Origin of the sequence: Pseudomonas sp. AF03-9 (genome assembly GCF_020515815.1) — a bacterium.
Taxonomy (GTDB): Bacteria; Pseudomonadota; Gammaproteobacteria; order Pseudomonadales; family Pseudomonadaceae; genus Aquipseudomonas.
The window spans coordinates 1-57,189 of sequence record NZ_JAHPJF010000010.1; the positions used below are offsets into that span (position 1 = coordinate 1).

The following is a 57,189-nucleotide window of genomic DNA, read 5'->3' on the forward strand; positions in this document are numbered from 1 at the left end:
CCAGGCAGTTCGCGTTCTTGATGTTACCGGTGATTTTACGCAGCGCCTGGGACATCAGGCGGGCTTGCAGGCCCACGTGCATGTCGCCCATTTCGCCTTCGATTTCAGCCTTTGGCACCAATGCAGCCACGGAGTCGACCACGATCACGTCGATGGCGTTGGAGCGCACCAGCATGTCGGTGATTTCCAGGGCTTGCTCACCGGTATCCGGCTGGGACACCAGCAGGTCGTCAACGTTGACGCCCAGCTTGCCGGCGTATTCAGGGTCCAGGGCGTGTTCGGCATCGACGAACGCGCAGGTGGCGCCCATTTTTTGCGCCTGGGCAATCACCGACAGGGTCAGGGTGGTTTTACCGGAAGATTCAGGACCGTAGATTTCAACGATACGGCCTTTTGGCAGGCCGCCAATGCCGAGCGCGATGTCCAGACCCAGAGAGCCCGTGGAAATAGCCGGGATCGCCTGACGGTCGTGATCGCCCATACGCATTACGGCACCCTTGCCGAATTGACGTTCGATCTGACCCAGGGCCGCAGCCAAGGCTTTCTTCTTGTTGTCGTCCATTAAAGTCCTCACGTAATCAATAAGGCCTGACGGCCAACACCTGTATAAGTAGACAGTATTGTTCCACAAAGATCGGGGATCGCCTACCCCTGATTTTCTATTTCTGCTGCAGCTCGTCGCAACAAGCCTTCTAGCGCGGCCTTTACCGTTTGTCGGCGGACCTCGTCGCGGTTGCCGCTGAAGTGCGCCAGTTCCGCCGTGACCTCGTCGCCAACGCCAAAAGCCAGCCACACGGTGCCCACCGGTTTGTCCGGCGAACCGCCGTCCGGCCCGGCCACACCGCTGACCGCCACGGCAAATCGCGCCAGGCTTTTTTCCTGGGCGCCACGGACCATCGCTTCCACCACTTCCTGGCTGACGGCGCCCACTTTGGGAAACAACGTCTCCGGCACATTCAACTGCCGGGTCTTCTGACGATTGGAATAGGTGACATAACCCGCTTCGAACCAGGACGAACTCCCCGGAATCCGCGTGATCGCTTCGGCAATACCGCCGCCGGTGCAGGACTCGGCAGTGGTGACATGAGCATTGAGCACCTGTAAACGGCGTCCCAGTTCAGCGGCCAGTTGAGTGATTTCCTTCACGGTCGTCTCCGGAGATAGGCAGGGGATTCGTCTACCCTACAGCAGCCCATCGGCCATGCAAGTTACAGATTGCATCAGGAGACTAAAGCGCGGGTGAAACGCCTAACACCGCCTGCGCCCGCGCCCACAACCGCAAGCGGTCCTCCAAGCCATTGAGCCCACCGTTGACCCGTCGCGTAATGGTGTTGAACTGGTCTTTGTCAGCCAGTTCATTCAACCCATTGCTCTGCCAGAACCACGCAGCGGATTCGCATGCCCATTGCGCCTGCTCCAACAAGTGCGGGTGCAGCAACAACCGCTCATCGCCGAATACTGCGCGGCTGCACGCCAGGTAATTGCGGCGGCCCGTCACCTGAATCAACCCCCTCCCCCGGTACTTCTGGCCATCGCCGTCCGCCTCGGGGCTATTGCCCAGGCGGACGGCCAAAATGCCGGTGTCGTATTGACTCAAATATTGATCACTGCCGAGTTCACGCACGTAACGCAGCTCGCCGGACTCATGGGCGATTTGTGCGAGAAAGGCCGCGATGCGCCGAGGACTGTTGATCTCGTATCGCGCACAAGCGGCATTTAGCGCGGGCAAAAAAATGCCCGCTCTCAGACGGGCTCCAGGCATGATTTGAATCAATTCCTGCAGTGTCATTAACATCAGCGCCCTCCCGAAAACACGCTATATCGACAATCCACCCGCCGTGATCGCACTGCGGTAGCCCGTTGCCGGGTCCCCCTCGTTCACCACCTTGGTGATCGACCATAGCCCCTGCATATACAAAGGCCAGGTTTCATCCAGCCGCAACAGACCTTCGGCGGCCAATAACGGGTTGCCAGGGCAATCGACCTGCAACTCCAACCCTTCACGGCCGACGCGGCGCAACTCAGCTTCGGCCACGGCGCGAGCCTCGGCTTCGTTCTGGCAACGCTGGCGCAAGGTCTTGAACGGTGCAATACCGATCTGGACCACCTGCTGCTTGCCGCCGCCGCTGTCCCACCACGTCACGCGACAGCCCTGGTAGCTAGAGCGGGTATTCTCGTTCAGTACGGCAGTGATGAAGGCCTGGTCACCGGGACGGTTATCCTGGGTCACAGACAACTTCACCTCGGGCAATTGTTGCAGGGAAATCGACTTGACCTGCCCGGCTTCGGCCAACACATACAACTCGTTGAACGGCTTGGTGACCGCGCAGTAGCGCCTGGCAAGGCGGGTGATGAACGCCATGTCACTCTCATTGGACTGGTCGACATGGGCAATCGCAATCCCCTCCAGTGACGCGGCTACGCGCGGTGAAAAACCATGCCGGCTGACCAGTTGCCGAAACAGTGCGCCCAAGGTCGTCGGACCATGACTGGCGGAACGGCGCTGGCGGTACTCACTCGGGTCCACGCTGCTGAAAGGTGCTGCCGTGGCAACGATCATCAAGCGCATGGGAAACAGCACGGGGGTTCGCTGGGTAATCAGGAACTGCCCTTTCTCCACCAACCCTGACTCTTTATAACCAACGCGCAATCCGATCTTGCCACTCATGCTCGGCAGGCCTTCGAGCCCCTCGATATTAAGCGTCAGCTCCAGCCGATCCGACTCGATGCCCGCGGCGTCTGTGTGCTTCCAGCGCAGGATGCGTTGATTGAGCAGTGCCGCGTTGGCACCGTAAAACTCCACGATTGGCGTAAATCCCTGTGCCATGCAGCCTCCTTAATCCCACGCCAGAACGGGGCGTACCGCGACCGGCCGCGCTTGCATTTCCGGCACGATCACCCAGACCCCCGCCGGCAGCGCCGGGCCATACTCGGCAAGCGTGGGGTTCAGGCGCCACAGGGTTTCTTCAGCCACATCATCGCAACGCCCCAGCTCGCGGTAGAGCAGCAGGTTGACCGAGTCACCGGCGATACTTCGTACTCTACGCATTGACAAATTCCTCCAGTTCAAGCGTCCAGGCCATCACCATCGCAGTGCCGTCATCGATCACGTTGCTCTGGTTTTCCACCACCGAATTGATCCGCCACAGGCCCCAGTTACGGCCGATTCCATCGACCAGCGGCAACGGCGCCCGCAGACCTTGCAGGGCACGCAATTGATCCAGGCGTTGCATACCGATGCCGTACATGGCCGTACCACTGAACGTGAGTTTTTCCAGCCTCTGGCCGCTCTGTCGCGACTGCGGCTTGCTGGCGATAATCGCGAGATCGCTCCAGCCGCCGTCGCTGTTTCGGACCAGCGAGGAATAGGCAAACCCTCGGGACAAACCAAAGATGAAATCACCCAACACCATCTGTTGTCGCATCAGTCACCTCCTGGGTCGGCGAGTGCCGCGTTGCGTCGAATTCCCAGCGAGTCCGTGAGCATCGGCACGCATTGCAATTGCAGGGCCTGGATAACCTGGCTGACAACCTGTCGGGCATCGGCAGGGTTCACACCAGTGATCTGGATACTGGGCGCGATGGAAACCTGAACGTTATCCGCGCGGGCACTGTTGAGTACCTTGCTCACGCCACTCGGCGCCGGCAGGCGATCGCTGGGCCCGAACACCTTGTCACCCAGCCAGGCGCCAGCCTCACTGCCCAACAAGCCACCGATGGCACCACCGAGCACAGTGCCGGCACCGGGGAAAATCATCGTACCGATGGCCGCACCGGCGGATGCGCCGGCCCAGGCGCCACCGGCAGTACCCAGGCCGGTGGCGATGGCGTTGGCGTCACCGTTGCGTACACCCTGGACCACGTCGAGGGTGGCTGCGGCCGTCCTCAATGGCCCCAGCCGCCGGATGCCGACGGATTGAAATGTGGCGAGAGCATCGGCCAAGGCACCTGCGGGTACGTTTGCCAGGTTGGGCGTGGGCACTGCAACGCTAGCCCTGGCATAGGGTTGGGGGCTTTGCGAGGTCGCTCCCACATGAAAGCCGTTTGACGAGCCACCCAAGGCCTGGCGACTTTGCTCGTACAGATTGCGCACCCCTGTGCTGCGCCCTCCGATTTTTTTGCGACCTTTGTATTGCTTGGCTGCCGAGTCGATGACCAGATCAATGGCCTTTTCTACGACCTTACTTTTCAGCGTATCCCACAACTGCGCGCCAGCCGCCTTGAGCGTGCCCACCACCTCACCATCCGCGGGCTCCTTGGGCTGATCCTTGCCCGAACTCGCGGCGACATCCGCGGCCTTGGGCATCAGCGCATCGCTGTTGATGAACAGCGTACTGTTGAGCGTCTCCAACGTCTCGCGCAGCCGCACTTGTTCCTGGGTCAACGCGTTGATGTCCACACTCAATGTGAGCAACGCAGAGCGCAGTTCCAACGGCGGCGGCGGGCCAGCGTCCAGGCTCAGGGGCGGCGCAGCGCTTGTGGAAAACGGTGCCAGCACGTTGCCAAGGTCCGCGTCGCCGACCATCCAGCGCAAGTCCTCCTGGGCGAGCCTTGTCCCATATTTTGTTTCTTGCATCCCGCTCTACTCCTGTTTAACGCCAAGGCGAGTGATCGCGATGTCGTAGCGGCGCATGGCTTTGACGGCATCCCATTCCAGGATCTCCGCTTCATTGACCGAGTAAACCAGCGGCACCACATCGAGGATTACGTCGATGTCGCGTTGCGAAAGAAGGCCGCCGGTTGATTTAAAAAATCGTCGATGCGCTCCTGCAATTCGGTCCAGTCGGGCACACTCAGGCCGGCGAGGTCGGGGATCATCAGCCCGGTGCAATGGGCGGTAATGAATTCGGCTCGCTCTTTGGCAGTGGCGAGTTTTTTCATCACTTTGGTCGCGCGCAGGGCGGGCATTTCCAATTCGAGTGCAGTATGGGTGCGGCCGGCGGCATCGACCGGCAGCAGCAGTTGCACGGGATGTCCGTGGCTCGATTGCGCCTGCTCGTCGAGGAAGAACGACGCAGGACGTGTCGACATTTCATGCACGTATTGGGCGATGGTCACGTAGTCCGGGCGTTTGAGTTGGTCGAGCTCTTTTTCCGACAGGCCGGTGGCGAGTTTCGCCAGTTCAAAGAACTGGTCGTCCTCGTCCTCACCGGCCCGGGCCAGCGCGTCTTTTTGCGCGGCGTAGTACAACGGCTTGAGTTGAACCTGTTCAATCGCCGCGCCAGTGTCGGCAGTGATCGGCGAGAGCAGGCGGTGTAACGGTGGCATCCAGGCCATGGGGCAATTCCTTGGTTAACACGTTGTAGAAAAGGGCAAGCGCAGCCCCCTGTGGGAGCCGGGCTTGCCCGCAATGCAGACGACTCGGTACCTCAGGCTGACCGAGGTGTCGCTATCGCAGGCAAGCCAGTTCCCACACTGACCGCGCCCACTTCAAGCCATGGTCGTTATCAAGGCATCAGCACAGCGCGGCGCGCATCGCCAAGGATGTCGACGCCATTGAGCACGAACTTCTGGGTACGTACGTCGATGTCGATCACCGGAATGCCGTTTTCCAGGCGGGTATAGGTGCGGCAGGACAGGTCCAGGGTGGTGATGGCTTTTTCCCCCATTTTCAGCTTGCCCTCCTCCAGGGATTTGAGCTTGCCGCCGACCGTGTGGTAGGTGAAATAGGTCTTGCCGTCCTGGTCCTGACCGGCTTCACGCACGTTCAACAGGATGTCATCGCCCAGGCGCACACCCAGGGCCAGCATGATTTCCGGGCCGGCGCCTTGCAGGATCAACTTGGCGTTGAGTACCTTGCCGCTCTTGGCCATTTCCTCGGCGATAAAACGCCCGCCGGACATGGGCTCCATATCGAACTCGATCTTCGGCGGGTTGAACTCTTCCACCGTCGCGGACAACGGCAGGCCTTGAAGGGTAGCCGCAATGGCCTGTCTGACTCGGTTGGTAAACATTAGAGAACGTCCTCCAGGAACTGCTCGATGATTTCATCGCGAGCGTTGAGTTGATAAACCATGTGTTCGTTCGGCGCGTAGCGGCCGTAGTCGATGACGATGAACCACGTGCCGTTCTTGTACTTCTCGACACTGTTCAGTTCCGGGTGCAGGTACACGCTACCGCCGGGGATGGTTTCGTCGGCAACCAGGGTTTGCAGCCAGTCGTTGATGCGCTTGACCTCCTGGTCCATGAACGACTTGGTGAGGTTCTTGGCCATGGCTTTCTGGCCGGCCTTGACCAGCTTGCGGCTGATGGCGTCTTCCAGGCCGACATAGCTGATGAACTTGCCGGTGATGGAGCGGTTGCCCAGCAGCGAGAAGCCGCCAAGGATGGTGCGGGCGTAGTAGCTCACGCCGTAGCGGTTGAGCAGGTCGCCTTCGGTGGAGGTGTCGAGGATGTTGTACTCGACGACGCGGGAAACATCCTCGGCGAACGTCACCTGATTGCCTGGGCTTTCCCACTGCTTGACCTTGGCCAATGCGGCGATGGCCAGGGACGACGGCGCGAGGAACACGTTCTTCTTCGCGGCCTTGGAGTACACCGACGGCATGTTGTGCACCAGCAGGCAACGGTCGAAGCCGAGATCGGCGCCACCCAGCTCACCGCTGTAGGTCACTTGGTCGGCGACCGCCACGTCCTTGCCATCCAGCACCACACGGGCCTTGATGCGCTTGCCGAAAGCCGCGAACTCACCAGCCACCGCCTTGACGCCGGTGAAACCCGGGGCGCCGATGATGGTCAGGTCTTCCGGCACGCTGGCCAATGCAGCGAGGCCCAGCTTGCGGCCGGTGACCGGCTCGTCGCCGCCAATCACGTTGTTCTGCGTATCGGCCGCAGTTGCGCCCTCCTCCACGATCACCACGTAGACCGGCACCTTCACCACTTTGAGGATCTGGTACACCGCATGAAACAACGTGCCCGACTCGGCGCCAGTAGGATCCAGCAACGCCTGGGTGGTGAAACTGTTGATACGGAACGGCGAATTTTTCGGGATCGACGCGTGAGCCTTCGGCGCGGTGCCGACCAGGCCGATGACGTTATCGCCCAGGCCGCCCATGGCCTCGGGGGATTCGCTCGCGTTGACGGTGATGCCGTTGTGCTCGAAGTTCAAAACCTCAGCCATGATTAGTCAGCCTTCTGGGTAGCGGCCTTTTGGGCCGGGGTGGCGTTGAGGACGCTGGTCAGCTCCAGGCGTCCGGCGGTGCGCAGGGCGGTTGCTTCGACGTCCAGCAGGTCCAGTTCCTCGCCAACGACAGACCAATGGCCGGCGTGGGTGGGGAAAGGGACTAGGACGGTGTAGGTTTGGCGGGTAGGCATTGGGGAAAATCTCCAGGCGAAAAAAAACCGCGAAAGCGGTTTGAGGGGACGTTAAACAGGGTATTTATTCGGTTTGAGCAGCGATCCACGAAGGCGCAACAGGCCGATGTTCGCTGTTCGGAAAGTCGGGCGACTGAGGCCAATCGCGCAACGCCTGCATATAAACCAGCAGTTCCTTGAACTGCTCCTCGGAGAGCGTTGGATCAACTTCGATTTCAAGCTGATCACGATGACGCTCACGCAGCCATTTCACTGACGACAACTCGTAGCCACGCCAGGCTCGTTCCCGAGCGCCCACGTCTTCAACGGTTGGAGAAGCGCCTTGATCCGGAATGGCAAATCCCCGCGCGCTGAGATCTGCATAGTCTTTTTCCGACATTTCAATCACATCGGGCGGCATGTTCTTGCCATGTAGCGACAACGAGTAAAGCCCGTGGGTGGACGGTGAATAAAACATGAAACCTCCTCAATATCCGATTGCGATCACCAGCGGAAAGTTAAGCCCTTGATTCCCAGTACCGAACCACTGAGGAAAGAGTTTGATGGTCTCTTTGCTCCAGCTACTCACCTGGTAGACCTGATCGGAAAAGACCGTGTCATTGCCCATGGTCGATACAGAAGGAATCAAACACGCATTGGGAAACGCGAGCGGAAAACTAACCGCTGGATAAGCCACCGATTCGAGACCGCTGACGGGCCCTTTGAACCACTGGATAATCAACCCGCCCAACCAAGTGGGAAACGCGATATACCCCGGCATCCCAAGCGAAATGGAAAACCCCGCGCGCAGTTTTTTCGGTGTCACAACAGCCGCGTCATCCACCCCGGCATTCAGTTGTGCCTGAGTTGCAACCTTGACAGTGCCTTGATTGGTTTCCGTGGCCTGAGCCGCCAAAGGCACCAGGGCCGCAACATCAATGCTTCCCTGGTTAACCGGCGCATTCCAGGCCTTGATGCACCACATTACCGCCAGGTTACGCGGACGGGTTTCACTGCCACCGGTGAAACCCACGTCCTTGAGGACATCAAACGTGGTACCGCCGAGAGCTTTAGCCCCACCGGGGGTGATCTCAGAATTGATACCGGTTTGATTGAGCGGTGTATGGGTGTGGCTCTTGAACGCATCGGCCTGGAAACTGGGAATCGCGCGCCCCGCATCCACTCCCCGCCCATGATCCCAGCCCCGGAAAAACTCCCCTCGCGACTCCGGCAACCGGGTGAACCCGACCGCATCACCCGCGACATTGAATTTCTTCGCCAGATACCCCGCCAGGTCTGGATAAACAGAATCCTTGAACAGGCTGTTATCCACCTCCAGATACCCCGATGGAACGATGCCCAGTGGAAACGGCACCATCGCCCCGACGGGCAACGCCGATGCCTTGGCGATCAACGCCTCAATCTCAAGCTTGGTGTACGTCCCCTTCGCCAACTGCTGCGCCAGATAATCCACCACCCACGCCCGAGTGGCCTTCACCACCGTGTCATCAATCAACAACGTCACATTGGCGGCATTGGTCGTCTCGAAAATCGAGCGAATGTAAAACTCTTTGCCCGCCCCCGACGTCGTCAACACCGGCTTGTATGACTCCGGGTATTTCACGATGGCGTACAAGATCCCGCTATCCGTCCACAACCCGGCTTCCCGCACATACCAGCCGCCGACATTCGACGGAATGGTGACCTCAGCCAACAGCCAGTTGGCATTTTTTTCATCTTGGAACAGCGCGCTCAACGGCCCACGCCAGACCTCGCGTTTCAGCGCTTTTGCGCTGGCATCGGGGTTGTAGACCGCGCCGTTGCCGTCGCCAACAGAGATTTGCGCAAGTTTGATCGCGACGCCGGCAGCCTTGCAGGCGGTTTCGTAGGCGATCCCCGCGTTAGTGAGCAGCGTGTAATAGTCAGCCATTTAGTGCTCCTGTGGATAAAGGGTAGTGGTTTCGACGGTGTAGAGCCCGGCCGCCAAACAGGTGCGGCTCGTGGCCTCAACGCCGGCCAGCAAGTTCGGGTAGATCGTGGTGAGTTCGCCGCACAGCGTGGCGCCGCCGATGCTGTGGCGGCCCGACGCGCTCAGGCCGACAGAGACCGCGAAGATGTCGCGCTCACTTTTGGCATCGGCCAGGCGTCGATCAAGTCGGAGGTCGGTGGCTTCGCTGTAGGGCAAATCGGTCCAGATCCGGACGACAAAGCTGTAGGGCACACCTCGCGGCGCCTGTTCGTACCAGGCACGTACTTCGGGGCGTAGTTGCAGGCCTTTGACGGCATTTTCCAGGGCTTGGCGAGTGCCAGCCTGGCGGGCGGTGGGCCAGGCGAGTTTGACGGTCAGGCGTTTCTCGGCATCGGGGGCGGTGGTGCTCCATTCGTTCACCGCGCGGTCCGCTGCCAAGTAGGGCAAAAACGCCGCCGGTGTACGATCCGGGTCCATCAGTTGGGGAAACGGCGGGGCTACCCGCTCCAGCAGGTGACCAAAACCGAGGTCCAGAGCCTTTTCCAGCGGAGAACTGTTGGCGGGCAACAGGCTCGTCTTGGGTTCATTCATAGCGTGCGCACCTCCACCTCGACACCCGTGCAGTACGGGGCCTGGAATGCCGAACTGATGATCGGCGCCAGCGGTTCGAGGATCTGCAGTTGCGCGGCGCCGGCACTGTGGATGGCGTAGTCGATCCAGCTCGGGTCGACCCGACCTTCCAGGCGATGGCAGGAGTCGGCGTAGGTTTGCAGCAGCTGTTGCGCGGCAACCTGGGTCAACCCCGAATCGGGGCCCGCGTTGATTTTGGCGATCACGCGGATCTTGTAACGTTGAATCTGCGCACCTTGAACAGTGACCAGATCGGTCTCCGGCCGCACATCAGGCCTTGCGAAATGTCTGCGCACGCCGTCAAGCAAGTCGGCCGACGCACTGCCATCGCCATCCCTGGAAAGCACCGTAACCATCACCTCGCCAGGTGCGGTGCGGCGACCGTTGCCATCCTTGACTCGCGCCGCATAACCGTCCGGATCGAAGGTGTAGCTGACCGTCACCACGCCCGGCGTGGCGCTTTGCACTTTGACCACCGGCCGCTCGCCAAGGGTGAACACTTCGCGACGATATTGCATACGCGAACCCGCCGCCGGGGCGTGGGGTGCCAGGTAATAGCGCAGGCGCGCGTCGTCATCGCTTTCCAGAGTCGGCGGCACAGGCGGGAAAGCGGCTGTGTCGCCGGGGTCGAGCACCTGGCGCTCCAGGCCCATATCCGCCAGGCGCGCATCCAGATTGCTGCCGGTGGCCCACCACGCCAGCATCTGCTTGATACGCGCGTTGTACTTGCGCTCGTGGGTTTGCAGGCGCACGCAAAACGCTTCCAGGGCCAAGGTCAACAGCTCGCTTTCATTGTCGAGGCTGACTTTGAGCTTGGCCGCACTTTGCGGCGCACGGGCGGCCACGTAATCAACAACGAACGCCTTGAATTGCGCCAGCAACGGCTCGAAGGCGTCGACCGCGATAATCGCCGGTTCCGCCAGTTGGTTCTGGCCAGGGATCAGCATGCTCATGTGACGACCTCGAAAGATTGTTGGCGGTTTTTCCAGGTGCCGGCAAAACGCAGCAACAAACCCGCTCCCTGACGGGTGGCGACGATGACCTGGGGTTGAAAGTCGGCGATGCCGTTCTGGGCGTTGTAGAACGCGTCGGCGGCGTGGCTCTGGGCGAGGATCAACAGGTCATCGCCCAGGTTCTGGCCGAGCAGTTGCGAGATCTTCGAGCCGTACAGCGGGCGCTTCTGGCGAGTGCCCACGGGGGTGGTCAGCGCTCGGGTGGCACGCTGTACGAATTGCAGCCAGTCATCGACCGCTGCCCCGGTGTTCCTATCGATTCCGATCATGGCAAGTCCTTATGCGCTGCTGATCACGCGGCCTTGGTGATCCACCAACGGGCCGCTCAAGTGCACGCCGGCGGCATCCAGCAACAAGCCGGTGGCGCCGAGTTGCAGGGTGATGCTGTCCTTTGTCAGCGCCAGCATGGCGGCGCCGAGGCTGACGTTCAGCTGCTCGCGGGAACCGCTGACGCTGGTCGGCCCGTTGCTCCAGGTGAACGTGTGGCTGGCATCGTCATAGTCACTTTGAGTGCCGTCCTGATAACGACGCCGGGTCAGCGAGGCCACGCTGGAGACTGGCGGAAACAGACTACTGTTGAGTCCGAACAAGGCCACAGACTGCGCCCCTCCTTCCCCACCGCCGTAGTTAAGCAACAGGCATTGCTCACCGACCGAGGGAATGCGGGTCTCGCTCTGTGCACCGGCGCTGGGGTTGAAAAAGCGGATGGCCGGGCTGAGCAGGTCCCCATGACTGACCTTGCAGGTGTTGCTCGCCGCGTCGACCTCCTGGCACACACCAATCCGGCAGTAACTTTCCGCACGCCGATACAGGTCTTCGAGCTGGGCTTCCATTTCCACCAGGCGCTCGACAATCGGCCCGAGTTGCATGCGCAGTAATGCGTCAAACATGGATTACTCCTGGAGTGGGCGATATTGGTCCGGATCGTTGATGTCGAATACTTCCCAAGTGCGGGCAAACAACGGTTTGCCTGTGGGATCTTCGACGAGGGATGGGCCAAGGTAGAGGGTTTGGCTGAAGGACACGGTCCAGGTGTCGTAGTCCGTATCCCCACCACTCGGCGCGGCAGGCGCCGCGACGATAGCGGTAGGCAAGTCGCACTGGTCCGGTGGCAAACCCCAGCGGTTATCCAGGGCCAGGTCCATCAGTTGGCTGGCCAGGTCACACGCTTCAAAAGGAGCGGACTCGCTGGCGACCATGGCTTTGAGTGAAACCGACAACGCATGAGCCTTGCGCCCTTCAAGAGAGCGAACGCCAGGCCCGTTGCGTTCCATGCTGATCAGTACACCAGTCGTGTCGCCGGGCCCCGTGAAGTCGTGGTGATTACCTACATGCAATTGCGGGAAAGCGCTCTTCAGCGCCGCCTCAATCGCCATAGGCAGTTGGGAGACTTTTTCGATGAGAGTCATTTTTTGCGTCCTTGCGGCGGTTATTGCTGATCCGGGCGGGAGGGCGGGGTTTCGTCGACCCCGATACGCTTGGCCGCCCAACGCTCATAAAGACCGATGGCGACGTCCGCACCAGCCATGGCGGTCAGGCAACCAATGGCGCCGGCGGTCCAGACCGACAGGCCGGCGGCGTACGACAGCATCAATGCCGAAACCCCGCAGACCATGCACGCCCCGGATCGCAGGGCCAGGCGCCGTACCAGCGACCAGCCGCGGGCGCCGTCCTTGTCAGCGCGCCACATTTCGCCGCTGACTCCGCCGATCAAGGCCAGTACGATCACCAGCCAGATTGGCATTTCCGCTAACGCTTGCTGCTCGTTTGTCATGTCACGCCTCCTGGCTGAGCAATGCCGGCAACGTGCCGGTGTGTGGGTACTTCCGTGTGTGGGCAGGCATTCCAAAAAGCCCGGTCGCCCAGGCTTTTCAGTAATGATTTCCACGAACCTTCGGCGCTACTGGCGCAATACGGTTCTTTCCTGAATGTTTTTCCGACCACGATCCCTGTCCGCCGGATAACTGCTTCTGGTGCTTTACGCTGCACACCCGGGTCAGTTGCCAACCCTCTGAACCGTCAAGGCCGGTTCATCGCTGCCTGTTCTTGTATTGCCTTGAAACTAAAGAGCGTCGGCATCCTTGCCGGTGTTACCTGGCGTCCTTGCCATCGCTCGGATGGCGTCCTTGCCGATGTTGCGTGCCTTCCTTGTCTTGACTGGCAGCATCCTTGCCGCCTCCACCAGGCCTTGTTGGCTGGCTTGAGATGAAGAATATGCATGTATGCATATACAGTCAATGCACCAATGCATTTATTTTTAGTGATGACATGCACTGGCGCATTAGAGGCCTTGCAGGCAAAGGGTGAGGTGACTTTTGCCAAGCGAAAAAAAACCCGCACGACGGCGGGTTTTGTCTTACGCAAGGAGGTCAGCGGGCGTACATGCCCCACCAGAACACATGACCAAGGATGCTGATCTGTTCATCCTGGATGTCCTGGAAGCTGTAATCCTCATCCGGATGCTCATCACGGTTGAAACTGCGCAGGCGAATCCCGGAAGGCAGGCGATAGAGCTGTTTGACGCGAAGTTGGCCATTGTGATTGATGGCATACAAGTCGCCATCAACGATGTCACCAATCCCACTCTTGCCCGCATTTACCCCGACCGTCGCCCCATCCCGCAGCACCGGCAACATGCTGTTGCCGCGCACGGTCACACACTTGGCCTGGTCAAACTGCACCCCGTTGTGCCGCAGGCTACGTTTGCCGAATCGCAGGCTGGCCTTTTCGCTTTCTTCGATGACGAATCTTCCTGATCCAGCAGCCAACTCAACCTCGCGTAGAAAGGGGATCGACACCTCGTCGTCATTCACGGGGGTGTCGTCGTCCCAAAGGCTTATGTCCTTGAGTTCCGAATGCGTCGGGCCGCGCGCGTCTTCGCGCAAGACACCCACCGCCACGCGCCCGCGCAGTTGGTCGGTGCTGATGCGGAAGTACTCGGCGATGCGCGAGATGTGTTTGTCCGACGGATCAACGATCTTGCCGTTGAGGATCCGCGACAGCGTGGATTGAGGTACGCCAGTGCGCCGGTGAAGCTCCGTGGGGGAGATCCGGTCGCGGTCCAGCAGTTCTCGTAAGACGATAGAAACGTTGCGTTTTTGCATAACGCGAATAATGAAGGGGGTTTTGGGGGTTGGCAAATGCAAATTTGCATATTGTGTGCGTCGATAGATATGTATTAGGTGAAGTTGCGACCAGTAGGGCGGTATGAATCGTGTAATAGCCTTGCGCATATCGCTGAAGATGAGGGCCGGTTGCTGGAACAGGCAGCGCATCCCGTGGACGGCAGCATGACTCCTGCTGAGACTGAGGTTCTTTCGATCAAGCTAGGCCTGTCCCAAGGGGTGAAACGCTCTTTTGCCGACTTTATTCGTGATGCAAAATCCGATCAGAAAAAGCGTGTTTACCGTGAAGTGCTCACCGAGGCGACCAAGCAACAGAACCTCGTGATGATGAAGGCTGAGACGAAACGCGCCTGACTACCTACATGCCAACGACTTCCCGAAGCCCGGCCCTGCGCCGGGCTTTTTATTGAGTCAACGGTTACCCCGGACGTACCGCTACGAAGCCCCGACCTCGCGTGTTAACCTTGCCGCCATTGCAAAATCAGCAGGGCCGAGCGCCCCCTTTGCCCCACTCATTTCAACGAATTTGCCTACTATCCAATGAGTAAAAACACTTCCGACCTGTCCTCCCACACCCCGATTGTGCAGCAGTAAAGACCTCCAATTGCCGCAGAACCTGCAGTATCAGGGCTTGCAGCTACATTTAGCCCCTCCTTCAGCGAAAACCATTTGGCATTGAAAGGCATCTTTTAGCCTGTGGTTTGCCCCAAAAATGCCCCCGCCTTTTGTACGTCTCAGGCTTGGCATGTGCTTAGCGTGAGCGAAAGTCGGTAATCCTTTTCCGACGCTTTTTTGGTTTGAAAACGCGCCACAGCCCTATTCCTTAGGTATTAAATCGGTATCTGTTTAAACACAGAGACCCACACATGCCGACACATACACCTAAAAAATACCTAATCAGCCACACCTCGCTGCAGCACTGCTTTGACAAGAGCCGTTCCGGCCTCGAAAAGCTCCGCGAAATCGATCCCAGCTTCCCTCGCCCCATCAAATTTGGTCTGAGCAAACAGGCTGGGGTCTACTTCGTCGTCGCGGAGGTCGAGGCCTGGCTGGAGCGCAAGATCAGTGAGCGTGATGATGTCGCACTGGATCTCGCCGGGCGAGAAGAGCAATGACTACACACGAGCAGATACCATCGTTCTTGGCAGAGATGCCCGCGCCGGCACTTGCCGCATACATGAACCCTAACATTGCGCCAAAGCCACTCCCTAGCGGGTTGTCCAGGGTCATACCCTGGCGTGATGAACTATTGCCTACTGCTCTTCAGGAGTACGTGCGGGATGTTGCTGAACGTACCCAGTGCCCACCTGATTTTGTTGGGGTCGCGCTTATCGTGGCAGTCAGCACCGTAGTCGGGCGCAAATTCACCGTCTACCCGAAACAAAACGATGACTGGATGGTCGTTCCAAACCAGTGGGGCATCATCATCGGACGACCGTCTGCAATGAAAACGCCTGCACTCAAACAAGCCCTGCTTCCATTGCGCGCATTGGATGCCAAAGAGCGAGAACGCTACAGCCAAGCTCAAGCCGAGCACAAGGCCGCTAGCGAGCTTTACGACATGAAGCGCAATGCAGCCAGGTTAAAAGCCAGAAAGCTTTACAGTGGTGGTGACGAGAATGCAGCTCAGGAAGAACTGAAACGTCACTCAAGCGAGAACCCGCCCCCAATCCAGCGGCGCTACATCGTCAACGACGCAACGGTCGAAAAACTCGGCGAGCTGCTCAACGAGAATCCAAACGGCCTAGTAGTTGAGCGTGACGAGCTGGGGGGCTGGCTGGCAACGATGCAGAGCGAAAATGGCTCGGTTGCGCGAGCATTTTATTTGGAATGTTTCGACGGCAACGGCTCATTCACCTATGACCGTGTTGGCCGAGGAACCATTTATATCAAGTCATGTTGTTTATCGTTGATCGGTGGAATTCAACCCTCACGAATTGCGTCCCTCGTAAACGCTGCCGTCAGCGGCGAACTGGATGACGGCCTGATTCAGCGCCTGCAGCTGGCGGTATATCCCGACGATGTTCGAGAGTGGCGCTATATCGACCGTTGGCCGAACAAAATCGCCGCTGAGCGCGTCTCGGAGGTTATCGAACAGCTCGACCAGATACCTGATGAGCCTCACTCTGCCCTCAGATTTACTCCAGAAGCGCAGGATAAGTTTATCGCCTGGTATACCTCCCACATGCAAGCAAGCCGGAGCGATCATCTTCACCCCGCATTGCAATCCCATTACCTGAAAATGCCGAAAACCATTGCAGGCTTGGCCCTCCTATTTGAGCTGATTGAAGGCGGACGAAAAGCCGTGGCCGCTAAGTCCACTGAACGCGCCATCAGCTGGGCGAACTACCTGATGAGCCACGCCCAGCGGCTGTACGGAGCGGCAATCAACGCACCACTAATCGCTGCGCGACTGATTCTGGAGCGCCAGCAGAAATTGCCCGAGGCATTTACTGCCCGAGAGGTGCGTCAGAAGGATTGGACGGGATTGGGCTCGCAAGACGCCGTGAATAATGCGCTCGCAATTCTGGTTGAACACGACTTCATCGTTGGCTACGAGGTTGCCGGTGAGAAAGGTGGCCGCCCATCGACACGCTATGTCTGGCGAAAAACGTTGCCTTGACCCAACGGGTGCACTCAAAAGACCATCAAAGCCACCTACAAAACCTACGAAACTAAGTTCTGTAGGTTTTGTAGGCACCGTTTCCTGGTTGGGAGAAGTAATTCAACGCTCAAATTGACGTACCTGAACGCTGGAAGCAACCGCCAGTACCTGCTAGCCGACCGCTTTGAATCTGCCGAATCAGGCCGGAGTCGGCCAAAAGTGGTCGTTCAAAATCTAAGAATCCCGAGGGGATTCGGACTGCTCTTTCACATTGCCTGGAACACTGCTTTACTGCCGATTTAGCACGCAGCCGCAACTCGACCTTCCGTACGGCGGTTCGCAGAATATTTGAATAGAGCTTTGGTCGCTATTAACGCGCTTCACGCTCAAGAGGATGGAGCCAAAATGAGTAACAACAGCCCAGCTTTAAACCAAATCCTCTTTGGCCCTCCGGGGACTGGCAAAACTTACGAAACCATTGACGCAGCGTTGAGAATACTTGCACCTGATACGCTGGGCGCTGAGCGATTTGAGCGCAAAGCGCATTTCGATGATTTTGTTGCTAAGGGACAAATCCGCATTACCACCTTTCACCAAAGTTTTAGTTACGAAGACTTTGTTGAGGGCTTACGTGCAGAGACCGGTGAAGACGGTCAGCTGCGTTATGAAGTGGTCGACGGTGTATTTAAAAGCCTCTGCGAGGCTGCTGTCGCCAAGGTTACACAGCAGGCGCAGACGTCGATTGACATTAGCGGTCGGCGTATTTGGAAGATGTCCTTGGGTAATACTTTGGGCGACGATGCCTACATCTACGATGAGTGTATAAGCAGTGGCTATGCGTTGCTGGGCTACGGGGAACAGGTGGACTTCACCGGCTGTAAGGATCGCCAAGCCATACATCAACGCTTCGCTGAGGCCGGCTACAAGCTTGCTCCAGATGCATACAACATAACGGCGGTAGCTGCTTTTCTGTTGAAGGTTAAACCCGGTGATTTAGTGGTAGTTACCGATGGTAATCACAAATTCCGGGCCATCGGCGAATTCACAAGCGATTATCAAGCGATTAAGCGTGCAGATGCGGAAGAAGGGTATGGGCAGTGCCGTAAGGTGAATTGGTTGCGGGTCTACTCACCGTCATTGCCGTATGAATTGCTAATGAATAAGACGTTTAGTCAGGCAACCATCTATCAATTACGAGAGGGCTCGATTGATAGTGCCAAGCTGAGTGGCTTGTTGGGATCTGCAGTACCCGTGCCGGAGCTAAGTCAGCACGCAGCACCGTTTAAGGTGGGTGATCGTTTTGGTTCAGGTTATGTAGTGGTTAGCGCATCAGCTGAATTAGTTGAACTTCGAAAGCCAAATGAAAAAAGCTTGCCGCTGGGTATGAGCGTGTTAAATACGCTTGCCGATTACGTCCGAGCGCAACGCTTAACCCTAGCGGATATTCGTGAAAAGCGCGTTTTTGAGCTAGTCACGGAAACCAAACTAGAGCCCTATCTAGTCAATGGCTACAACAACATATTGCCGGCTTTGGTAGAACGTGTATTGAGCGACTCTGTACAGGGTGAGGAGCTTGTGCCTGGTTTTGTGTCGACAAATGCGCGTGTTCTGATCATAGATGAAATCAACCGTGGCAATATCTCGCGGATCTTTGGTGAGTTGATCACTTTGATTGAGCCGTCCAAGCGAGCTGGGGCAGACGAAGCTCTTTCTGTTGTGTTGCCTTACTCAAAAAGTCAATTCAGTGTCCCGTCTAATCTGTATCTGATAGGCACCATGAATACCGCCGACCGATCGCTGGCCGGCTTGGATATCGCACTACGTCGGCGTTTCACCTTCCATGAGATGCCACCACGACCTGAGCTGCTAGATAGCGTGTCCGTGGATGGAGTCAATATCGGCCAGTTGCTACGGATAATGAACCAGCGTATCGAGGCGTTGCTGGACCGTGATCATTGTTTAGGTCACGCCTACTTTATGCCTCTGATCAATGATTGCAGCCTGGAACTGCTAGAGTCGATCTTTCGCAATCAGGTGCTGCCGCTTCTGCAGGAGTATTTTTTCGAGGATTGGCAGCACATTCACTGGGTCTTGAATGATCATCGCAAAGCACCGCAATACTGCTTTTTGAGCCAAGCTACTCGGATAGCAGACTCTCTATTTGGAGCTGAGGTTGCCCTCCCCGCGCATAACTTTCCGTGGAGTGTTAACGAAGAGGCTTTTGAGCGTTTAGAAGCCTATCTAGGCATCATTGACCATCAGGCAATTGCTTCCAATTCGGATATTGCGCAGCAGGCGGAATACGGGGCACTGACCATTCGGCAATTAAGCAGTGGCACCATAGAAGTATGGCAGGATGGCAAGTGTCTACCTATCGCTAAACCAGTTCTTCGTGATGTTGCGGGGCAGCTAAGGCTGGCCCTTACGAATGGCAAAGGATCCTTACATAACACCCGGACACTGGGACGTAAGGTGATCGAAGCGATAGCGGTTGTGAACGCTTGATTACGTTAATAACTGTACGTGAGTACGCGAGGCTGACGGTTGATGCTGTGGAGCCATCGCTAGATCGCGCTCAGGTTTCAGCGAGTGCGTTTGACTGGTTGTGTAAGCGAAGTGAGTCTTTTAGTAAGGCTGGCGCGGCATTGGTGCAAGTGGAAGGGCGCCACTGGTTGAGGCTAGATAGCTATGTGGGCGTGCTGGAAACACCCTGCGGTACGCGCTTGGAGATCCTGCCTAAGCACTTTGAATACGGTGATTGTGAAGTACAAAGCCGGGCGTTGTTACGGCGTATGATCCAGCGCTCGCTTGACTTAAAGCCACGGAAAGTCGGTCCTACGGCCCTTGAGATGTACAACGCTCCTTTGTCCGAATGGGTGATGGGGCAGTTTTTAGCTGCATTTGATCATTTGATTAAGCGTGGGATGCGTTTTGATTATCAGCGCATAGAGGAAGAACAGCGTTATCTGCGTGGCCAACTAAACGTGGTGGCGCAGATGCGTCAGCCACCGGCTCGGCAGCAATTCTTCCAGGTACGTCATGACATTTTCGTAGCCGATCGAGCGGAGAATCGCTTGCTTAAGTTGGCCCTAGAGCGCGTTTGTAAAGCCACCCAAGAGCAAACTAACTGGAGGCTGGCCCATGAGTTGCGCAGTTTGCTGCATGAGGTACCGGCCAGCAGTTTGGTGCGTGAAGATTTTCGTACTTGGGGTACTGATCGGTTGATGGCCCATTACGAGCCGATTAAGCCTTGGTGCGAGTTAATTCTTAACCAGCAGATGCCGATTGCGGTAGCGGGAGAGTGGCAGGGTATTAGTTTGCTGTTCCCTATGGAGAAGCTTTTTGAACGCTACTTCGAAGCCTGGTTACGCCGCTCATTACCGCCGGAGACTAAGCTCACCTCTCAAGCCTCTAGTGAGTATCTGTGTGAGCACAACCATGGGAGTATGTTCCGCCTAAAGCCGGACTTACTCGTGCGCCAGGGCAGTCAATGTTGGGTGCTAGACACTAAGTGGAAACGTTTAAATGTCGATGATCGCGAAAAAAAGTATGGCTTGAGCCAAAACGACTTTTATCAGTTGTTTGCCTATGGTCAGAAGTATCTACAAGGACATGGCGAGTTAGTGTTGATCTACCCGCGCCGCGAGGCTTTCCAACGAGCACTACCGCCTTTTGATTTCGGCGGTGGCCTGCGGTTGTGGGTGTTGCCCTTCGACTTGGAAGCTGAACGGTTGCTTGATGCTGATTTGCTGAGCCTTGCCATAGCCCAACCTTTGAGCCGCGCGTGACTATCTTGAGCTTAGCGTCCGTTTCTGGCCGATAACGCCTGTCACAAAGGGCTGCTTCCGGCCGAGACTGTGTAAAAACGTTTTAGAGCAAGTTTAACGGCCAGAATCAGAACGAAAATCGCGTTCCTACGCAAATTTCAGGTCTGCTGGCAGATTTTACGTAGCAACGCAGACTTCAAAACGGCAACTGCGTTTTTACACACTCTGGGCCAGAAGCGGACCTCTATGCTGGTGCGCTGAAAATGGTGATCCTGAAAATGGGGCAATGGAATCCACTATTTTAAGTGGGCACTATCGCCCTTATGGGCTTGATGGGGAGGTGACATAATCGGGCGTTTGTCCTTTGATTACGGCACCTCCGCACCCACGTAAAAATCAGGAAAAACAATACATCAGCGACGTGAAACTTCTAAATAAGATTTAAGTTTCTGGATTTTTTCTCGATTCATCAAGCCAAACTCGCCATTAGAGTTGAAAAGATCAGTAAGGGAGCGATTGACAACATCCCGGCGCCCATAATCAAACTTAGCGATGATTTTTTGAATGTACGATTGATTGTTGCTTTGATTCTCAAATGATTCGAGATAATGTTCGAGTATTTCAGTAAGCAAGGCAGAGTCCTTGGTCATGTCATATTTCCCACCATATAACTGCGCAAGTATTAGCGTTGCGCTGTAATAAGTCTCATTCTTCAACCTTGCATTATCCAGCCTAACCTTTTTTGCGTGCCTTATCCCTGTATCAATCTCAGACTGGCTCTTGCCAGCCATAAGTTCGCATTTAGCCATCTGCAACCAATAGTGAGAGCTGTCACCAAATGTATCGCTTAGGGCGCTATGAATATTGCGAATTAAATTTGCTGCACCATATTGATCTCGTGAAAATATATCGTTTAGCTTGTCAAATCGAATAATTGTATTGGCGGAGTCTTTAAGGCCGGCATCGTATAGCGCTCGCACAAGTTCCGCTGTTAAATTTACCATTTTAGCGGGGGTTTGCCTGGCTATGTCTCTTATTGCATTAATTAGCCATGACTTTGAATTACTCACAATTATATTGCCAGGGCCTGAGATCTCGCGCTCGGCGTCGAATAGTATTTCGTATTTTTTGGTAAAGTCATCCGGAGCCAAGTACGGATTAACAGCATACACTTGGCTAGATGTTGCCTTTTCAAAAGCTGCACAAAGCAACCCAATTTTAATGGCATCATCATCCAAAGGATTTTCAAATATTTTGGAAGGTCCGATTTCGCCTTTGAATTCTGTGTGGACGCGGTAAGAAAAATCTAGAAGACTTTCGTTTGCCTGTATGGTTGGCAATCCTAATCTATTTAAATTTATGTTGTATTTTTGAGTCTCCGACTCGTCTAACAAGTGACTAATCGAAAGCTCATAATATTTTTGTTGTTTCCTATCGAAAATATTCTTGAAATTTTCAAGGTCTGATTTTGATATTACTATAATAACTCTATTGGTTGGTTCAAGATTTAATGTCAGGAGATCCGATAAGTCGTTATGGCTCAAGCTATTAGAGTCAAACAGAAATATAGTATCCTTCGAGTCCTTAATTGCACGACCTACAGCCTTAGAATAACTGCTGGTTGATGGGAAAAAATGAACATTAAACTCCTTTAACTCCAAATATACTTGCAATAGTAGATTTGTTTTTCCTGAAAACCTTCGGCCCGTAATTATGCTAATGTTATTTTTTATAAGTGGGACTCTGGCACTACCTAAAGCGGTTCGCTGAACTAGGCATGACGGAATACTTGCTTCAAGCTCGTCTTCACTGAACTTGATTACTGGTCCTCCATTTGCAATGTGCTTCAGTATTTCACTTCCAGGTGTCTCTACGATGTTCAAGTTTTTCACTCGCGACTCTATCTCTACTTGCGCGAGTGTGTCATAGAGCCATTCGTATATTTGATCGTACTCATCAAAGTAAATTACATTTGATATGCCATAACTACTCAATGTCATTTCATCAATCAAGCTGGGCTTTGATTTTTTGAGAAAAATTGAATTGGAGAAACTATATTTGTGCGATAGAAGCTGAAGATCAATTTCCTCGTCGAGGCTGCACCCAATAAATAATAGCGACCCATTTTTCGCGAGGTTTCCGAGAAATGTAAGCATTGATTTGTTGCTAGTGACGCTATCGGTATAGTCATGCCAAGTGAAAATCAGCTTCGTGTCAGGATGGGCGCAGTATTCGGTTATGTCGCCATGTATCTTGAATAGACACTTACGAGTGGTAAGGCTTTCGTATGTAATCGGTTTGTGAGGCAGTACCTTGAAATACTTCGGCGCATAACTCTCGATAGCATCGTCGATATTAAATGTGAAAATATTTGGCCAGTCGAGGTCTATGATTTTCTTTTTGCTGTTAGTCAGTTTGACTTTTGAGAATAGAGACTCAAAATATCTAGTCGCTGATGTACTTGGAAAAAGATCGGGCCGCGCCACCATGGAAAAGGCGGTTTTGAGTTTGTTGATGCTTTTGATTTGGGGGATCAGTGCTTCCTCTGTACAGTTTTGGATGCAAATATTTTTGATTCCTTCCATCAGCGTTTCTGCGTTGGGAACTGTACCTTTGTAGCTTTTGCAATCTTTTGTAAGGCCCGCGCCAAAGAAAGGAGTAAGTTCAGAGCGCTTATATAAAAGCTGGATATTTTTTGCAGCAGCAGGATCTGTGAAATGTAAGCTAGTGATGGGGGACATAAGGCATCCGTTCCGTACGATTATTGAATTTTCCTGATGGTAGCAAATAGCCTTAGTAATGCGCGACTCCTCAATCAGCTTCAACGGGACTCGGGTTCGTAGAATATTCGGATGAGTGTTCCGCCCGGAAGCAGCTCCATGAGAAACGACCGCTATTGGCCGATTACTGCCGTTCGTGACGGGCAGCTATCGGCCAAAAGGAGCCAGTCAAAGGCGTCTAGAAAATCAGGGGCGATTCAATAAGTGATTTTCCCGAACACTGGTTCGAATCTTAAAATCGCATCGATATCGGCAAGTTTGGCAAGCCGGATTACTGCGTCCATGGCATCTTCCTTTTTTCTATCCGTGTGATGCACTCGTTGCGCTAGAACCGCTTCTCGCAAAGCATCAACCAGTGCCTGAAGCTGTACACCGGTCTGTCCGACCCATTGGGCCAGTGTTGAGCGCGGGATCGCTAAGAATGCACATCCTTACCCTGAGGATCGCTTCGCGTCACGTACTCAAGGCAGGAGCCGTATGCGGTAGTTCCGCACGTACGGATCTGAGCGGGGGGCGGCAGGTAACTGCCGTCCCTACCGCGACCACTACGGCGGCGGAGGTATTTGGGCCACGCGTTATTTGCGTTGTTCTTTCAGGCGGAGACTGCGGCGGCGTCCAGGGACACCAACACAGTGGCAGCAGCTGGTGGTAAGTGCTTGGTTCAGGAACCACAGGATGCAGTTGTAGCCAGCGTGCCTATCAGTATCATTCAGCGAGACCATCCCGACGCCATAGTCAACAAAGACAACATGGCGGCAGCGCTGGTTAGTGCGGTTATTGGCGTGCTTACTTAGCTCACTCCTCTAGCTCATCCCGCGAGTAACGGTGCATAATCTTGCGCGTAGGTGCTCAACCCGCGCGACTTGTGATGTTTTCAACAAGGGATGGGGTGCTCGTAACAACGCTCTCTCGCGATGGGGTAGCAGCACACATGAAAACAAGCATCTACGTTTTTGTTACTCCCCTTGCGTACATACAGCGACAGCCTTCAAAGGTACGTGCAAGCCAACACTCAGGTTTCATGTGGATGAACTCCTAAGGTGAGAACGAGCCTTAATGCCTATAAGACAGACAATACCTAAGGTTCATGAAGTCCGACTTACCCACAGGATTCGGCGCGTACACAGGTGCAAAATGTTCTCCCCGCTTTTAAGGCAGTTGTGCGCTTTCCTCTTACTCGCTGCCTCAGGCATCTCCGTCGCCTCAGATCCGGCTACAGCGCCGATTCGGGTTGTCACTGAGGAATTGCCGCCATACAACATGGCAGAAAACGGAGTGGTCACAGGCCTGAGTACGGAAATCGTGCAAGCAGTTATGGCCGGTCTCGGGCTCAACTCCAAGATTGAGATTCTGCCTTGGGCTCGCGCCTATGATTTAGCGCAACATTCCGACAACGTCCTGATCTATTCGATGGCAAGAACCCAAGAGCGGGAACATCTCTTCAAATGGGTCGGAGCCATCGCACCGACGAGGTGGTTTCTGTTCAGTCTGTCCGAAAGACCTATTTGGCTGAATTCACTCGACGATGCACGTCAGTATCACATCGCGACTGTCAAACAGGACGTTGGTGAGCAGTACATGATGGCCCACGGGTTCCAGGTGGGCAAAGAGTTACTGTCTAGCAGCATGTACGAGAACACTTACCGCAAGCTTAAGGTCGATCACGTTGAGCTGTGGATCTCCAATGAGCTCAACGCCATTCACCTTATGCGCAAGAATGGGGATGATCCTGAAATGACGATGGTGCGTTCACTGCCGTTACCCGAGCTATCAAGTGAAGAAGGACTGTACATGGCCTTCAGTCCAGCTACGCCAGACGCAACCGTAGAACGGTTTAGGGCAGAATTGGATCGGATCAAGCAAGATGGCACATATCACGCTATCGTCAAAAAATGGCTCCAAGGTCCTTCACATTGAACGCATCGACTGCTGCCTCTCACGAAGATCCCACATCGGCCAGAAGCGGACGTTTAGAACAGAGAAATAAATCTGTTCTCTTTTCCCAATGGACATCATTGCGGCGTACGCAAGGCTATCGCGTGGTGCGCGCAGCGCTCTCTACAAAAGCACCTTAGCACTTAGCGCCGCACAATTAGGCGAAGCATGGACTTCGCGTACACTAACGTTATGCCTGAGCCAATGCACTAACGAACAGCTCGTAGAGTGCTTGTGGTGGTATTGGGGGGAATACGCAACTAGCACGGTTGAAGTTACAAGCGCCAGCTGAGTGCAGCGTGAGTGCCCCACCAGTTAAAAGAAAACTGATGCTCTGGCGACTCCTGAAGTGGCTGGCATTTCTTTCTTCATCTGTTCCAGCACATGGTTGAAGGTCTAGCCTGTAGCGTGCAGAATCGGGTTGGATGGTACAGCGGTTCTTACACCCATCAACTTGATCTAGAAATTGCCTCTTTGCTAATCAGTGTCTGCGCACGCACATATTGTCCTGGCGTAACACCCATTATCCGACGGAACATGGCAATGAAAGCACTAATATTTTCGTAGCCAAGCTCAATCGCCGTTGTCGTCACTGACATCCCCTCGACCAATAGTTGAATAGCGCGCAACGTGCGCGCACGCTGTCGCCATTCAGAAAAACTAAAACCGGTTTCAGCGACCAGACGCCGGGCAAGTGTTCTAGGTGCCATACCTGACCAAGCAGCCCAATCCTCAAGTGATCTATTGTCATCAAGCTGAGCAAGTATCGCATCGGTGATACGCCTCAAGCGCGGGTCATTGGGGTGCGTCAGACCGATGGGTTCAGCGGGTGAGGTAGCAATTTCATCTAAGATGACTGCTGCAACCCGCGACTCCATTTCGTTGCGGGGTGGTTGTCCCCACGACGCAGCGCGGCTTATCGCTTCGCGCAGCAAACTGCTGACCCTAAATGTGCATGGCATTTGATGCAGGATCCCGCACTCTTGCTCCGCGATATAGACCATCGCTCCTGCAAAAGCGCCATGTGACATCATCGCGTGTGCGACACGGGGAGGTATCCAAATGGCATGGGTAGCCGGCACTACCCATGAGCCGCCGTCAGTGCTGACGGAAAGCAGGCCGGCAAGGCTTGCGATTAGTTGGCCTTTCGTATGAGTGTGGGGCGCCGTTTCGCGGATCGCCCGGTCGCGTTGCTCTATCGCCAACAGTGGCATAAGCGCGCGGTTCATGGCTGGTTTACGTTATCCAATGTCATATCCGAGGTAGCCATATCCTGAATGCCTAATGGAGAATAAGACCGGTCAGAGGAATACTCAATGTCTAAAAATCGCAAATGTTGCTTCTCTTGGATTGGCCTGATTATGCGTACCCCTCACACATTTATTTTCTGTGTTTTGGCCGTAACAGCTGGATGCGCAAGCTCACCTCCCTATTTGGCCCGTGAACCTTTAAAGGATCATTTGATGAATTCTAACCACATGGTGCATGCCGTCGATCATATTGGCTTCGCAGTCAGTTCATTGGAAGAAGCCATTCGCTTCTGGACAATTGGACTTGGGTTCACTCTTGAGCGTCAGTCGGAAATGGGCGGATCATTCATTTTGCAAGTAACCGGCACCGCCGATCCGAGCGTGCGAACGGCGATAGTCAAAGGCCCGGATGGCAGCCGAGTAGAGTTGCTGGAATATTCGCAGGGTGAACGCCACGGTATCACTCCACCTACGGCATCAGCGATTGGTTCAGCGCATTTGGCATTGAGAGTGCAGGACATATACGCCGTACTCGAACGCATTGAGCAAGCAGGCTGGAAAGCAAGAGGCAAGCCTCAAGCGATTCCCGCAGGCGCACGCAAGGGAACTCTAGTTGTATATGTGACCGGGCCAGATCAAATCACTCTGGAACTGATGCAGGCTAATGAGTAGCTTCCTGCCGAAGGCTGTTAAGCTTATTTCCCTAAAGCAATTACTTAAAGCGCTCTCCGTCGCGCATGACGTCTCATGCTAACTGGTCTCAATGGTTATCATCGGTTGGCATGTCCCCCGATAGCTTCTCCAGCAGCCTCAAATTTGACCAGTCTGAGCTGGCAATCGACGCGGCCCGCCGCGATCAAAGTTTAGTGCTTACCAGCCCTTGGTTGGTTGAAGAGTAACCGTCCGGTAGACACGTCTTGACGGAATCATCTTAGGCCGATGGCGCGAGCAAGACGCCCCTGTTGACGGTTGCGGTGGAGCATTTATGAGCTTTTGGTGTCCGGGAGGGGGCCTTTGGCCCAGTGATCAGATGCTTCGCCGCTCAGGTAAGGCTGAACCTCGCGGGCCGTATCTGCGAACCGAGTAGTACTGTTTCCTTTATTGTCATATCTGAACCAGTGATCGCCTCCCATAACCGCCCCTAAACGGATACGCTTATTCGGATGCAGGTGTGCCGCGACCACTTTTGTTGGCGGGATCTGTTCACCCCACGACATAGTCACTCCCTCTGCGGGGCTAACAGCTACCTCAATGGCAAATCCCCCTCCATGCCTATCAAATTGAAACGTGATCAGATCAATTTGCTGTCCTGTATTGCGGCGAAAATGGGGAGGCGATCCCTTAAACCCCATGCTGCGAAGGATAGGGATGACATGCTCCTTTAATGCTGCATCGATTTTTTCACGTTCCATTGCATTACTCTATTTGGCAAAAGAGGAAGGTGTTCGGTAATACGCTCAGCGATTAGGTGGACGTCCACTTATGCGGCAGAAGCTCAGTAATCTCGCTCGCCCGCTGTGTAGGCAAGCGTGTAAGAACATCCTTCAAGTAAGCATACGGATCATGCCCGTTGAGCCGCGCCGACTGGATCAAACTCATGATCGCCGCCGCACGTTTACCGCTGCGTAACGAGCCCGCGAACAGCCAGTTCGAGCGCCCAAGAGCCCACGGCCGGATTTGATTCTCGCACCAGTTATTATCTATGGGCACAGCACCGTCATCGAGATAGCGCATCAGCGCTATCCAGCGCTTGAGGCTGTAATCCAGCGCCTTGGCGATGGCCGAACCCTCAGGCACAAGCTGTCTTTGGGCGGTCATCCAGATATGAAGTGCGTCGGCGATTGGCGCTGCTTTTTCCTGCCGTATTCGCTGCCGATCACCCGGCTCCAGCTCTCGGACTTCTCGTTCAACGTCGTACAAGGCCGCGATGTAGTGCAGCGCTTTTTCGGCGACCTGGCTCTTGTTGGTCGCGTGCAAGTCGAAGAACTTCCGGCGGGCATGGGCCATGCAGCCGATCTCCGTAACGCCCAGTTCAAAGCCTGCCTTGTAGCCGGCAAAGTCATCGCAGACCAGCTTGCCGTTCCAACTGCCCAAGAAGGCTCGGGCATGTTCGCCAGCGCGGCTCGGGCTGAAGTCGTAAACGACCGCCGCCAGGCCGGAGAACTGACTGGTGGCATAGGCCCAGACGTAAGCGCGATGAGTTTTTTTCGCGCCAGGCGTCAGCATTTGTACCGGCGTCTCGTCGGCGTGAACGACGCCGTGCGTCAGCACGGCTTCGCGCAGCGCATCAACCAGCGGCTGTAATTGCACGCCGCAGTTGCCCACCCACTGCGCCAAGGTCGAACGGGCGATGGGCAGCCCGGCGCGGCCAAAGATTTTCTCTTGGCGATACAGCGGCAGATGGTCGGCGAACTTGGCCACCATGATGTGGGCCAGCAGGCCAGCTGTCGGGATGCCTTTGTCGATGACCTGCGCCGGTACCGGCGCCTGGATCAGCGTTTCGCACTGTTCGCAGGCCCACTTTCCACGGATGTGACGCTCGACGGTGAATACGCCGGGCGTGTAGTCGAGCTTTTCGCTGGCGTCTTCGCCGATGCGCTTGAGGGCGCAGCCGCACTGGCAGTGGCGGTTGTCCGGTTCGTGATGGATCAGTGTGCGAGGAAACTGCGGTGGCAGCGGTGCGCGCTTGGGTTGCTGGCGCACTTTGGCTTCGACAGGTGCCGGTTGCAGCGCCTCAAGTTCGGCTTCGATAGCGGCGATATCCATATCGATCAAGTCGTCGAGCAGGCTGGCTTGATCCGGGCTCAACTGCTCGCTGCGCTTGGCAAACTTGAAGCGCTTGAGCAGCGCGATCTCGTGGGCCAGTTTCTCGTTGACCGACTTGTGATGAGTGATTTGCTTGTCCATCGTCTCGACGCGCTGGATCAACTGCGCCGCCAAGGCACGCAGTTCTTCAGGGTTTAATTGATCGAGATTCGGATGCGAAGTCATGCCGCCGATTTTGCCAGAGAGGGCTAGTGGCGGCGATAGACTGATGGGCCAATTGCGCGGGCAAGCAGGCCATGGCAGGCGAGCTAGAGCATCGTGATGGCTCCTCCGGAACCGACGCTTTGCCAAGGTAAGCCGAGCACCAAGGCTTGAAGTTGCTCTGCATCCAACTCGACTTCAGAGCCGTGCCGCACGCCCGGCCAAAAGAAACGCCCTTGATTCAAGCGCCGGGCTGCAAGCCAAATCCCCAAGCCATCATGCACCAGCACCTTCATGCGATTGGCACGACGGTTGGCAAACAGATAAGCACAGTGCGGCTTCGCCGCACCGAACACCGCCACGACCCGCGCCAGCGCAGTTTCAGTGCCGGCGCGCATGTCCATGGGCTCGGTGGCGAGCCAGATGGAGTCGATGCGGATCATCGCAGCAGGTCTCGCAGGAAAGCAGAACACGCCGCTGCATTTTCTGCCGGCCAACTCACCACGACTACGCCTTTTGAATGCGGCACTTCGATTCGGATCGTGGCAGGAAGGGCCTGATGCATCGGCACCGGCGGCGATGTCTTGACCGGGATGAAGGCGGTTTGAAGTGTCAGGTTTTTCTGCGCATGCACGCGTATCCATTTATGGACGAGGTTGGCGTTGAGATTGTGGGTCAAGGCGACATTGGCAATCGAGGTGTCAGCCTGCGCACACTCGGCGATTACCTGGGCCTTAAAGGACTTGGAATAGGAACGGCGTTCTTGTGGCATGGGCGTCCGCTTAAAAAGGCTAGAAATGGTGTCCACTTAAATTTAGGTGGACACCATCGCCTCAAGCGACGGTGTCAGGAAGGTGTGTTGCCCGGACGGTTACGTTGAAGAAGACGTACAACTAGGCTTTCTCGTACTTGTCTTTGAATCTGTACTAAAGACTGGCAAGGGCTATTATTTGGTGCAGGCCAAAGATGTGGTGCTGGGTGAAGCAGCCCAACTTTTGCGCCGGTGGCTTTGCGACGTAGCGCAGCGAGTTCAACAAAACTGATGACTTAAGGGCGATGCTTTCTATTTAACGTGAACGGCAGGGGTCGAGAAGGTGACTTTGCCAGACGCCTTTCGCCAAGGCGCCAGGATCAGTGCAATCGCGCAATGCAACCTCACAGGTTCACCGGACGACCGGACGAAGGTGTACACCATTCTGGAGCCCCATTTATGGGGCGGCATGGTGGTGCCGCTCAACAGTTCTCGGCCATGTGCGGTCTCATTAGTCGTTATGACCTCAAAGTCGTATTTGAGCGAGTCGGTGGTTACGTCGTACTGTCCAGCTTGCCGCCGTTTTTTTATCTGGCTCAATCTGTATTGTGTATTCAGTACTCGTCGCGGGTGCTCCTGGAACGGTGCCTTCATTTCTTCGTAGATGTCCATCGTCCTTTCTTACCTGAGCGCAATTTGCCGGCGAGCCATGACAGCGTTATGGCCGGAATTGAGAGAACGGCCGCAACGATGATACCGGCAGCTAGCAACGGGGATGTACCAGAAGTCGCCAAAACCACGGGGACCTGAGAGAGTATTACGATGGCGCCTGCGGACCACTGTGAGCTTTTTAGAACGGCTCCAAGGATCACGGACAACACTAGCGCGGCGGGGTAGATGATGGTCCAGTAACTGGCCAGGTCCCAAGGCTCCTCAGCTCCTGTGATTGCTGAAACAACAGTCCAAAAAAATAGGGACACAACGCAGGTAAAAATAAATGGCATGAATAATTCCTAGACCTTCCGAGCCAGTCGGCGTTGGTCGTTATCGTAATTGTGATGGAGGGGCCAGTCTCTTGATTTTGTCCTTAACCACCTCGTGAAAAAAATGACAAATCCCCGCGATTGCAGCCATCAACATGAAGAGGGGCGCCCAACTTCCAGCAATGGCTTTTGGGTCTACGGCTTGTCCGGCGACCAAAGGCAAAATAACAATAGCCAGCTTAGGAGCGTCCAGCTTTTAGCCCATGTCGTCGGCGTGTCTGCGCCAAAATACCCGATATGAGTCTTATGACATCGGAATGATTACGCACGCCATCGCTGAGCTTACTGATCCAGGCGTTGACGAAACCGAGGAATCGCAAAATCCAGAAATCGCCTCATTTTCAGGGGCATATGCCCCGGTGACATGTGGATCAGGTTGATAGGCGCCGACGAAGGCTCATAGTTATCCAGCACAATCTCCAGCAGTCCCTCGCTGATCGCCTCCGCGACTTGGTAGTGCAATAACTGAACGACTCCAACGCCATCAATAGCGGCCTGCGCTGCTGCGTCAGCGGTCGTCACCGATAAGCGCGGGGTCATCCGCCTCGTTGATTCTGCCACGCCATGTTTTGAGTATTGAAAAGGCATAGGGGCGTCAAGTCGCACGGTTGGCAAGTTCTGCAGGTCTGCGGGACATTCAGGTCTTCCATACGCTTCCAGCAGCCTAGGACTCGCGCAAATTACAGTTCTCATGGCCCCCACCTGAGTGGCGATCATGCCGCTATCAGCGAGTGTTCCAATGCGCACTGCCATGTCCACGTGGTCGTCAACGAGGTGAGCGTTGCGATCAGAAAGCAAGAGCCGGATGTTGATTTCGGAAAACTCCCCTAAAAACGCGTTGACGATCGGCAGCACATGCAGCCGGCCGAACATGATTGGCGCAGTCAGGACCAGTTCGCCCTTGGGGGCAATGAATTCTCCGGCAGCTTCGCGTTCGGCAACCTCCAACTGCTCCAATATTCGGCGTGCAGCAGCCACATAAGCCACCCCTGCATCGGTCAACGAGAGCCTACGCGTGGTCCGAATCAATAAACGGCTACCTATCAGCGTCTCCAGGTCAGAAATTTTCCTGCTGATGGTGGGAAGAGGGATATCGGCTAGCCGCCCGGCTGCCGTCAGGCTGCCAGCATCAATCGCCGCCACGAGCAGCTTCATTGCCTCAAATCTGTCCATGGAATATTCCAATATTTGGTAGGGAGATTACCAATGTTCTCAGATTATGTTGGGTTATTGAAACGGGCAATATAGCCATATCAAGTTGGTGCGCCTGAAGCTCGACAAGCCATGAACTCACCGCCTGATAGCCCACTTATCTTTTTCATTCAGTGTCCAAGGAGTTTGCATGAGCATTAAGACTTTGTTAGCCGCCACTGCCCTTAGTGCAGCGCTCGCCAGCGCAGGAGTGGAAGCAGCCGACATTAGCCACCAAAGGGCAAGCGACGTACAACACCATTTTGTAGAGGTAAAAGGGGTCCGCATCTTCTATCGGGAAGCGGGCGACCCATCGGCGCCAACCATCGTGTTGCTTCATGGATTCCCTACCTCATCATTCATGTATCGCGACTTGATGTCGAAGCTAGCGGACCGTTACCACGTGATTGCCCCTGACTTCCCAGGTTTTGGATTCTCGGACAGCCCTGATCGGGCGAAGTACTCATACACGTTCGACAACATCGCCAAAACCATGGACGGATTTACTGAAGCGCTTGCGCTGAATCGCTACGCTCTTCAAGTGTTCGACTACGGTGCGCCTGTAGGCTGGCGGATGGCCGTCGCACACCCCGATAGAATCAGCGCAATCATCAGCCAAAACGGGAATGCTTACGTTGAAGGCCTCAGCGAGGGCTGGAACCCGATTCAACGTTACTGGAACGCTCCCACTGCCGAGAACCGCAACGCATTGCGCGAGCTGCTCAAACCAGAATCAATCAAGTGGCAATACACGCATGGCGTAGCGGACCCTGACAGTATCGCACCTGAAACATACACCTTGGATTACGCGTTCGTTTCGCGACCAGGTAACGATGAAATCCAGCTAGACCTGTTCGCAGACTATGCTACCAACGTGAAGCGCTACCCCGAGTTCCAGGCGTATTTCCGCAAATATCAGCCGCCGATGTTGGCCGTCTGGGGAAAGAACGATCCGTTTTTTCTCCCGGCAGGAGCGAACGCGTTCAAGCGTGATATTCCCAAAGCTGAGGTACATCTCTACGACACCGGGCACTTCGCACTGGAAACACACTTGAACGAGATCAGTGGCGAAATCCACCGTTTCCTAGACCGGAATGTGGTGCAGCAAAAATAAGTCCTGTCGCACTTCTGCAACGGCGGGCCGTGCGCTCGCTGTTGCTGGTCCTCTCTACTCACTCGTTAGCGTGTTGTGTGTTACGTGGCTCAATAGCGCCTAGCTTCGTAGAAACATCCGACTGACTGCTTTTGGCCGATTTCTGCCTGTCGCGACCGGTTGAAACCGATATCGTCGCGACGATTCAGCCACAAAATTTTCAGCTTTTACGCAATGCGCCTCCTCTTTTGCTGTCTGTAACCCTGACTCCGCAAAAGGAAAGGCTTCATGTCGATACGCCCTCTGCTCTGCCTGCTTGCATTGCCGTTGTTCGCAGGCTGCCAGTTTTTGCCCCATACCAACTACTTTACCGCGCCCGAAAACGAGCCCAACCCTGCCTGGGTACGTATCGTCGACTACACGCAGCACGCCGAAATTTACCAATACGAAAACGGCAAACGTTCGGGCGGCGCCGTTCGCACCGGCCCCCTGCCGTTCACCCACACACAGGACGTGGGCATGCCAAAGGCAGGGCAAGACCTTACATGGGACTATTACGAAACGCAGATCCGACCCGGTATCGAAACGCAAGTGGATCTATTCTGGGAGGGGACACGCACTCGTTCCTGCTATGTCTCGACTAAGTTCACGCCCCAAGCCGGACGCTATTACCAGTTCAGGCTGACATCCGGCTCATCAGGCAACTGTAGGTTATACGCATCACTGATCGAGCGCGACAAGGAAGGAAGCGGTTGGCATCTCACGCCAAACCCGCAGGTGACCTATAACGGCGATGGACCGACGGCCAAAACCCATTACGAGAACAGCCGCTTTGAGAACCCCAATTATCGTCCACCCGCGGATCTCTATCCGGGGATAGACGTTTACTAAACAGGTAAACGACTACAAGGAATCGTTGATTGGCTAGCGCAAAATACTTCCGAATGATCGGTGAGCGAGCCTCAGAGGATCTGTTTGCATGGTCGGCATTTGTCGTGCAAACAGAATTCCTATGGCAAGACACGGCGTCAGTCCAGGACGCCGTCGCTTGGCAGCGTGTTTGGTTCGAGCTGGAAATACTCAACGGGCTTGCATTGGCGCAATGGGAGGATGAGGGAAAGCCTGATAACTGGTCGTGCCGCTGGAACGCCGACTATCGACAAGAAGCGGCGGTCCTGGCGAATGAGTTGTTGGAGCTGCTGTGCGATGCAGTCTGTTCAAAACATGCCGAATAGAAACTCGGCTGCTCAATGAACCTTTGTCTTTGGGGACTTGTCATTACGAAAATGGGCATGACCCGGTATATCCGGCTAGACCTGTCGCAAGGTGAGTATATGGAAGACATAGATGATTTTAGATTTAGATGCCACGAGCTACTAGTTGAGCTTGATGCCGCCAATACCAAAATGATGATGATGGTGGTCTCGAAGAGAGTTTCAGGGCCTGATTGGGATGAGGAAGTCAAAAAGCATCATGAAGCATACAAGGCCTGGAACTCTTTTCTTCATCCCGTTACCGTCCCTCCAGACGATCAGCATTAGTTCTTATTAAGTGGCCAGAAGGTTCCCGAACAATGGGGCTGGGCACGACCAAGTGTTGTAAATGCTTCTATCGTATCGGGCCGGAATCAGTCTGGGGTATCGCCATTGCCAGCTTTGAGTCGAAAGCGGCTTTTAGGGTTTGTCTGAAAAGTTGCTTTGGCTAAGATGACGTGCTCTGGTTGCTGGGAGGGCCGTTATGGCAGGCCGATATGAAATCTCATCTGCACGTTGGGCGATGATCGAATCCATCGTTCCCCTCCTCAACGCATGGGACGCCCAAGGCGCGATGACCGTCAGATGCTTAACGGTATCTTCTGGATATTGTGCTCGGGCGCCAAATGGCGGGATCTTCCAGAGCGCTTTGGGCCTTGGAAGACTGTTTGTGACCGCTGATGACGGATTGCCCCTGTTGCGGAAGGGACGCTTACCCGGTCAGCTCGCGAATTACCCAGAGCCAATGATCGTTTACGTCACAACAGCCCGGGTCAGCTAAATATCAGCAACTGGATCAATCTCGCTCCAGCGCCAACAATGGTCTTTCAGCATGGCCACGCCTACCGACACTTGGCCAATCGGTCACCATTATTCAGAGCATATTGCGATCAAGCTTTACGGCTCCGTCCGATACCCTGATGCATTCAAACACCCAACCATAGAATGCTACCTACATTTAGGCCCACTACTCCTAAGCGACAAGTCGGCTCCTCGCTGCATCGACTCTATGCAGGCGACTGGCAAACGGCTCATTGCATATGTCGCCGTTGACCTATAAAAGCAGATTGAACAATTATGCGGGATTTTTCCAATAGTACTTGGAGTACTCACGGCATGAACTAGAGTTCGTTAGCGCAATTTATATCGCCGTCAGCCCAGCGCTTGATATCACTTATCTTCGGCGATCTAGCACCGAGACTCAAGATGTTCTTTGTTGTGTACAACCTGACCTGTGCTTTGTTCGCATCATGTCTTTCTATTTCAATTAGGGCGTTGTTAATCAACAGTCCTTCCGAAAGGAGCTTTTGATTGATCTCACCTTCACTGCGCTCGTCGCTAAACTCGCTTAATACGATGATCGGCTTTCCTGTATATGTCTCATGTTCCAGGCATTGTCTTGCCATTAGTCTTAAGTTTCGATAAGTATCGGAGGGCGTCTTCTCGCTAGTGAAGCTGCCGTCATAAGATGAATGACTACTTTTTAATTCGCTGACGGTTATAGCGCACCCGCTGATTGAGATAGAAAAGAATAGTATAGGCAAGGATAAATATTTCAATTTCAACTCCATTGTTCTGGTATGGGCCCTCCGCCGGGCAGGCATCAAATCATGCTTTTTCAGTCGGAATTGTGTTTTGGAAAATCAACAGTCGCCAGGAGTCCACCCTCTGCAGATGTACTTAGCCATACGTTGCTGTTGTGCTGCAGTGCAACCGCTTTGACTATTGCGAGCCCCAGTCCGCTGCCGCTTTGCATTTGATTGGGCTCGCGAAAAAACCTATCGAAGACTCGCGCCCTTAATTCAAATGGAATGCCAGGGCCTGCATCTGAGACACGTAGCTGAGTAGATTTATCAAGTGATCTCACATCTACCTCAACGCGTCCGCCCTCAGGGCTGTACTTCACGGCATTTTCAATTAAGTTATCAATCAGCGACATAAGGCGTTCCCTGATGCCATTGATCCAGCTTTCACCATCAGAGTAGAATTCAAGTTCAATCCTACGCTCAGCCGCTAGGGGGGCCAGCGCAGCCATTTGCTCTTGTATGAGGGTCGTCAGCGGCACAGCCTCCATAACAGTGTCGATGCTTGCTTCGCTATGCATCAGCAGCAATAACTGATTGACGAGACGCGCAGCACGGCTATTGCTGCGAATAATCCCTGCAAGCAGCTCCTGTTGATTAGTGCTGCTTACATAGGACTGCAAAGCCTCAACATTGATTCGCATTGCAGCCAGGGGAGTACGCAGCTCATGAGCGGCATCTGCAATGAAAACCCGTTCCCTCTCAGAACTTGCTCGCACTCTGGCAAGAAATAGATTAGTCGCGTCCACCATTTGGCGAAGCTCTATCTGCTTTGGTCCTTCTTTTAAGGGGGAGAGATCTTCTAAAGTTCGCAAAGAAATACCATTTATCACCTTGCTCCAAGGGCGCATTGCAATACGGACTGATAGCCATGCGGGAAAAAAAAGAAAAGGAATGCACACCAGCAGCGGCAATATGTAGTATCCACGAGAGTTCAGGTATATGAAGAAGTTCCAGCCTCCGGCAGGGGTAATAAGTGTTACCTCCGCGTCGGAGTTCCCTGATTTGAGAGTACGGCTATTCCAGCTGCGCCCCTCACTCTGAATGCTCTGAATTTCTCCATACCTGCTATTTGTTACTCCTGTCGGAGCACCATCAGATGAATAAATTATCTTTCTATTCTTACGAACAATGAGGCTGATTGACAGTTTGGGATCTTCACCTCCGCCATAACCTTCCTGCAATGCTTCGCTGAACTTTTCCAGCACAGTAGTGAGGTCCTGCGGGCGATCATCCATGCGCTTAACTAATGTAAGAATGGTTTCGTAAGTATTGCTACCCGTGAGCATAGAGGGGCTTCGCAAGTTCTCCCACAAGATGTAGGTCAGAAAAAGACACCAAAGCAGTGTAAGTAGTAGCATCTGGGCGAGTATAATTCGTCTTACAAGCGTTGGAGTTTTCAAGTTGAGCCAAAAATTTCGCATCAACCAATCCCTTTCTGAATTGTAGCGGTATCAATGACATACCCCACACCCCGCACCGTTCGCACATAGCCTTCGCCGATTTTGCGACGCAAATTTCCCATATGCACATCCAGCGGATTACTCATATTTTCTTTCGCGCCGAATAGCCTTTCCTCCAGAAAACGTCGTGTAAGCACGCGGTCAGCGCGCATCATTAAAATTTCAAGCAGGGCGTATTCACTTGCCGTTAAATCAACATTACGTCCACTAACTGTCACGCGACGAGTCGGCATATGAAGAAATAATCCTCGAATTTCTATCACCTCATTTTGAAAACCGTAACTGCGTCGGGCCAGTGCTCTCACCCTAGCCAACAACTCGGCGAGAACAAATGGTTTTACCAGATAGTCGTCTGCACCCGCATCGAGCCCACACAGGCGATCTTGCAGAGTGCCTCTTGCAGTCAGGATGATGACGGGGATCCCCCTGAACTGCTGACGTAAGCATGCTACCAGGCTCATGCCGTCACCGTCGGGCAGTCCGAGGTCGAGTAGCACAAGTTCTGGTACGCAGACATCGAGCTGATGCAACGCATCTACTTTTCGGCGAACCCATATGACATCTAACCCTTGATCTGCAAGTGCGATACGAACGCCATTGCCGAGATCCAGGTCGTCTTCGATTAGGAGAATTTTCACAATAGTTACGTTATCAAAAGTGAATGAAGAACGTCTGAAGAAAAAATATATTAGGAAATCTATTAGGATTTGTCTGAAAAGTCTCTTTGACTAAAATGATGCCCTCTGATTGCCAAGAGGGCCGTCATGACAGGCCGCTATGAAATTTCATCTGAGCGTTGGGCGATGATCGAAGCCATCGTTTCTCCTCCTCAACACATGGGGCGGCCAAGGCGCGATGACCGCCAGATGCTTAACGGAATCTTCTGGATTTTGTGCTCTGGTGCCAAATGGCGAGATCTTCCAGAGCGCTTTGGGCCTTGGAAGACCGTTTACCAGCGTTTCCGACAATGGCGTGACAACGGCACTTTTGAGCAGGTTCTGCGCCATTTACACCTTCGTTTGTGCGAAGATGGCTTTATCGATCTGAATACCTGGATGGTCGATTCGACATCGATTCGAGCTACCCGAGCGGCCAGCGGTGCTGGAAAAAAAGGGGCCCGCAAGAACCGCAACACCACTGCCTAGGCCGTAGCCGAGGCGGATTGACCACCAAAATACATCTCGCCTGCGACAGCCATGGCTTCCCCCTGGCTGTCATGTTGTCGCCCGGTCAAGAAGCCGACTCGCGCTATTTCATGCCGCTACTGGAACAGATCAGCCTGCCAGGCAGCAAGGGTCGTCCGCGTAAGCGTTGCCGATGTGTACTGGCGGACAAGGGCTATGACAGCCAGATACTGCGTCAGTACTGTGACCGCTACGGCATGCAGCCGATCATTCCCTTGCGCAAGATGCATCGCAAGCCTCGACCAGGCCTGCCTCGACTGTTCGACAGGCCACAATATAAAAAGCGCAACGTGATCGAACGGCTGTTCAGTTGGCTCAAAGAAAAACGTCGGCTCTGTACGCGATACGAAAAACTGGCGAGCAGCTTCAAAGCCATGGTTACACTGGCCTGTATCGAGAAATGCTTGCGGGCTGACTTTTCAGACAAACCCTAATGCTCACATATCAAGAGCGGACTGGTACTTCGCTATTGCAGAAAAAACCTTTAAACGAGCTCGGTGCAATAGCACTCTTACGTTAGTCAGCGATATCCCAAGAAGCGTAGAAATTTCGTTTAGATCCAACCCAGAGCGCTCCCTCAATATCAATACGCTTCTCTGCAATTCCGGTAGAGTCTCGAGAGCAATGTTGATGCGAGCATATAGCTCGGATTCGCTCAGAAGTGCTTCAGGGCTATCTTCATGCGATATCACGGAAGGAGTGTAGGAATAATCACCTACGACTAAAACGCCTCCTCCCTCAATCCACGAGGTACATGGAATACAATTCGACTCACTTCGCCGAGCTTTATATCGGCACTTCGCCGTATTGGACGTGACGGCCATCATCCAGGTTCTTAAGCTAGATCGTCTCTGAAATTTGCCTATGCCTTTCACAATCGCAAGCCATGCCTCTTGCACTACGTCATCTGCATGGTGCCGCCCCACGATTCCATAAGCTATGGCCTTCATGGCTCCCTGATGCGTGCACACCAAATCACGATATGCGTCTTGTTCTCCGCGCAATAGGCGGTCCAAAAAATGAGCGTCATCCTTGGCGTTCATGGCAGTACCTAACTGTGGTCGTATCATGATCGTAGCTGTCCTTGGCAGAGATGACGGTTCGGATCATGAAATGCCTAACCACTCATCGCACTGCATCGCTTGATAATCTCGGATACTCATCGCACTCGAGCCCTCAAGAGCACATACGGATCAACCCATTCACTAGATGCACAGCGAAGATAATTAAATGTGGAAGGAGTGAAGCGCCGCTACTTTTCAAGACGCATGCGGCTGGCAGCTGCTGGCCGATCTCTGCCTAAGTCCACCGTCAGCTTTGGGTCGTGTAGCGACGGTATCCCTCCCGCCGCCAGCATAGGTAGAAACCGGCCAAAAGCAGCTGCTCATAGGTGTCTAGGAAACTAGGGACCATTCACTTCACCTTTCGACGACTTGCTTCAAGTTTTCAGCTTTGGGTCGATAGCCTTTTGAGCATCTCAACAATCATTGGAAAGCAGGAACGTCGTATGCGCGTCAGAAACCTCAATTTAGCTCCACGAGCTGCCCTGTTTTTCGCTTCAATCATACTTCTTGTTTTTGTACTCGGCGTATTCGCAGTCCTGCAAATGGGCAAGCTTAGGGATGCCGAAAAAGACGTTGAGCTCAATTGGATGGCCAGTATCCGACAAACGGCTTTGATGGACAAAGCGACACTTCGCCTGAGGCTCGAAACCCAGCGAGCCATTGCCGATCCTCAGTCCATTCAAAAGAACATTGAAAGCTTCGCCGGCTATCGCAAGGCTTTCACCGATGCGGTGGCAAACTATGATCCTCTGATAGCGAGTGATAAAGAGCGCTCGTTTTACACACCGGTAAAAAACAGCGCCGATGCATATTCCAAACAACTAGATATTCTCGAACCTTTGATGAGGCAAGGTGAGATCGCCACAGCGGTCAATCTGGTGAGTACAGGCATTCGCCCGCTCACGAATACAATGGAGCAGCAAATTAAAGACTTGACCAACTTTAACAACGAAGGCGCAGCGCAGGCAGGGCAAACCGCGACCGATCTCTATAGCCATGGTTTTTGGCTTGTTATCGGACTTATAACGGGCGTGGTCATTTTGACGGCAGGGTTGGCTTTTGTGCTCACGAAAAGTATTACCTCTCCGATTAACGATGCCCTGTCTGTGGCAGAGCGTATCGCGGCTAGTGATCTCTCCAAGGAGATATTGGTCAGTGGTACTGATGAGGCTGGGAGACTGTTGAAAGCTCTGGCGCAGATGCAGGCAAACCTGCGTGCCACAATTATGCAGATATCCGATTCTTCCACCCAGTTGGCCTCAGCTTCGGAGGAGATGACAGTGGTTACTGAAGAGTCAAGCCGGGGCCTTGTTTCCCAGAACGATGAAGTCAATCAGGCTGCAACAGCGGTCACAGAAATGAGTGCGGCAGTTGATGAGGTCGCTCGCAACGCGGAGTCAGCTTCCGAAGAGTCAAAGCGTACCCAGGGTTACACTGAGGTAGGTTTGGCGCGGGTGGCTCAGACGTTAAAGTCAATTCAAAAGCTGAACGGTAACGTCGAAAACACAAGCCAACAGATTCAAGGGTTGTCAGATCGTGCCCAAAGCATCACTAAAGTTGTCGAGGTGATTCGGGCAATTGCAGAGCAAACCAACCTGTTGGCGTTAAACGCCGCTATCGAGGCCGCGCGAGCTGGCGAGCAAGGTCGTGGATTTGCAGTGGTCGCTGATGAAGTAAGGGCATTAGCCCACCGCACCCAAGTGTCGACTCAGGAAATTGAGCAGATGATTGCTGCTATTCAGAGTGATTCTGACCTAGCCGTGAAGGCGATGAATACAAGCAGAGACCTGGCCACCGAATCTCTTGGTGTTGCCCAAGAGGCCAGTACCTCACTGGATCAAATATCAACGGGCATTATTCAAATTAACGAACGCAACCTAATGATCGCGACAGCCTCTGAAGAGCAATCTCACGTCGCTAGGGAAGTTGATCGAAACCTGGTCAGCATTCGTGAACTTGCAACACAGAGTGCTGCTGGAGCCGCCCAAACAGCGAGTGCGTGTGGTGAGATGTCAAAGCTAGCGGTGAACCTGAATCAGTTAGTTAACCGATTTGTTGTGTGACAAAGGCTTTTTGGGGGCGCTGATGGCTAGCTTCAGACTAGCCACTCAATGACCGGTTGAGTAGCCTAATTGATGCAATCGTCGCAACACCAGGCAGTTCCTATAAACCGAACTTCCGCTTTTGGCCGACTACTGCACTTTGTAACGGGCAGCCATCGGCCATTTCCGGACATTGGAGAAACTCAGGTGTGCGAGTATTAAGTAAGCGTCCGGAAACTCACTCTCCGAACGGTGAGTAGCAGTGGGAAGTTGCTAGCTGGCCCAGTTTTTGTTGCTGGCGCTTGCTGCAGCGTATGCCTACACTCCAAAAACCTATAATACCAGTGCAGAACGGCGGACAAGCTCGTGCAAGGGCGTTCACAAGGATATGTGGAGTTGGATAGTGAGCAATTACCTACCAGCAGGAGCATTTTTAAAACAGAGCCGCGCTTGGGAGCGTTGCTTGCACTGGTAAGCTTGTTGGTGTTGGGCATGCCATGCGTGGAAGCACGTACGCTGTCCCAGATTCGGGAAAGCGGCGTCCTGCGCATATGCGTGGCTGGCTCAAGCGCTTCTTTCTACCGGACTAACGCGGAGGCGTTCGCGCGGTCACTCGGTTTACGCCCACAGGTAACGGAACTGCCGAGTTTCGATGCGCAGTTTCACGACGATCGGGGCGAGACCGTACGCGAGGCAAGCTACGACCCGAAGCTACTCGCCGAAGGCCGCTGTGATCTTTATCCAAATGACTTGCAGATCGTCCCTTGGCGCGAAACGAAGATGTTGCTCGTGCCCTATTACCGGGTACGCAACCTGGTCATCGCCCATCGCTCCAACCAGTCCCTTGGCAACGAGGTGTCTGATCTGCTCGGTCTGACGGCGGCAGTGCAGAAGGGTACGGGCTACGAGCAGTGGATCGATGAAGCCAACCGCGGTCCTCTATCCAGTCAGCCGGTCAGAATCGTCTATGCGCCAACCGAGCAGGCGGTGAAACTGGTAGCCGATGCGAAGGTGGACTTCACGGTGTTGGGTAGTGAAAGCGCGCTGCGCTGGGCTCGTGAAGATCCCGAACGTCTCTCCATTGCGTTTCCGGTCAGCGAAGCGACCAGCGTTGGGTGGGGTGTTGCGCGCAACGCGCCGGATCTCGCACGAGCGCTGGAGCAGTTCTTCCAGTCCAGCAATCGCATTGATTCGCCGCTCGATGCGAGCTGGCGGCGGTACTATCGCGTATCGCTCATGGAATACCGGCTGTTCGAGGAGTCCCTCAACGAGGACGGCCTCGATATTAAAACCGTAATGAGCTGGGCGATACCGAGCTTGGTCGCGGTCCTGCTGTTGCTCGGCGCCATGCTGGCCTGGAACCGACGCCTCAACCGGGAAGTAGACGAGCGCAAGCGCGTTGCCGCAGAGCTAGCCGAGCGCGAGGCTTTCACCCGCGTGCTCATGGATACCAGCCCCGCCAGCCTGGTCCTGGCAGATCGGAACGGAGCTGTCAGGGAAGTAAGCCAACGCTTTTCGCAGGCGACCGGTTATGTCAGCGAGGACCTGCTCGGGCGCAACGCCACGAGCCTGTATTTCGACCCTGAGGAGCGCGAACGCTTCCTCGAACTGCTGACACGAAACGGCAAGGTCGAAAACTTCGAGACCCGCCTGCGGCACAAAAATGGATCAATTCTCTGGGTTCTGGTCGGTGCATCATTCGTGACAATCCACGGTGAGACCCTGGTCGCCAGTTGGGTGCGCGATGTCACGGATCATCATGCGGCAGCAGTGGCGCTTAGCGAAGAACGCGCGCGGCTGCAGGCAATCCTCGATACGAGTCCAATCAACATAGCCTTTTCTACCCAGGGCGTGATCCGCTTCGCCAACCCCCGCTTCTGTGAAACGTTCGGCGTAGGCGTCGGTGACGCTGCTTCGCAGATTTACGCGAATGGGCATGATCGCGAAGCCATCGTCGAACGCCTCACGGACGACGGCATCGCAAAGGACCAGGAAGTACCGATGCGTGACCGGCAGGGACGCGAACGCACCATGCTTGTCACCTACCTGCCAATCCAGATCCAGGGGGAGCAAGGGCTGCTCGGCTGGCTGCAGGACATCACCGAGCGTAAGGCAGCAGAGCACGCGCAGCAGCGGGCGAAGGAGATTGCTGAAGAGGCGACGCGGGCAAAAAGCGACTTCCTTGCAAACATGAGTCACGAAATCCGCACGCCCATGAACGCGATCATCGGCATGTCTTACCTTGCGCTGAAGACTTCTCTGGACCAGCGGCAGCGCGATTATGTCTCGAAGATCCACAACGCGGGCACTTCGCTGCTTGGCATCATCAACGACATCCTCGACTTCTCCAAGATCGAGGCCGGCAAGCTTAGCGTCGAGGCAGTGCCATTTGAGATAGACGCAGTGCTCGACAACGTGTCCTCGCTGATTGCGCAAAAGGCCTACGACAGGGGCATTGAGCTGCTGTTCGACCGGGCGTCGGACGTTCCCGATACGCTGCTTGGAGATCCGCTGCGTCTGGGCCAGGTCATCCTGAACCTGGTAGGCAACGCAGTGAAATTTACCGAACAGGGGCAGGTGACGGTCGTGGTTCGCAACCTGGGCCGCACCGGCGACAAAGTTCAACTGCAGGTTCGTGTCCGCGATACCGGTATCGGCATGACTCCCGAGCAAACCGGGCGACTCTTTGAGGCCTTTGCCCAAGCCGATAGCTCCACAACGCGACAATTCGGCGGTACCGGCCTGGGCCTTGCCATCTCGAAGCGCATCGTCGAGCTGATGGGCGGAACGATCGCGGTTGACTCAGAACCGGGCAACGGCAGCACTTTCTCTTTCAGCGTCTGGCTTGGTCTTGACCAGCACATGCGTACGCAGCGCCAGATTGTCCCTGCGGAGCTCGCCGGAGCGCGCGTCCTGGTCGTCGATGACAATGCCGACGCGCGCCAGATCCTTTCCGACATGCTTCGCGTAGCGGGGCTTTCGCCGGTCGCGGTGGCGTCAGGCGAGGCTGCTCTGGAGAGCCTTCGCGGTGCTTCGGCCGACCACCCATTCCTGGCGCTATTGGTGGATTGGCAAATGCCAGAGATGGATGGCATCGAGACGACGCGCCGGGCGCTTGGCCTGCAGCCTGCACTGTACGCCGTCATGGTCAGTGCATTTGGGCATGACGAAATGCACGCCGCTGCGCAAGCGGCCGGCATTCGCGCGTTCCTGGTCAAGCCGGTCAACCAGTCCTCGCTGGTAGAGGTACTGGTCAACTTATTCGCGCCGCAAACGGGCGTGGTGGCGCTAACCGTACCCATTGCGCAGGCGAAGGTGCTCGCCGGAGTGCGCCTGCTCGTCGCGGAGGACAACGAAATCAACCAACAGATTGCCAGGGAGCTTCTCGAGGCTGCCGGTGCCCTGGTGGAAGTTGCCGGCAACGGCTGCGAGGCGCTGTCGATGTTGGCTGCAGCGCAATACGACGCGGTGCTGATGGACGTACAGATGCCGCAGATGGATGGTCTCGAGACGACCCGGCGTATTCGCGTCGGGCCTCACTGCGCACAGATCCCGGTGATTGCTATGACCGCACATGCCAGGGTCGAGGACCGGGAGCGCTGCATCGAGGCGGGCATGGTCGACCATGTGACCAAGCCCGTGGATCCGCAAGCACTCATCGCCACGGTTCTGCGCTGGGTCGTACCTCGGTCGGCGGCAGTGGAGCCGTCCAGCGCCGCATCGGGCGAGGAGCGCCTACCGGACATTCCAGGGCTAGATAGCGCCGACGGACTGAGGCGAGTGGCGGGCAATCGCCAGCTATACATCAAGCTGCTGGGTCAATTTGCCGACCGCAGGGCTATGGAAGGGCAAGCGCTGGGGAACGCGCTACGCGCGGGTGATCGGGCGACGGCCGAGCGAATGGCCCACACCGTGAAAGGCGTTGCAGGCAACCTCGGTTTCAGCGGCCTGCAAGCCATGGCCGGTAAGCTGGAAACCGCGATCAGGGCACACGCTGAGTCGGACGCATTGGTGAATGAATTGATCGAGGCGCTCTCGCTGGCCGTGCATGCAATCCGTCAAGCGCTGGGTAGCGGCCAGGCAGCACCGGCGGTGGTATCGAGCGTCGACTGGGCACAGCATGCCATAGCGCTCATCCACCTGCTGGAGGCCAATGACGGAGCAGCGCCGGATTATATGGAACAGTATGCGGATTCGTTGCGCGGAGCACTCGGCCAGGACAGTTTCGAGCAGTTGATGAATGAGGTGAACAACTTTGACTTCGAGGCCGCACGGCTAACCCTCAAACGTGCATCGACGAACCGCGATACCCCGTGCTGGAGGGAGCATCATGAGTGAAACGCTAAACTACTCACTTCGCCCGATCATCCTCATTGTCGATGATACACCGGAGAACATTACGCTGATCAATGGCCTGCTGAAGGACATCTACCGCACGCGGGTTGCCATCAGCGGTGAGCGCGCGCTGAAGGCAGCGGTGCAGGAGCCTCGCCCGGATCTGATTCTGCTCGACATCATGATGCCTGATCTGTCGGGGTATGAGGTGGCAGAGCAGCTCAAGCGCGATCCGCGCACCGCTCATATTCCGATAATCTTCATCACCGCCATGGCAACAATGGAAGACGAGATCCTGGGTTTGCAGATGGGCGCCGTGGACTACATCACCAAGCCGATCAACCCACCCATCGTGCTGGCACGGGTGGAAACCCAATTGAAGATCAAGGCGGCCGCCGACTTTTTGCGTGATCAGAAGGCTTACCTTGAGCAGGAAGTCCAGCGCCGCACCGCCGAGGTCATCGCCATCCAGGATGTGACCATTCAGGCCATGACCTCGCTGGCCGAAACCCGCGACAATGAGACGGGTAACCACATTCGACGAACTCAGCACTACGTCAGACTACTGGCCGAGATGCTTCGCGAACATCCGAGGTTCCAGCAGTTTCTCAATGACGAAAGTATCCGCCTGCTGTTTAAGTCAGCTCCGTTGCATGACATCGGCAAGATCGGCATCCCCGATGACATACTGCTCAAGCCGGGGCGCCTCACGCCGGAAGAGTTCGAGACGATGAAGACCCATACGGTACTGGGACGCGATGCAATCCGGCATGCCGAAGAGCAGTTGGGCACCTCGGTGGGATTTCTGCGCCTGGCCAAGGAGATCGCCTACAGCCACCACGAGAAGTGGGATGGTACCGGTTATCCCGATGGGCTGAGTGCCGATGACATCCCCATCAGCGCCAGGCTCATGGCATTGGCGGATGTCTATGACGCGCTGATTAGCCGACGCGTATACAAGAAAGGCATGTCACACGATCAGGCGCTGGAGATAATCCGCCAGGGATGTGCTACGCATTTCGATCCAGATATTTGCGAGGTTTTCCTGGCCAACCATGAGCAATTCCAGGCTATCGCGGTGCGTTTTGCTGATCGCGGTCAGGATGGCTAATGAACGCGTCGCCGTGAAATCAATGCCATGTACGGGACAACCACCGTTTCGCGGATCGCGTGCTGGCTGACCAAGGCGCTCAAGGTGTCTGACTGGATCGCTTCACCATTCATGGCGCCAGATCCCGCCGGCGGCGTGCTGCGGCGTCTTCAACAGCGATAAACAACCGCTCAATCGTAGCGGGGGTTAGCGCACGTGCGGCTTCCACCCCCTCCACAAAACCTTCTGCGCGCTCTTCGGCCAGTGCCAAGGCAGGCACATCTGCTGCGCGGCCGAGGCGTGCCAGGTGATTGGCGAGTTTGGTGCGGACCAGATCGGGCATGCTGACACCATTGCGCGAGAATACGACGCTCATTCTTTCACCCATTATTGTTGAGGTGAGGGATAACGCCAGGAAGGCGCTTCCTGATCGAATTAGCGGTCACTGCGTAAAACCACCGCTGTGGGGGTTGGTCTACCAGCGCAGGGGGGCTGGTTTTCACCGGCCCACAAAAAAGCCCCCACACTGGCTTCAAGTGTAGGGGCCTTTTGAACATAAGCGGCGATATAGGTATATCGACGCTACACAACACTCTTGTGCGTGGCAACTTGAACGTCTTCTTGCCGATTAGCTGCCAAGATGGCCTGCAAACGGCCAAACGCAGGCTGCCGAACCTTAATTCTCCGTACGCTGCCCCGGATAGTGTTTGTTGCTGCTGTCCGAAAATGCCATTTTGAGAAATTCACTCTTTACGGTGCAAAAGAAAAATTTTCTGATGCGTAAAAACTAAGTCTATAGTGTGAGTAGGGAGAACTTACTATGCTGCAGGCTTTCAAGGGGGCATCGTGGCAACTAAAGAATATCGTAACAATCATTACGTTCCTGAGTGGTACCAGAAAAAGTTTTTATCCGCAGACGGCGGCGAGGCTAAATTTTATTACCTTGACTTAAAGCCTGAAACAATTACTACAGCAAATGGCACACGATATAAGCGCAAGGACATGATGCGCTGGGGCCCCGATAGCTGTTTCAAAATAGAAGATCTTTATACAACAAAACTAGGCAACTTCGAATCAACAGAAATCGAAGAAAAGTTTTTTGGACAAATTGATACTGAAGGGCACAAAGCTGTTGAGTACTTTTCTAAATTCCAGCATCCTGATGTAGATCCTCAGTCTTTTCACAATCTACTACTTTATATGAGCACTCAAAAACTCAGAACTCCAAAGGGCTTGAAGTATTTGGCATCTAAAACACAGTCACGTGACAAAAATGAATTATTATTTATGCTACAGAGACTACAGAGTTATTTTTGTGCGTTATGGACTGAATGTGTTTGGCAATTGGCTGACTGCAAGAGTACGGATACAAAGCTAATCCTGTCAGATCACCCCGTTACCGTATACAACAAAGGTTGTTTCCCTCAATCCGCATTGGCGAAAAAGGTAGGTGATCCTGAGGTTTGGCTGAACGGCACTCACACATACTTTCCATTGTCGGAAGAATGCGTCCTGATTCTAACTAACCTGTCTTGGGTCAGGTGTCCGTACGGAAACCCTATGAAAGAGCGGCCAAACCCAAAGCTATTTCGAACGGCAATGTTTAACTTCACGAGCATTCAAACTCATAGAGAACTCACAGAGTTAGAAGTACTCCAAATTAACTACATAACAAAAATTCGAGCTGAGCGGTACGTTGCGGCACGAGAAAAGGAATGGCTATATCCTGAAAAAAAGTTGACACCTTCTCTATGGCCACAACTAGGGGATAGTTATTTATTAATGCCTGACCCGCGATCCGTAACATATTCTACCTCTACGATGGTTGGTTATGAAAATGGTCGATCAGAGACAATGGATGAATACGGTAGACGACCTGGACAAAAAGGTTATAGCGGTGAGAGCAATAATAGAAAAGACTGGAACAGTTTCTTAGCTTTTCAAGGTGAATACGCTAGACGATTTGGCCCGAAACGGCGCGGTCGATCATTCGAATTGAATAGAATTTCAAACGAAGAGGACTCTGATGACTATCATGCGTACCATCTGGGTTTAGAGAGAACAAACAGAAAACGTTAAAAACGAGGTCAGGGGTTAGCGTTTAAATAATGTGGTGATCAAGAACAGACTCCACAATAGAGCACGTTATATCGATTTATATGATTCCTTAACTTTATTCGCTCAAAATTTCACGGAGGCGCCTCTCAAGTGCTCCTCTGAACAAGATTCGTAGATTGTCTGCATCGAGCTTTGAAATGGTCTCTTCAAGGTGAAGCTTAAAAATCAGGTCATGGGTGCAAGCCTCACGCCTCCGTGCTTCAAGTGCGGTGGGTGAGCAAGCAATCCCAGCGAGGAAATGAGCCGACACGCTACTCGCGGGATGAATATCGCTCTTGGCAACAGACATGACTTCCTACCTGGTTCTCAAACGATTGAAGACACGCTTACGAATCTGCGCCCTTCTCTAAGGAGTAGTGGGTCTAACACTAAGTTCATAACGGAACGAAGTGCACCCGTCTCGCGAGTAAAAAAACGCACCAAAAAGACGCGCCAGTCCCATGGTGGTCCCATGGGGCTATTTTTTGGACGCCAAAAACCACAAACCCCAGACTTTCTCTAGTAAAATCAGGGGCTTGTGTTTTTACAATTTGGCGATGAAGGAGAGATTCGAATCCTCATCACCTCACGTGTCCACAGCCTCCGATTCAGCGCCTAAGCAATGACTGCTATTGGCCGCAAGCAGCCACCTCCGGCGTCCATTCCTGACCAGCTCGCTCTACCGAACACATCTGGCGATCACGAGCACAGTTCACCGCCCTCATCCGCTGCCCATTCAGCGCACTGCCCCTACGCTCTGGCAGGCGCATCGTTATCTGTCGACCGTTTCTCGTCAAAGCCCGAGCCGTCGCTTACGCGAAAATGCCAGATCGTCATCTGACGCCGGTTTGTCGCTACAATTGGGGCTCCCCCATGAACAGATTGCCCCTCAGGGGCGGCGTCATACTGACATCACCCCTTCACAACGCAAATTACCCGGAGCAACCTCGTAAAAATGCTGAAACCCAGTATTCATGAGGGCTGCAACCACAACACCCCTTCACGACACCTCTTAACGACACCCCTTCACAACGCCAATTTCCTAGCTGAAGCTCGTGAAAATGCTGAAAGCCAGTATTCATGCGGGCTGCAGCCACAACACCCCTTCACGACACCTCTTAACGACACCCCTTCACAACGCCAATTTCCTAGCTGGAGCTCTTGAAAATGCTGAAACCCAGTATTCATGCGGGCTGCAGCCACAACACCCCTTCACGACACCTCTTAACGACACCCCTTCCGGCAAATCGGCAAGTTCCTCTATGGGAGGTGAAGCGTCAGACTTCCATAAGTAATAGATGAGAGGTGAGCCCTATTTTTAATGTGTCGCGAAGCGGATGTCAGGGCCACCCAAAATCAGCTGATAATCGATTTGGGTTTTCGGAGATCAAGGGGAGACTGAGCTCACCTGCATCGAGGATTACCACCATGAATCTGCTCGCCACCATTGCCAACCTGATGGCCTCAATCGCCCAGCCGACAAAACCGCTGTACACCACAGTGGTATATCCCACCCAAGGGAAAGCGGTCGTGCTGCATGACGATCTCAACATCCGCAGTGAGCGAACGTGGTACCAGGGTACAGAGTCGCTGAGCGGCAAAGAAGAGAAGTCGACCTACCCGTTCGATCTTCATATCGACGATAACGCGACCTGTGTTGAGCCCGCTATACAGACTCAGACTGACAATTTCAGCCTGCACAGGAGTTTCATGGACCTGATGGACAACGGCTGGATAAACCCGGCTAACGGACTGCCGGTGATGGATGGCTGCGTCGATGTCATGGGCAACGCTTATGGCATCGACTCGATGAGCGACGGTCTGTGGTTCGATCACGGTAGCGCGTTCGCAGACTGAATCAGTGTCCGCCAGTTGCCGGCGCTAGAAAGCTGAACCAGGATGCGAAATTGCTGTGAGTTTCTGTACAGTGAATGAGTTGTTTAGACCCTGATGGCCACCAGCATGGGAGAAGAACATGGACCGGTTTGAGCTACTGATTTACTCAGTGTTCGGCGTGCTCTGCGCCTTGGGGATTACAGCCGCGATTGGTTACAAGATCGCCGTTTACCTGGACAAGCAGCACGACAACAACAGAGCACGCCCGAACTCGACTGCCGATTAATTGGATCTAGTGAGTGAGCAGGTCACGTGCCAAGTCAAAGAGGATGACATCGTGAGTACAGTTGAATGCCAGTGCTGCAGGATGATGATGGTTCCGAAGGTGATCACCAGCGCGCCGTTCTACGTAAGCGGAGTTCCCCTAGGCGCTGGTGATCCCGAGTCATCTGTATGCCCCTTCTGCCTGTCGCCGAAATGGATGCTCACCGAGCGCCAGGCTCTGGCGGCTGGCAAGGCCAATGCAGAGTTCTACGGCATTATGGTTCTCGCCCTAGTAAACATCGTTGCCTTCGCTCGACTTGGGGAACTGGGTGGCGGGATAGTGCTTACTGCATCAGTCACAGCCTTCTTCCTACGCAGCAGAATTATCAGCGCGCTGCGACAGCGTTTGAGACGTTAAACCTGCTCGCCTCGCTCCCTTCAAACCACGTTACTGCAGGTCATCTGATCGCGAATTTTAAGCACCGTTGTGGTGCTGCAACCTGCATGGCAAGCAGTAGCGCGAATACCCAGACCAACGCTCAGCAGTTCACCGATGCGCTGATGTAGGTTCTTGTCAGCCGGCCGACCTTTGTAGGCGCCGGAGGCTTTTGCCCGAAGAATTCCCTGGGCCCGACGCTCACGACGTTGCTCGTAGTCCTTGCGCGCAATAGCAGCCATCATTTCGATCATCATGCCGTTGATCGCGGCCTGCATTCGGTCAGTGAATTCGTCACCAGCCGTGTCTCTCATGCTCTGGTGGCTGGTCGGAAGATCCAGGGCGACAATACGCAGCCCCTTGGAATCAATCTCAGCCTTGAGTGCCTGCCAATCAACCACCGGCAATCGGGAAAGCCGGTCGATACTTTCCAGCAGCAAGACATCCCCCTGTTGGGCATCCGATATCAGTCTCAACAGCTCTGCTCGGTCAGTTCTGGCGCCACTGGCGTTCTCGATGTATTGCGCAGCGATAGCCCTGCCATGGTCGGCAGCGAATTGTTGCAGAGCGTCACGGCACGGTTGGCGTCTTGCTCAGCAGTGGACGCACGAAGGTAGGCGCGGACAAACATCAGATTTCCTTTCTCGTATCAGTTTGGATGATGTTTTGCGGGCGTATCAGTTAGACCGTTACTTACAAATTCGAGCATCAGAGAAACCTGACTCTCGGACGTATCAGCTAAGGCATACCCAAAAAATCACCGCAGGCCTGCGAAAACCCACGGTGATACAACCCAGCAGAATTATTTCCCTATGAAGTAGAGCGCCCTGCCCTGATTAAAGATTGCGGCCGGGATCGAGTTTTTCCTCAGCCGCTGGCCAGGGTGGTAGATGTAGATCCATTCAGGGAGGTGTTGCGATGCAAGCAGCATGGCTTCTGAAGTCGTCATGTCGTTCTTGTAAGCATCAAGCGTGAATTGGTTGTGACGGATGAATATCGGCCCGTAGATGAGCGGCGACTGCAAAAAGCTTGGTGATGTCGAGACCTCGTCGCTGAATGGGATCGGCCGCTCCGCGTAGCTATCTGCAAGGGACGCGTAAGCGCGCGAATGACTGTCAGGGTATTTGCCTGTTTGTATCCGCAGTTTCGATAGCCCGCCTGGAAAGATCTTCTTGCGTACTTCCTCGACCTTGTGAAGCGCCAGATTAGATGCCTCGCCTGGCGAACTAGCCTGATCGGAAGGTACCCACGCGACAACCTGAGTCACCCGCGCCGGATCGCTTGAACCACCCAATAACATTAACCCCAAGCCAATTCCTGCAGCTGCGCCGCCACTCAAACCCGTAGGTGGAGACGCGAAGCTAACCGCGCTTAATCCAGCATCCCCTAACCCTCCTACAGAGCCGCCGGATGAGCTCACGTCATTAACCGCCCCTGCCAGCTCAATTGGAACGTCGCGCTGCCCGGAAATCCCCATGGCCGTCAGAACATGCATAGCATCCGACCATTTTTCCCTCGGAACATCATTCGGGGCAGGAAGCTGCACTGTCCTATTCCCTTGAGTGCCAGAGCACCCAACCAGAAGAGCTACTGTCGCGGCCAGCAAGCCGATTCGGATCGTTGTTGATTTGTTACCCATGGCGCCACTCCCTGTTTTGATTGCCACAGCTTACGAAGGCTTTCAGGAAACCCAACGGCATAAGCCTGTGAGCTGTGCCGACTTGGGATTTCCAGAGCCTGGCATAGCGTGTCATGCAACCTCATGCACGCGGAGAAGCACCATGGAATTTCGTCACTTAGGCAATGGACAGACTTTCCCACCTGTAGCGCCGAATGGCCGGGTCTACGCCATACCTGTCACGCAGGAAAACCACGTAGAGATTTTCTGCCTGACTCCTGAAGGCATTGTTGGAAGCAGCGTTGCGGCCAACTGGGCAGAAATTACGGGTTTCTATTACGACGACAAGTCCTGGGAAATCATCCTGCGCAATTACACCGGAAGGGGAATGCGTTTTCGTCGTGGCCACCCCTGCTTCATGGTTGCGGAAGGAGGCGAAAGCATACTGACGAGCATTCAGGGGTACTCAATCCCGCTTTGCACGATGAACCGCATATCTTTTGAGAAAACCAAAAATTCCTACCAGAAACCCGCGTAAAAGCGACTCTGGATGAAATAAAAATAACTTTTACGGCAATTTCAATTTCCGACGATAAAAGCGTTTGAAAGCGAAACCTATCATTCCTGACTCCCAGTACCTTGTGCTCAAACGGACTGATACGGAGCCTGAAAATGATCCCAAACATATTCCCTGGCAGGGAGCGAGCATCCCAATGAGCACACCGCGCTGGGTTCTGATCAAACGTGCGTCTGAGCTAACCGGCTATAGCGAAGACGCCATTAGGCACAAGGTTAAAAACGGTACCTGGGCACAGGGCCGCATCTGGAGAAAAGCACGCGACAACCGCGTTTTTATCAACATTGAGGAGTTGGATCGGTGGGTCGAGAGTTCTCCGCAGGAAGCGGCCTAGAAGCCGAGCTAAAAAAACACACAGGCGTCGAAATCCACGGCAATAGCCTGCGAATCGTATTCATGTGGCGCAGACGCCGGTACCGGGAGACGCTAGGCCTCCCCGTTACAAAGGCCAATATCAAACATGCCGCCCAATTACGGGCGGCTGTTCTTCATGCGATCAAAATGGGCACGTTCGAATATGCCGCCCATTTCCCCGAGAGTAAGCAAGCTGGCAACTACAGCTCGACCCGCGACGAGCGGCTGAAAGCCCTGCTCGAAAGATACAAGCCGCTCAAAGCAGTGGACATTACGTCCGAAACCGAACGCCGCTACGGTTGGGCGTTGGACATCTGCGTCGGCCTACTGGGTGAGAATCGCCTAGGCCGCGTGATACTGCCCGAAGACATCCAGCAGTTGCGGGTAACTCTGATCAGCGACCGAGCCACATCTACCGTAAATCACTACCTGGCGACCTTGGCTGGGTTTCTCACTTGGTGCGAGAGTAACGGTTACTGCCGCGCCGGCCTAGCTGCTGCATGTGTCCGTTTCGAAAAAACCGAGCGCGATCCGGACCCGCTGACAAAAGCCGAGGCAGAGCTCCTTCTCAACAAAGGCTGTATTCACCCTGCAGATCACGCCGCCATTAATCTGGCTATCTACACTGGCCTGCGCCCAGGTGAAATATGTGGCCTGGCCAGGGAAGATATTGATCTCCAGCGTGGCTTAGTTCATATCAGGCGCGCCATCACCAGTAGCGGCACGTTCAAACTACCGAAGACCGGTAAGCGCCGAACTGTCCTACTGCTACCGCCGGCACTCGATGCCTGCCGAATCTTGCTAGCCAGCGACCACAAGGTGCCGCAGCAGACTATCACCATCGAACTGACCCGCCACGAAGAGACTCAGGAAACCGTAACACCGCTGCTTTCGCCAAAGCTGCAAGCGCGAAAGAAGATGATCAATGCGTGGTTTGTACCCACAGCCTGGAATACGAAATGGGCCAATATCCAACGCCGGGCCGGCATTCGGCCACGGCGTCCGTACCAGACACGCCATACCTATGCATGTTGGTGCCTAGCAGCCCGTGGTAACCTCGCTTTTATAGCCAAGCAGATGGGGCACATCGACTTCACTATGCTAGCCAAGGTGTACGCCGCGTGGATGGACGATGAGTCTCCTGGCGAGCTGGAGCACATCTGGTCAGGCATGCAGAAACATACGTCAAATGCCCCATCCCTGCCCCATGAAACCCAGGATTATCCTCTAAGTAACTGATGAATAAAGAAATTTCAAATCTTTCTGCGCATACCCCGATGATGCAGCAGTACTGGCGACTCAAAAACCAGCACCCTGATCAGCTCATGTTCTACCGCATGGGCGACTTCTACGAGATCTTCTATGAAGATGCGAAGAAGGCCGCCAAGCTGTTGGACATCACCCTGACTGCCCGTGGGCAATCGGCTGGGCAGTCGATTCCGATGTGTGGGATTCCTTACCATTCGTTGGAAGGTTATCTGGTCAAGCTGGTGAAGTTGGGCGAATCGGTGGTGATCTGTGAGCAGATCGGCGACCCAGCCACCAGCAAAGGGCCGGTGGAGCGTCAGGTGGTGCGCATTATTACGCCGGGGACGGTGAGTGATGAGGCGCTGCTGGATGAGCGTCGCGACAACCTGATTGCGGCGGTGTTGGGCGATGAGCGTTTGTTCGGCCTGTCGGTGCTGGACATCACCAGCGGTAACTTCAGCGTGCTGGAAATCAAGGGCTGGGAGAACCTGCTGGCAGAACTGGAGCGTATCAATCCGGTGGAGTTGTTGATCCCGGATGACTGGCCGAAGGACTTGCCGGCGGAAAAGCGTCGTGGGGCCAAGCGTCGTGCACCGTGGGATTTCGAGCGTGATTCGGCGCTGAAAAGTCTGTGCCAGCAGTTCTCCGTGCAAGACTTGAAGGGGTTCGGCTGCGAAACCCTGACCCTGGCCATTGGCGCTGCCGGTTGCCTGCTCAGTTATGCCAAGGAAACCCAGCGCACCGCCCTGCCGCACTTGCGCAGCCTGCGCCATGAGCGCCTGGACGATACCGTGGTGCTCGATGGCGCCAGCCGTCGCAACCTGGAGTTGGACACCAACCTGGCCGGCGGGCGCGATAACACCCTGCAATCGGTGGTCGACCGTTGCCAGACCGCCATGGGCAGCCGCTTGCTGACCCGCTGGTTGAACCGCCCGCTGCGGGATTTGAGCGTGCTGCAGGCGCGTCAGTCGTCCATTACTTGCCTGCTGGACGGCTATCGCTTTGAAAAGCTGCAGCCGCAGCTCAAGGAAATCGGCGACATCGAACGCATCCTGGCGCGGATCGGCCTGCGCAATGCGCGCCCCCGTGATTTGGCGCGCCTGCGCGATGCCCTGGGTGCACTGCCGCAATTGCAGGCCGCGATGACCGATCTGGACACGCCGCACCTGCAACAGCTGGCCGTGACCACCAGCACCTACCCGGAACTGGCGGCGCTGCTGGAAAAAGCCATCATCGACAACCCGCCAGCGATCATTCGTGACGGCGGTGTGCTGAAGACCGGTTACGACAGCGAGCTGGACGAGCTGCAAGCCCTGAGTGAAAACGCCGGGCA

General features: G+C 54.7%; 56 protein-coding genes and 3 pseudogenes (1 of these 59 only partly in view). 23 read left to right on the forward strand and 36 right to left on the reverse strand.

The genetic code is table 11. The features are described from left to right. The 20 genes from recA to LIY36_RS13315 form a co-directional block, all read right to left on the reverse strand. A partial coding sequence (recA, locus tag LIY36_RS13220) for a recombinase RecA (protein ID WP_226455914.1) occupies nt 1-562 on the reverse strand: 562 nt, incomplete at its 3' end. 83 nt (nt 563-645) lie between these two features. Continuing rightward, nucleotides 646-1,146: a CinA family protein gene (locus LIY36_RS13225; RefSeq protein WP_192297279.1), complete on the reverse strand. Its 501-nt coding sequence runs from the start codon at nt 1,144-1,146 to the stop codon at nt 646-648. A gap of 82 nt (nt 1,147-1,228) precedes the next feature. Next, nucleotides 1,229-1,795, reverse strand: a complete 567-nt coding sequence (locus LIY36_RS13230; RefSeq protein WP_226455915.1) for a glycoside hydrolase family 19 protein — start codon at nt 1,793-1,795, stop codon at nt 1,229-1,231. 21 nt (nt 1,796-1,816) lie between these two features. Beyond that, a complete protein-coding gene (locus tag LIY36_RS13235; protein ID WP_192297281.1) occupies nt 1,817-2,827 on the reverse strand; it encodes a contractile injection system protein, VgrG/Pvc8 family in 1,011 nt (336 codons plus the stop codon). 9 nt (nt 2,828-2,836) lie between these two features. Beyond that, nucleotides 2,837-3,049, reverse strand: coding sequence for a tail protein X (locus tag LIY36_RS13240; protein WP_226455916.1), 213 nt, complete (start codon nt 3,047-3,049; stop codon nt 2,837-2,839). Then, nucleotides 3,042-3,425, reverse strand: coding sequence for a phage tail protein (locus LIY36_RS13245; protein ID WP_192297283.1), 384 nt, complete (start codon nt 3,423-3,425; stop codon nt 3,042-3,044). The genes LIY36_RS13240 and LIY36_RS13245 overlap by 8 nt, the downstream gene beginning before the upstream one ends. After that, entirely contained in the window at nt 3,425-4,576 is a 1,152-nt protein-coding gene (locus LIY36_RS13250; protein ID WP_226455917.1) for a hypothetical protein, read from the reverse strand. Before LIY36_RS13250 ends, LIY36_RS13245 begins: the two co-directional genes overlap by 1 nt. 128 nt (nt 4,577-4,704) lie before the next feature. Then, nucleotides 4,705-5,277, reverse strand: coding sequence for a phage tail assembly protein (locus tag LIY36_RS13255; RefSeq protein WP_192297285.1), 573 nt, complete (start codon nt 5,275-5,277; stop codon nt 4,705-4,707). A gap of 170 nt (nt 5,278-5,447) precedes the next feature. Further along, nucleotides 5,448-5,954 (reverse strand): phage major tail tube protein, encoded by a 507-nt coding sequence (locus tag LIY36_RS13260; protein ID WP_226455918.1) that lies wholly within the window; start codon nt 5,952-5,954, stop codon nt 5,448-5,450. After that, nucleotides 5,954-7,120: a phage tail protein gene (locus LIY36_RS13265; RefSeq protein ID WP_192297287.1), complete on the reverse strand. Its 1,167-nt coding sequence runs from the start codon at nt 7,118-7,120 to the stop codon at nt 5,954-5,956. The genes LIY36_RS13260 and LIY36_RS13265 overlap by 1 nt, the downstream gene beginning before the upstream one ends. Nucleotides 7,121-7,122: 2 nt before the next feature. Further along, nucleotides 7,123-7,314: a hypothetical protein gene (locus LIY36_RS13270; RefSeq protein ID WP_192297288.1), complete on the reverse strand. Its 192-nt coding sequence runs from the start codon at nt 7,312-7,314 to the stop codon at nt 7,123-7,125. Between the two features lie 64 nt (nt 7,315-7,378). Next, complete coding sequence (locus LIY36_RS13275; protein ID WP_226455919.1) at nt 7,379-7,771, reverse strand: phage tail assembly chaperone; 393 nt, start codon at nt 7,769-7,771, stop codon at nt 7,379-7,381. Between the two features lie 9 nt (nt 7,772-7,780). Then, the gene (locus tag LIY36_RS13280) at nt 7,781-9,223 is read right to left on the reverse strand and encodes a phage tail-collar fiber domain-containing protein (RefSeq protein WP_226455920.1); all 1,443 of its coding nucleotides are present in this window, start codon (nt 9,221-9,223) and stop codon (nt 7,781-7,783) included. Beyond that, a complete protein-coding gene (locus tag LIY36_RS13285; protein WP_226455921.1) occupies nt 9,224-9,853 on the reverse strand; it encodes a phage tail protein I in 630 nt (209 codons plus the stop codon). Continuing rightward, nucleotides 9,850-10,845, reverse strand: a complete 996-nt coding sequence (locus tag LIY36_RS13290) for a baseplate J/gp47 family protein (protein ID WP_226455922.1) — start codon at nt 10,843-10,845, stop codon at nt 9,850-9,852. Before LIY36_RS13290 ends, LIY36_RS13285 begins: the two co-directional genes overlap by 4 nt. Further along, nucleotides 10,842-11,174: a phage baseplate protein gene (locus LIY36_RS13295; protein ID WP_226455923.1), complete on the reverse strand. Its 333-nt coding sequence runs from the start codon at nt 11,172-11,174 to the stop codon at nt 10,842-10,844. Before LIY36_RS13295 ends, LIY36_RS13290 begins: the two co-directional genes overlap by 4 nt. 9 nt (nt 11,175-11,183) lie before the next feature. Then, nucleotides 11,184-11,795, reverse strand: a complete 612-nt coding sequence (locus LIY36_RS13300) for a phage baseplate assembly protein V (protein WP_226455924.1) — start codon at nt 11,793-11,795, stop codon at nt 11,184-11,186. A gap of 3 nt (nt 11,796-11,798) precedes the next feature. Continuing rightward, a complete protein-coding gene (locus LIY36_RS13305) occupies nt 11,799-12,314 on the reverse strand; it encodes a hypothetical protein (protein WP_192297295.1) in 516 nt (171 codons plus the stop codon). A gap of 20 nt (nt 12,315-12,334) precedes the next feature. Next, nucleotides 12,335-12,679, reverse strand: coding sequence for a phage holin family protein (locus LIY36_RS13310; RefSeq protein ID WP_226455925.1), 345 nt, complete (start codon nt 12,677-12,679; stop codon nt 12,335-12,337). Nucleotides 12,680-13,274: 595 nt separating this feature from the next. Beyond that, complete coding sequence (locus LIY36_RS13315) at nt 13,275-14,009, reverse strand: LexA family transcriptional regulator (protein WP_226455926.1); 735 nt, start codon at nt 14,007-14,009, stop codon at nt 13,275-13,277. A 150-nt stretch (nt 14,010-14,159) separates the two neighbouring features. On the opposite strand from LIY36_RS13315, the gene LIY36_RS13320 reads away from it, so the two are divergent. The 5 genes from LIY36_RS13320 to LIY36_RS13340 all read left to right on the forward strand — a co-directional run bounded on the left by LIY36_RS13320 (nt 14,160) and on the right by LIY36_RS13340 (nt 20,423). Then, entirely contained in the window at nt 14,160-14,384 is a 225-nt protein-coding gene (locus LIY36_RS13320; RefSeq protein ID WP_226455927.1) for a hypothetical protein, read from the forward strand. Nucleotides 14,385-14,896: 512 nt separating this feature from the next. Continuing rightward, the gene (locus LIY36_RS13325; RefSeq protein WP_047280122.1) at nt 14,897-15,145 is read left to right on the forward strand and encodes a helix-turn-helix transcriptional regulator; all 249 of its coding nucleotides are present in this window, start codon (nt 14,897-14,899) and stop codon (nt 15,143-15,145) included. Further along, nucleotides 15,142-16,653 (forward strand): YfjI family protein, encoded by a 1,512-nt coding sequence (locus tag LIY36_RS13330; RefSeq protein ID WP_226455928.1) that lies wholly within the window; start codon nt 15,142-15,144, stop codon nt 16,651-16,653. Before LIY36_RS13325 ends, LIY36_RS13330 begins: the two co-directional genes overlap by 4 nt. Nucleotides 16,654-17,040: 387 nt before the next feature. After that, nucleotides 17,041-19,140, forward strand: a complete 2,100-nt coding sequence (locus LIY36_RS13335; RefSeq protein WP_226455929.1) for an AAA family ATPase — start codon at nt 17,041-17,043, stop codon at nt 19,138-19,140. After that, complete coding sequence (locus LIY36_RS13340; RefSeq protein ID WP_226455930.1) at nt 19,137-20,423, forward strand: McrC family protein; 1,287 nt, start codon at nt 19,137-19,139, stop codon at nt 20,421-20,423. The genes LIY36_RS13335 and LIY36_RS13340 overlap by 4 nt, the downstream gene beginning before the upstream one ends. 392 nt (nt 20,424-20,815) lie before the next feature. On the opposite strand, the gene LIY36_RS13345 is transcribed toward LIY36_RS13340, so the two are convergent. Both LIY36_RS13345 and LIY36_RS13350 read right to left on the reverse strand, forming a co-directional pair. Then, the gene (locus tag LIY36_RS13345) at nt 20,816-23,143 is read right to left on the reverse strand and encodes an SIR2 family protein (protein ID WP_226455931.1); all 2,328 of its coding nucleotides are present in this window, start codon (nt 23,141-23,143) and stop codon (nt 20,816-20,818) included. Between the two features lie 341 nt (nt 23,144-23,484). After that, a pseudogene (locus LIY36_RS13350) lies at nt 23,485-23,613 on the reverse strand (IS66 family transposase); the annotation flags it as partial. A gap of 703 nt (nt 23,614-24,316) precedes the next feature. On the opposite strand from LIY36_RS13350, the gene LIY36_RS13355 reads away from it, so the two are divergent. Next, nucleotides 24,317-25,099, forward strand: a complete 783-nt coding sequence (locus LIY36_RS13355; RefSeq protein WP_065910937.1) for a substrate-binding periplasmic protein — start codon at nt 24,317-24,319, stop codon at nt 25,097-25,099. Between the two features lie 467 nt (nt 25,100-25,566). On the opposite strand, the gene LIY36_RS13360 is transcribed toward LIY36_RS13355, so the two are convergent. Then, on the reverse strand, nt 25,567-26,346 hold the full coding sequence (locus tag LIY36_RS13360; RefSeq protein WP_026067431.1) for an AraC family transcriptional regulator: 780 nt from the start codon (nt 26,344-26,346) through the stop codon (nt 25,567-25,569). Between the two features lie 87 nt (nt 26,347-26,433). Here LIY36_RS13360 and LIY36_RS13365 point away from each other — a divergent pair, with 87 nt between their 5' ends. After that, a complete protein-coding gene (locus LIY36_RS13365) occupies nt 26,434-27,039 on the forward strand; it encodes a VOC family protein (RefSeq protein ID WP_226455932.1) in 606 nt (201 codons plus the stop codon). A 311-nt stretch (nt 27,040-27,350) separates the two neighbouring features. Here the strand turns inward: LIY36_RS13365 and LIY36_RS13370 are convergent, their stop codons facing one another. The 6 genes from LIY36_RS13370 to LIY36_RS13395 form a co-directional block, all read right to left on the reverse strand. After that, on the reverse strand, nt 27,351-27,779 hold the full coding sequence (locus tag LIY36_RS13370; RefSeq protein WP_130903563.1) for a DUF4304 domain-containing protein: 429 nt from the start codon (nt 27,777-27,779) through the stop codon (nt 27,351-27,353). Between the two features lie 52 nt (nt 27,780-27,831). Beyond that, entirely contained in the window at nt 27,832-29,358 is a 1,527-nt protein-coding gene (gene tnpC, locus LIY36_RS13375; RefSeq protein ID WP_226455988.1) for an IS66 family transposase, read from the reverse strand. 83 nt (nt 29,359-29,441) lie between these two features. Further along, the gene (gene tnpB / locus LIY36_RS13380; protein WP_137201196.1) at nt 29,442-29,777 is read right to left on the reverse strand and encodes an IS66 family insertion sequence element accessory protein TnpB; all 336 of its coding nucleotides are present in this window, start codon (nt 29,775-29,777) and stop codon (nt 29,442-29,444) included. Continuing rightward, on the reverse strand, nt 29,774-30,106 hold the full coding sequence (tnpA, locus tag LIY36_RS13385; RefSeq protein WP_137201197.1) for an IS66-like element accessory protein TnpA: 333 nt from the start codon (nt 30,104-30,106) through the stop codon (nt 29,774-29,776). Before tnpA ends, tnpB begins: the two co-directional genes overlap by 4 nt. A gap of 291 nt (nt 30,107-30,397) precedes the next feature. Next, complete coding sequence (locus LIY36_RS13390) at nt 30,398-30,757, reverse strand: hypothetical protein (RefSeq protein WP_017530051.1); 360 nt, start codon at nt 30,755-30,757, stop codon at nt 30,398-30,400. Between the two features lie 653 nt (nt 30,758-31,410). Then, nucleotides 31,411-32,301 (reverse strand): LysR family transcriptional regulator, encoded by an 891-nt coding sequence (locus tag LIY36_RS13395; protein WP_017530052.1) that lies wholly within the window; start codon nt 32,299-32,301, stop codon nt 31,411-31,413. 169 nt (nt 32,302-32,470) lie between these two features. On the opposite strand from LIY36_RS13395, the gene LIY36_RS13400 reads away from it, so the two are divergent. The 5 genes and pseudogenes from LIY36_RS13400 to LIY36_RS13420 all read left to right on the forward strand — a co-directional run. After that, nucleotides 32,471-33,433: an alpha/beta fold hydrolase gene (locus LIY36_RS13400; RefSeq protein ID WP_017530053.1), complete on the forward strand. Its 963-nt coding sequence runs from the start codon at nt 32,471-32,473 to the stop codon at nt 33,431-33,433. A gap of 267 nt (nt 33,434-33,700) precedes the next feature. After that, a complete protein-coding gene (locus LIY36_RS13405) occupies nt 33,701-34,303 on the forward strand; it encodes a hypothetical protein (protein WP_015371108.1) in 603 nt (200 codons plus the stop codon). Between the two features lie 29 nt (nt 34,304-34,332). Beyond that, a complete protein-coding gene (locus LIY36_RS13410; RefSeq protein WP_015371109.1) occupies nt 34,333-34,647 on the forward strand; it encodes a hypothetical protein in 315 nt (104 codons plus the stop codon). Nucleotides 34,648-34,746: 99 nt separating this feature from the next. After that, the gene (locus LIY36_RS13415; protein WP_032883549.1) at nt 34,747-34,953 is read left to right on the forward strand and encodes a hypothetical protein; all 207 of its coding nucleotides are present in this window, start codon (nt 34,747-34,749) and stop codon (nt 34,951-34,953) included. Nucleotides 34,954-35,149: 196 nt separating this feature from the next. Beyond that, nucleotides 35,150-35,343: pseudogene (locus LIY36_RS13420) on the forward strand (transposase); the annotation flags it as partial. Nucleotides 35,344-35,786: 443 nt separating this feature from the next. Here the strand turns inward: LIY36_RS13420 and LIY36_RS13425 are convergent. The 3 genes from LIY36_RS13425 to LIY36_RS27710 all read right to left on the reverse strand — a co-directional run bounded on the left by LIY36_RS13425 (nt 35,787) and on the right by LIY36_RS27710 (nt 38,349). Continuing rightward, a complete protein-coding gene (locus LIY36_RS13425; RefSeq protein ID WP_226455933.1) occupies nt 35,787-36,224 on the reverse strand; it encodes a hypothetical protein in 438 nt (145 codons plus the stop codon). Nucleotides 36,225-36,283: 59 nt separating this feature from the next. Further along, nucleotides 36,284-37,537 carry a sensor histidine kinase gene (locus tag LIY36_RS13430; RefSeq protein WP_226455934.1) on the reverse strand — a complete coding sequence of 418 codons (1,254 nt, stop codon included), beginning with the start codon at nt 37,535-37,537 and terminating at the stop codon, nt 36,284-36,286. Nucleotides 37,538-37,671: 134 nt separating this feature from the next. Then, a complete protein-coding gene (locus tag LIY36_RS27710) occupies nt 37,672-38,349 on the reverse strand; it encodes a response regulator (RefSeq protein WP_017530590.1) in 678 nt (225 codons plus the stop codon). Nucleotides 38,350-38,475: 126 nt separating this feature from the next. On the opposite strand from LIY36_RS27710, the gene LIY36_RS13440 reads away from it, so the two are divergent. Further along, nucleotides 38,476-39,329, forward strand: a protein-coding gene (locus tag LIY36_RS13440) for an IS5 family transposase (protein WP_085986890.1) whose coding sequence is annotated in 2 segments (ribosomal slippage) — nt 38,476-38,824 and nt 38,824-39,329 — 855 coding nt in all. Because the reading frame shifts where the segments join, the coding sequence is not laid out codon by codon here. A gap of 3 nt (nt 39,330-39,332) precedes the next feature. On the opposite strand, the gene LIY36_RS13445 is transcribed toward LIY36_RS13440, so the two are convergent. Further along, complete coding sequence (locus LIY36_RS13445; protein WP_065881608.1) at nt 39,333-39,938, reverse strand: RNA polymerase sigma factor; 606 nt, start codon at nt 39,936-39,938, stop codon at nt 39,333-39,335. A 464-nt stretch (nt 39,939-40,402) separates the two neighbouring features. Here LIY36_RS13445 and LIY36_RS13450 point away from each other — a divergent pair, with 464 nt between their 5' ends. From LIY36_RS13450 to LIY36_RS13460, 3 genes are all read left to right on the forward strand, one after another. Next, entirely contained in the window at nt 40,403-42,022 is a 1,620-nt protein-coding gene (locus tag LIY36_RS13450) for a methyl-accepting chemotaxis protein (protein ID WP_226455935.1), read from the forward strand. 471 nt (nt 42,023-42,493) lie between these two features. After that, complete coding sequence (locus LIY36_RS13455) at nt 42,494-46,339, forward strand: response regulator (protein ID WP_226455989.1); 3,846 nt, start codon at nt 42,494-42,496, stop codon at nt 46,337-46,339. After that, nucleotides 46,332-47,447 (forward strand): HD-GYP domain-containing protein, encoded by a 1,116-nt coding sequence (locus tag LIY36_RS13460; RefSeq protein ID WP_058426041.1) that lies wholly within the window; start codon nt 46,332-46,334, stop codon nt 47,445-47,447. Before LIY36_RS13455 ends, LIY36_RS13460 begins: the two co-directional genes overlap by 8 nt. Nucleotides 47,448-47,556: 109 nt before the next feature. Here LIY36_RS13460 and LIY36_RS13465 read toward each other — a convergent pair whose 3' ends face one another. Further along, on the reverse strand, nt 47,557-47,802 hold the full coding sequence (locus tag LIY36_RS13465; protein WP_058426040.1) for a hypothetical protein: 246 nt from the start codon (nt 47,800-47,802) through the stop codon (nt 47,557-47,559). Between the two features lie 470 nt (nt 47,803-48,272). Between LIY36_RS13465 and LIY36_RS27715 the strand changes: the two genes are divergently transcribed. The 4 genes from LIY36_RS27715 to LIY36_RS13485 all read left to right on the forward strand — a co-directional run bounded on the left by LIY36_RS27715 (nt 48,273) and on the right by LIY36_RS13485 (nt 52,041). Beyond that, entirely contained in the window at nt 48,273-49,505 is a 1,233-nt protein-coding gene (locus LIY36_RS27715) for a DUF4238 domain-containing protein (protein ID WP_226455936.1), read from the forward strand. A 1,446-nt stretch (nt 49,506-50,951) separates the two neighbouring features. After that, a complete protein-coding gene (locus LIY36_RS13475; protein ID WP_226455937.1) occupies nt 50,952-51,380 on the forward strand; it encodes a hypothetical protein in 429 nt (142 codons plus the stop codon). 118 nt (nt 51,381-51,498) lie between these two features. Continuing rightward, entirely contained in the window at nt 51,499-51,645 is a 147-nt protein-coding gene (locus LIY36_RS13480; protein ID WP_226455938.1) for a hypothetical protein, read from the forward strand. A gap of 51 nt (nt 51,646-51,696) precedes the next feature. Continuing rightward, entirely contained in the window at nt 51,697-52,041 is a 345-nt protein-coding gene (locus LIY36_RS13485; protein ID WP_226455939.1) for a hypothetical protein, read from the forward strand. Between the two features lie 20 nt (nt 52,042-52,061). Here the strand turns inward: LIY36_RS13485 and LIY36_RS13490 are convergent. After that, nucleotides 52,062-52,690, reverse strand: a pseudogene (locus LIY36_RS13490) (recombinase family protein). A 171-nt stretch (nt 52,691-52,861) separates the two neighbouring features. Further along, nucleotides 52,862-53,698 (reverse strand): hypothetical protein, encoded by an 837-nt coding sequence (locus LIY36_RS13495; protein WP_226455940.1) that lies wholly within the window; start codon nt 53,696-53,698, stop codon nt 52,862-52,864. Between the two features lie 142 nt (nt 53,699-53,840). On the opposite strand from LIY36_RS13495, the gene LIY36_RS13500 reads away from it, so the two are divergent. The 3 genes from LIY36_RS13500 to mutS all read left to right on the forward strand — a co-directional run. Continuing rightward, a complete protein-coding gene (locus tag LIY36_RS13500; protein ID WP_226455941.1) occupies nt 53,841-54,215 on the forward strand; it encodes a hypothetical protein in 375 nt (124 codons plus the stop codon). 339 nt (nt 54,216-54,554) lie between these two features. Continuing rightward, complete coding sequence (locus LIY36_RS13505; RefSeq protein ID WP_226455942.1) at nt 54,555-55,847, forward strand: Arm DNA-binding domain-containing protein; 1,293 nt, start codon at nt 54,555-54,557, stop codon at nt 55,845-55,847. Between the two features lie 11 nt (nt 55,848-55,858). Then, nucleotides 55,859-57,189 carry the 5' portion of a DNA mismatch repair protein MutS gene (gene mutS / locus LIY36_RS13510; RefSeq protein WP_226455990.1) on the forward strand. Its footprint extends 1,249 nt past the window's final position, so 1,331 of the gene's 2,580 nt are visible here — the first part of the coding sequence; it begins with the start codon at nt 55,859-55,861; its stop codon lies beyond the right edge, outside the window.

Excerpts from the sequence above, each read along its gene's own strand:
- LIY36_RS13230 (WP_226455915.1), bottom strand. The coding sequence starts at position 1,795 with ATGTTAATGACACTGCAGGAATTGATTCAAATCATGCCTGGAGCCCGT.
- LIY36_RS13235 (WP_192297281.1), bottom strand. The coding sequence starts at position 2,827 with ATGGCACAGGGATTTACGCCAATCGTGGAGTTTTACGGTGCCAACGCG.
- LIY36_RS13240 (WP_226455916.1), bottom strand. The coding sequence starts at position 3,049 with ATGCGTAGAGTACGAAGTATCGCCGGTGACTCGGTCAACCTGCTGCTC.
- LIY36_RS13245 (WP_192297283.1), bottom strand. The coding sequence starts at position 3,425 with ATGCGACAACAGATGGTGTTGGGTGATTTCATCTTTGGTTTGTCCCGA.
- LIY36_RS13250 (WP_226455917.1), bottom strand. The coding sequence starts at position 4,576 with ATGCAAGAAACAAAATATGGGACAAGGCTCGCCCAGGAGGACTTGCGC.
- LIY36_RS13255 (WP_192297285.1), bottom strand. The coding sequence starts at position 5,277 with ATGGCCTGGATGCCACCGTTACACCGCCTGCTCTCGCCGATCACTGCC.
- LIY36_RS13260 (WP_226455918.1), bottom strand. The coding sequence starts at position 5,954 with ATGTTTACCAACCGAGTCAGACAGGCCATTGCGGCTACCCTTCAAGGC.
- LIY36_RS13265 (WP_192297287.1), bottom strand. The coding sequence starts at position 7,120 with ATGGCTGAGGTTTTGAACTTCGAGCACAACGGCATCACCGTCAACGCG.
- LIY36_RS13270 (WP_192297288.1), bottom strand. The coding sequence starts at position 7,314 with ATGCCTACCCGCCAAACCTACACCGTCCTAGTCCCTTTCCCCACCCAC.
- LIY36_RS13275 (WP_226455919.1), bottom strand. The coding sequence starts at position 7,771 with ATGTTTTATTCACCGTCCACCCACGGGCTTTACTCGTTGTCGCTACAT.
- LIY36_RS13280 (WP_226455920.1), bottom strand. The coding sequence starts at position 9,223 with ATGGCTGACTATTACACGCTGCTCACTAACGCGGGGATCGCCTACGAA.
- LIY36_RS13285 (WP_226455921.1), bottom strand. The coding sequence starts at position 9,853 with ATGAATGAACCCAAGACGAGCCTGTTGCCCGCCAACAGTTCTCCGCTG.
- LIY36_RS13290 (WP_226455922.1), bottom strand. The coding sequence starts at position 10,845 with ATGAGCATGCTGATCCCTGGCCAGAACCAACTGGCGGAACCGGCGATT.
- LIY36_RS13295 (WP_226455923.1), bottom strand. The coding sequence starts at position 11,174 with ATGATCGGAATCGATAGGAACACCGGGGCAGCGGTCGATGACTGGCTG.
- LIY36_RS13300 (WP_226455924.1), bottom strand. The coding sequence starts at position 11,795 with ATGTTTGACGCATTACTGCGCATGCAACTCGGGCCGATTGTCGAGCGC.
- LIY36_RS13305 (WP_192297295.1), bottom strand. The coding sequence starts at position 12,314 with ATGACTCTCATCGAAAAAGTCTCCCAACTGCCTATGGCGATTGAGGCG.
- LIY36_RS13310 (WP_226455925.1), bottom strand. The coding sequence starts at position 12,679 with ATGACAAACGAGCAGCAAGCGTTAGCGGAAATGCCAATCTGGCTGGTG.
- LIY36_RS13315 (WP_226455926.1), bottom strand. The coding sequence starts at position 14,009 with ATGCAAAAACGCAACGTTTCTATCGTCTTACGAGAACTGCTGGACCGC.
- LIY36_RS13325 (WP_047280122.1), top strand. The coding sequence starts at position 14,897 with ATGCCGACACATACACCTAAAAAATACCTAATCAGCCACACCTCGCTG.
- LIY36_RS13330 (WP_226455928.1), top strand. The coding sequence starts at position 15,142 with ATGACTACACACGAGCAGATACCATCGTTCTTGGCAGAGATGCCCGCG.
- LIY36_RS13335 (WP_226455929.1), top strand. The coding sequence starts at position 17,041 with ATGAGTAACAACAGCCCAGCTTTAAACCAAATCCTCTTTGGCCCTCCG.
- LIY36_RS13345 (WP_226455931.1), bottom strand. The coding sequence starts at position 23,143 with ATGTCCCCCATCACTAGCTTACATTTCACAGATCCTGCTGCTGCAAAA.
- LIY36_RS13355 (WP_065910937.1), top strand. The coding sequence starts at position 24,317 with ATGTTCTCCCCGCTTTTAAGGCAGTTGTGCGCTTTCCTCTTACTCGCT.
- LIY36_RS13360 (WP_026067431.1), bottom strand. The coding sequence starts at position 26,346 with ATGAACCGCGCGCTTATGCCACTGTTGGCGATAGAGCAACGCGACCGG.
- LIY36_RS13365 (WP_226455932.1), top strand. The coding sequence starts at position 26,434 with ATGTCTAAAAATCGCAAATGTTGCTTCTCTTGGATTGGCCTGATTATG.
- LIY36_RS13370 (WP_130903563.1), bottom strand. The coding sequence starts at position 27,779 with ATGGAACGTGAAAAAATCGATGCAGCATTAAAGGAGCATGTCATCCCT.
- tnpC (WP_226455988.1), bottom strand. The coding sequence starts at position 29,358 with ATGACTTCGCATCCGAATCTCGATCAATTAAACCCTGAAGAACTGCGT.
- tnpB (WP_137201196.1), bottom strand. The coding sequence starts at position 29,777 with ATGATCCGCATCGACTCCATCTGGCTCGCCACCGAGCCCATGGACATG.
- tnpA (WP_137201197.1), bottom strand. The coding sequence starts at position 30,106 with ATGCCACAAGAACGCCGTTCCTATTCCAAGTCCTTTAAGGCCCAGGTA.
- LIY36_RS13390 (WP_017530051.1), bottom strand. The coding sequence starts at position 30,757 with ATGGACATCTACGAAGAAATGAAGGCACCGTTCCAGGAGCACCCGCGA.
- LIY36_RS13395 (WP_017530052.1), bottom strand. The coding sequence starts at position 32,301 with ATGGACAGATTTGAGGCAATGAAGCTGCTCGTGGCGGCGATTGATGCT.
- LIY36_RS13400 (WP_017530053.1), top strand. The coding sequence starts at position 32,471 with ATGAGCATTAAGACTTTGTTAGCCGCCACTGCCCTTAGTGCAGCGCTC.
- LIY36_RS13405 (WP_015371108.1), top strand. The coding sequence starts at position 33,701 with ATGTCGATACGCCCTCTGCTCTGCCTGCTTGCATTGCCGTTGTTCGCA.
- LIY36_RS13415 (WP_032883549.1), top strand. The coding sequence starts at position 34,747 with ATGGAAGACATAGATGATTTTAGATTTAGATGCCACGAGCTACTAGTT.
- LIY36_RS13430 (WP_226455934.1), bottom strand. The coding sequence starts at position 37,537 with ATGCTCACGGGTAGCAATACTTACGAAACCATTCTTACATTAGTTAAG.
- LIY36_RS13445 (WP_065881608.1), bottom strand. The coding sequence starts at position 39,938 with ATGAACGCCAAGGATGACGCTCATTTTTTGGACCGCCTATTGCGCGGA.
- LIY36_RS13450 (WP_226455935.1), top strand. The coding sequence starts at position 40,403 with ATGCGCGTCAGAAACCTCAATTTAGCTCCACGAGCTGCCCTGTTTTTC.
- LIY36_RS13455 (WP_226455989.1), top strand. The coding sequence starts at position 42,494 with ATGCCATGCGTGGAAGCACGTACGCTGTCCCAGATTCGGGAAAGCGGC.
- LIY36_RS13460 (WP_058426041.1), top strand. The coding sequence starts at position 46,332 with ATGAGTGAAACGCTAAACTACTCACTTCGCCCGATCATCCTCATTGTC.
- LIY36_RS13465 (WP_058426040.1), bottom strand. The coding sequence starts at position 47,802 with ATGAGCGTCGTATTCTCGCGCAATGGTGTCAGCATGCCCGATCTGGTC.
- LIY36_RS13475 (WP_226455937.1), top strand. The coding sequence starts at position 50,952 with ATGAATCTGCTCGCCACCATTGCCAACCTGATGGCCTCAATCGCCCAG.
- LIY36_RS13480 (WP_226455938.1), top strand. The coding sequence starts at position 51,499 with ATGGACCGGTTTGAGCTACTGATTTACTCAGTGTTCGGCGTGCTCTGC.
- LIY36_RS13495 (WP_226455940.1), bottom strand. The coding sequence starts at position 53,698 with ATGGGTAACAAATCAACAACGATCCGAATCGGCTTGCTGGCCGCGACA.
- LIY36_RS13500 (WP_226455941.1), top strand. The coding sequence starts at position 53,841 with ATGGAATTTCGTCACTTAGGCAATGGACAGACTTTCCCACCTGTAGCG.